The 57,671-nt window shown below is 69.5% G+C and carries 47 protein-coding genes (1 of these 47 running past the window's edge); 16 read left to right on the forward strand and 31 right to left on the reverse strand.

The window, feature by feature from the left end; genetic code table 11:
- Positions 1–207: 207 nt before the first annotated feature.
- Positions 208–1,146 carry a LysR family transcriptional regulator gene (locus tag BLQ49_RS24495; RefSeq protein ID WP_091721009.1) on the forward strand — a complete coding sequence of 313 codons (939 nt, stop codon included), beginning with the start codon at positions 208–210 and terminating at the stop codon, positions 1,144–1,146.
- A gap of 104 nt (positions 1,147–1,250) precedes the next feature.
- Here BLQ49_RS24495 and BLQ49_RS24500 read toward each other — a convergent pair whose 3' ends face one another.
- Positions 1,251–2,738, reverse strand: a complete 1,488-nt coding sequence (locus BLQ49_RS24500; RefSeq protein WP_091721012.1) for a DUF2252 domain-containing protein — start codon at positions 2,736–2,738, stop codon at positions 1,251–1,253.
- A gap of 231 nt (positions 2,739–2,969) precedes the next feature.
- On the opposite strand from BLQ49_RS24500, the gene BLQ49_RS24505 reads away from it, so the two are divergent.
- The 6 genes from BLQ49_RS24505 to BLQ49_RS24530 all read left to right on the forward strand — a co-directional run bounded on the left by BLQ49_RS24505 (position 2,970) and on the right by BLQ49_RS24530 (position 11,654).
- Positions 2,970–4,622, forward strand: coding sequence for an acetolactate synthase large subunit (locus tag BLQ49_RS24505; RefSeq protein WP_091721015.1), 1,653 nt, complete (start codon positions 2,970–2,972; stop codon positions 4,620–4,622).
- A gap of 26 nt (positions 4,623–4,648) precedes the next feature.
- Positions 4,649–5,824, forward strand: coding sequence for an iron-containing alcohol dehydrogenase (locus BLQ49_RS24510; protein WP_091721017.1), 1,176 nt, complete (start codon positions 4,649–4,651; stop codon positions 5,822–5,824).
- Between the two features lie 152 nt (positions 5,825–5,976).
- Positions 5,977–6,807 carry a poly(R)-hydroxyalkanoic acid synthase subunit PhaE gene (locus BLQ49_RS24515; RefSeq protein ID WP_091721020.1) on the forward strand — a complete coding sequence of 277 codons (831 nt, stop codon included), beginning with the start codon at positions 5,977–5,979 and terminating at the stop codon, positions 6,805–6,807.
- Positions 6,800–7,930, forward strand: a complete 1,131-nt coding sequence (gene phaC, locus BLQ49_RS24520) for a class III poly(R)-hydroxyalkanoic acid synthase subunit PhaC (RefSeq protein WP_091721022.1) — start codon at positions 6,800–6,802, stop codon at positions 7,928–7,930. Before BLQ49_RS24515 ends, phaC begins: the two co-directional genes overlap by 8 nt.
- Before the next feature lie 246 nt (positions 7,931–8,176).
- On the forward strand, positions 8,177–10,189 hold the full coding sequence (locus BLQ49_RS24525) for an acyl CoA:acetate/3-ketoacid CoA transferase (protein WP_091721025.1): 2,013 nt from the start codon (positions 8,177–8,179) through the stop codon (positions 10,187–10,189).
- Positions 10,182–11,654 (forward strand): NAD-dependent succinate-semialdehyde dehydrogenase, encoded by a 1,473-nt coding sequence (locus tag BLQ49_RS24530; protein ID WP_091721027.1) that lies wholly within the window; start codon positions 10,182–10,184, stop codon positions 11,652–11,654. Before BLQ49_RS24525 ends, BLQ49_RS24530 begins: the two co-directional genes overlap by 8 nt.
- 247 nt (positions 11,655–11,901) lie before the next feature.
- Here BLQ49_RS24530 and BLQ49_RS24535 read toward each other — a convergent pair whose 3' ends face one another.
- From BLQ49_RS24535 to pedF, 9 genes are all read right to left on the reverse strand, one after another.
- Positions 11,902–12,186, reverse strand: coding sequence for a hypothetical protein (locus tag BLQ49_RS24535; protein WP_091721030.1), 285 nt, complete (start codon positions 12,184–12,186; stop codon positions 11,902–11,904).
- A gap of 58 nt (positions 12,187–12,244) precedes the next feature.
- Positions 12,245–13,186: an efflux RND transporter periplasmic adaptor subunit gene (locus BLQ49_RS24540; RefSeq protein ID WP_091721033.1), complete on the reverse strand. Its 942-nt coding sequence runs from the start codon at positions 13,184–13,186 to the stop codon at positions 12,245–12,247.
- A complete protein-coding gene (locus tag BLQ49_RS24545) occupies positions 13,183–13,392 on the reverse strand; it encodes a DUF1656 domain-containing protein (RefSeq protein WP_091721035.1) in 210 nt (69 codons plus the stop codon). The genes BLQ49_RS24540 and BLQ49_RS24545 overlap by 4 nt, the downstream gene beginning before the upstream one ends.
- Positions 13,389–15,425, reverse strand: a complete 2,037-nt coding sequence (locus BLQ49_RS24550) for an FUSC family protein (protein WP_091721038.1) — start codon at positions 15,423–15,425, stop codon at positions 13,389–13,391. The genes BLQ49_RS24545 and BLQ49_RS24550 overlap by 4 nt, the downstream gene beginning before the upstream one ends.
- Positions 15,422–15,913, reverse strand: a complete 492-nt coding sequence (locus BLQ49_RS24555) for a MarR family winged helix-turn-helix transcriptional regulator (RefSeq protein WP_091721041.1) — start codon at positions 15,911–15,913, stop codon at positions 15,422–15,424. Before BLQ49_RS24555 ends, BLQ49_RS24550 begins: the two co-directional genes overlap by 4 nt.
- Before the next feature lie 468 nt (positions 15,914–16,381).
- Positions 16,382–17,041, reverse strand: coding sequence for a response regulator (locus BLQ49_RS24560; protein ID WP_091721186.1), 660 nt, complete (start codon positions 17,039–17,041; stop codon positions 16,382–16,384).
- Positions 17,042–17,195: 154 nt separating this feature from the next.
- A complete protein-coding gene (locus BLQ49_RS24565) occupies positions 17,196–18,965 on the reverse strand; it encodes a PQQ-dependent methanol/ethanol family dehydrogenase (RefSeq protein ID WP_091721043.1) in 1,770 nt (589 codons plus the stop codon).
- 258 nt (positions 18,966–19,223) lie between these two features.
- Complete coding sequence (locus BLQ49_RS24570) at positions 19,224–20,084, reverse strand: substrate-binding periplasmic protein (RefSeq protein ID WP_091721044.1); 861 nt, start codon at positions 20,082–20,084, stop codon at positions 19,224–19,226.
- Positions 20,074–20,502 carry a cytochrome c-550 PedF gene (pedF, locus tag BLQ49_RS24575; RefSeq protein WP_091721046.1) on the reverse strand — a complete coding sequence of 143 codons (429 nt, stop codon included), beginning with the start codon at positions 20,500–20,502 and terminating at the stop codon, positions 20,074–20,076. Before pedF ends, BLQ49_RS24570 begins: the two co-directional genes overlap by 11 nt.
- Before the next feature lie 215 nt (positions 20,503–20,717).
- On the opposite strand from pedF, the gene BLQ49_RS24580 reads away from it, so the two are divergent.
- The 4 genes from BLQ49_RS24580 to BLQ49_RS24595 all read left to right on the forward strand — a co-directional run bounded on the left by BLQ49_RS24580 (position 20,718) and on the right by BLQ49_RS24595 (position 26,291).
- On the forward strand, positions 20,718–21,941 hold the full coding sequence (locus BLQ49_RS24580) for an ABC transporter substrate-binding protein (RefSeq protein ID WP_091721048.1): 1,224 nt from the start codon (positions 20,718–20,720) through the stop codon (positions 21,939–21,941).
- Positions 21,938–22,948 (forward strand): YVTN family beta-propeller repeat protein, encoded by a 1,011-nt coding sequence (locus BLQ49_RS24585; RefSeq protein WP_091721050.1) that lies wholly within the window; start codon positions 21,938–21,940, stop codon positions 22,946–22,948. Before BLQ49_RS24580 ends, BLQ49_RS24585 begins: the two co-directional genes overlap by 4 nt.
- A gap of 236 nt (positions 22,949–23,184) precedes the next feature.
- Positions 23,185–25,287 carry a 4Fe-4S binding protein gene (locus tag BLQ49_RS24590; protein WP_244507755.1) on the forward strand — a complete coding sequence of 701 codons (2,103 nt, stop codon included), beginning with the start codon at positions 23,185–23,187 and terminating at the stop codon, positions 25,285–25,287.
- Positions 25,284–26,291, forward strand: coding sequence for an FAD:protein FMN transferase (locus BLQ49_RS24595; protein ID WP_091721193.1), 1,008 nt, complete (start codon positions 25,284–25,286; stop codon positions 26,289–26,291). The genes BLQ49_RS24590 and BLQ49_RS24595 overlap by 4 nt, the downstream gene beginning before the upstream one ends.
- Before the next feature lie 40 nt (positions 26,292–26,331).
- Here the strand turns inward: BLQ49_RS24595 and BLQ49_RS24600 are convergent, their stop codons facing one another.
- Positions 26,332–27,798 (reverse strand): methyl-accepting chemotaxis protein, encoded by a 1,467-nt coding sequence (locus BLQ49_RS24600; RefSeq protein WP_091721052.1) that lies wholly within the window; start codon positions 27,796–27,798, stop codon positions 26,332–26,334.
- Entirely contained in the window at positions 27,795–28,193 is a 399-nt protein-coding gene (locus BLQ49_RS24605) for a hypothetical protein (protein ID WP_143012316.1), read from the reverse strand. The genes BLQ49_RS24600 and BLQ49_RS24605 overlap by 4 nt, the downstream gene beginning before the upstream one ends.
- A gap of 470 nt (positions 28,194–28,663) precedes the next feature.
- Here BLQ49_RS24605 and BLQ49_RS24610 point away from each other — a divergent pair, with 470 nt between their 5' ends.
- Entirely contained in the window at positions 28,664–29,794 is a 1,131-nt protein-coding gene (locus BLQ49_RS24610) for a serine hydrolase domain-containing protein (RefSeq protein ID WP_244507750.1), read from the forward strand.
- Here the strand turns inward: BLQ49_RS24610 and BLQ49_RS24615 are convergent.
- The gene (locus tag BLQ49_RS24615; RefSeq protein ID WP_091721058.1) at positions 29,791–30,708 is read right to left on the reverse strand and encodes a LysR family transcriptional regulator; all 918 of its coding nucleotides are present in this window, start codon (positions 30,706–30,708) and stop codon (positions 29,791–29,793) included. The two genes, BLQ49_RS24610 and BLQ49_RS24615, sit on opposite strands and share 4 nt — an antisense overlap.
- A 93-nt stretch (positions 30,709–30,801) precedes the next feature.
- On the opposite strand from BLQ49_RS24615, the gene BLQ49_RS24620 reads away from it, so the two are divergent.
- The gene (locus tag BLQ49_RS24620; protein ID WP_091721060.1) at positions 30,802–31,797 is read left to right on the forward strand and encodes an aldo/keto reductase; all 996 of its coding nucleotides are present in this window, start codon (positions 30,802–30,804) and stop codon (positions 31,795–31,797) included.
- 294 nt (positions 31,798–32,091) lie between these two features.
- Here BLQ49_RS24620 and BLQ49_RS24625 read toward each other — a convergent pair whose 3' ends face one another.
- The 6 genes from BLQ49_RS24625 to rpoN form a co-directional block, all read right to left on the reverse strand.
- Positions 32,092–33,243: a M20 family metallopeptidase gene (locus BLQ49_RS24625; RefSeq protein ID WP_091721063.1), complete on the reverse strand. Its 1,152-nt coding sequence runs from the start codon at positions 33,241–33,243 to the stop codon at positions 32,092–32,094.
- Positions 33,244–33,410: 167 nt separating this feature from the next.
- Positions 33,411–35,237: a glutamine--fructose-6-phosphate transaminase (isomerizing) gene (gene glmS / locus BLQ49_RS24630; RefSeq protein WP_091721066.1), complete on the reverse strand. Its 1,827-nt coding sequence runs from the start codon at positions 35,235–35,237 to the stop codon at positions 33,411–33,413.
- A 129-nt stretch (positions 35,238–35,366) separates the two neighbouring features.
- The gene (gene panS / locus BLQ49_RS24635; RefSeq protein WP_244507751.1) at positions 35,367–36,329 is read right to left on the reverse strand and encodes a ketopantoate/pantoate/pantothenate transporter PanS; all 963 of its coding nucleotides are present in this window, start codon (positions 36,327–36,329) and stop codon (positions 35,367–35,369) included.
- A 285-nt stretch (positions 36,330–36,614) separates the two neighbouring features.
- Entirely contained in the window at positions 36,615–38,303 is a 1,689-nt protein-coding gene (locus tag BLQ49_RS24640) for a methyl-accepting chemotaxis protein (protein ID WP_091721195.1), read from the reverse strand.
- A gap of 563 nt (positions 38,304–38,866) precedes the next feature.
- Positions 38,867–40,243, reverse strand: coding sequence for a bifunctional UDP-N-acetylglucosamine diphosphorylase/glucosamine-1-phosphate N-acetyltransferase GlmU (glmU, locus tag BLQ49_RS24645; RefSeq protein WP_091721068.1), 1,377 nt, complete (start codon positions 40,241–40,243; stop codon positions 38,867–38,869).
- Positions 40,244–40,316: 73 nt separating this feature from the next.
- Positions 40,317–41,888 (reverse strand): RNA polymerase factor sigma-54, encoded by a 1,572-nt coding sequence (rpoN, locus tag BLQ49_RS24650; RefSeq protein WP_091721071.1) that lies wholly within the window; start codon positions 41,886–41,888, stop codon positions 40,317–40,319.
- A 432-nt stretch (positions 41,889–42,320) separates the two neighbouring features.
- On the opposite strand from rpoN, the gene BLQ49_RS24655 reads away from it, so the two are divergent.
- Positions 42,321–43,040, forward strand: coding sequence for a Crp/Fnr family transcriptional regulator (locus BLQ49_RS24655; RefSeq protein WP_091721073.1), 720 nt, complete (start codon positions 42,321–42,323; stop codon positions 43,038–43,040).
- Here the strand turns inward: BLQ49_RS24655 and BLQ49_RS24660 are convergent.
- The 5 genes from BLQ49_RS24660 to BLQ49_RS24680 all read right to left on the reverse strand — a co-directional run bounded on the left by BLQ49_RS24660 (position 43,022) and on the right by BLQ49_RS24680 (position 46,682).
- Positions 43,022–43,405 carry a DUF6894 family protein gene (locus BLQ49_RS24660; RefSeq protein WP_091721076.1) on the reverse strand — a complete coding sequence of 128 codons (384 nt, stop codon included), beginning with the start codon at positions 43,403–43,405 and terminating at the stop codon, positions 43,022–43,024. The genes BLQ49_RS24655 and BLQ49_RS24660 overlap by 19 nt on opposite strands.
- Positions 43,406–43,529: 124 nt before the next feature.
- Positions 43,530–43,970, reverse strand: coding sequence for a hypothetical protein (locus BLQ49_RS24665; RefSeq protein WP_244507752.1), 441 nt, complete (start codon positions 43,968–43,970; stop codon positions 43,530–43,532).
- A gap of 43 nt (positions 43,971–44,013) precedes the next feature.
- Positions 44,014–44,244, reverse strand: coding sequence for a hypothetical protein (locus BLQ49_RS24670; RefSeq protein WP_091721079.1), 231 nt, complete (start codon positions 44,242–44,244; stop codon positions 44,014–44,016).
- Positions 44,245–44,347: 103 nt separating this feature from the next.
- The gene (locus BLQ49_RS24675; protein ID WP_091721082.1) at positions 44,348–45,934 is read right to left on the reverse strand and encodes an OpgD/OpgG family glucan biosynthesis protein; all 1,587 of its coding nucleotides are present in this window, start codon (positions 45,932–45,934) and stop codon (positions 44,348–44,350) included.
- Between the two features lie 82 nt (positions 45,935–46,016).
- Positions 46,017–46,682: an SCO family protein gene (locus tag BLQ49_RS24680; protein WP_091721085.1), complete on the reverse strand. Its 666-nt coding sequence runs from the start codon at positions 46,680–46,682 to the stop codon at positions 46,017–46,019.
- A gap of 200 nt (positions 46,683–46,882) precedes the next feature.
- Between BLQ49_RS24680 and BLQ49_RS24685 the strand changes: the two genes are divergently transcribed.
- Both BLQ49_RS24685 and BLQ49_RS30460 read left to right on the forward strand, forming a co-directional pair.
- Positions 46,883–47,785: an MBL fold metallo-hydrolase gene (locus BLQ49_RS24685; RefSeq protein WP_091721088.1), complete on the forward strand. Its 903-nt coding sequence runs from the start codon at positions 46,883–46,885 to the stop codon at positions 47,783–47,785.
- A gap of 463 nt (positions 47,786–48,248) precedes the next feature.
- A complete protein-coding gene (locus tag BLQ49_RS30460; RefSeq protein ID WP_244507756.1) occupies positions 48,249–48,473 on the forward strand; it encodes a Rossmann-fold NAD(P)-binding domain-containing protein in 225 nt (74 codons plus the stop codon).
- Between the two features lie 239 nt (positions 48,474–48,712).
- Here the strand turns inward: BLQ49_RS30460 and BLQ49_RS24695 are convergent, their stop codons facing one another.
- The 7 genes from BLQ49_RS24695 to BLQ49_RS24725 all read right to left on the reverse strand — a co-directional run.
- Positions 48,713–50,302, reverse strand: coding sequence for a putative bifunctional diguanylate cyclase/phosphodiesterase (locus tag BLQ49_RS24695; RefSeq protein ID WP_091721198.1), 1,590 nt, complete (start codon positions 50,300–50,302; stop codon positions 48,713–48,715).
- A gap of 594 nt (positions 50,303–50,896) precedes the next feature.
- Positions 50,897–52,138 (reverse strand): O-antigen ligase family protein, encoded by a 1,242-nt coding sequence (locus BLQ49_RS24700; RefSeq protein WP_091721089.1) that lies wholly within the window; start codon positions 52,136–52,138, stop codon positions 50,897–50,899.
- Between the two features lie 75 nt (positions 52,139–52,213).
- Positions 52,214–53,734 carry a lipopolysaccharide biosynthesis protein gene (locus BLQ49_RS24705; protein WP_091721092.1) on the reverse strand — a complete coding sequence of 507 codons (1,521 nt, stop codon included), beginning with the start codon at positions 53,732–53,734 and terminating at the stop codon, positions 52,214–52,216.
- Positions 53,731–54,954, reverse strand: coding sequence for a glycosyltransferase (locus BLQ49_RS24710; protein ID WP_167627781.1), 1,224 nt, complete (start codon positions 54,952–54,954; stop codon positions 53,731–53,733). The genes BLQ49_RS24705 and BLQ49_RS24710 overlap by 4 nt, the downstream gene beginning before the upstream one ends.
- A gap of 107 nt (positions 54,955–55,061) precedes the next feature.
- Entirely contained in the window at positions 55,062–56,309 is a 1,248-nt protein-coding gene (locus tag BLQ49_RS24715) for a glycosyltransferase family 4 protein (RefSeq protein WP_091721097.1), read from the reverse strand.
- Positions 56,290–57,426: a glycosyltransferase family 4 protein gene (locus BLQ49_RS24720; protein WP_091721100.1), complete on the reverse strand. Its 1,137-nt coding sequence runs from the start codon at positions 57,424–57,426 to the stop codon at positions 56,290–56,292. Before BLQ49_RS24720 ends, BLQ49_RS24715 begins: the two co-directional genes overlap by 20 nt.
- A 43-nt stretch (positions 57,427–57,469) precedes the next feature.
- On the reverse strand, positions 57,470–57,671 hold the end of the coding sequence (locus BLQ49_RS24725) for a glycosyltransferase family 4 protein (protein WP_091721102.1). 905 nt of this gene lie beyond the right edge of the window; the window shows 202 of its 1,107 coding nt (coding positions 906–1,107); its start codon lies off the right edge, out of view; its stop codon occupies positions 57,470–57,472.

Consider the following 57,671-nt stretch of genomic DNA (forward strand, 5'->3'; position numbering starts at 1 on the left):
TTCAAGATGGGCGCAGCCTCATTCTGCACCGTCGCTCCCCTCTCCCGACCCGCTTCGCGGGCCACCCTCCCCCGCAAAGGGGGGAGGGAGACGCGCGGAGCCTGCTTGCCTCCTCAATCCCGGACTGTCAGCGAGCTCGACCGCGAAAACCCAAACCGCGCCGATGTTGCTATAGCTCGGCGCCGAGACCAACGAACCGATTCGCCCGTGGCCATCGACCATATCGACCTCAGCCGGATCGACCTGAACCTGCTCGTCGCCCTCGACGCGCTCCTCGACGAGCGCAGCGTCACGCGCGCGGCCGCCCGGGTTGGGGTCGGCCAATCGGCGATGAGTTCGAGCCTCGCCCGGCTGCGCCGGCTGTTCGACGACGAACTCCTCACCCGCGCCCCCGACGGGATGCGCCCGACGCCCAGGGCGCTCAAGATCGCCGAGCCCCTGCGCGCCACCCTCCGGCAGGTCCAGGCACTGGTCCACCGTGAGGAAACGTTCGATCCGGCGACCGTCGAGCGCAGCTTCACGGTCAGCCTGCCCGACAGCGTCGAGGTGCTGCTCGGGCCACGCCTCATCGCGCAGCTGCGGCGGGAGGCCCCCGGGATCCGGTTGCTGCTGCGCTCCGTCGAGCGCTCCCGAATCCTCGATGAGCTCGACGCCGACCAAGTGGATATCGCCATCGGGTTGTTTTCGGAGGGCCAGCTCCACCACAAGCAGCGGCTACTCTACCGCGACAGCTACGTCGTGCTGTTCAACGCCGCGTTGATCGGCCTCGAGCCGCCGATCGGCCTCGACGATTACCTGCGGTTCCCCCACGTGCTGACCTCCCTGCGGGAGACTGCCCACGGGGTGGTGGACGACGCGCTCGCCCTGATCGGCCGGTCGCGGACGCTGGCCGTGACCACGCCGCGCTTCCTCGTCGTGCCGTTCCTGGTGCGCGCCGCGCCGGTGATCGCCACCATGCACGCACGCCTCGCCACCTCCTTCGCCGATGCCCTCGCGTTGAGCGTCAGCCCGGTGCCGGTGGCGCTGGAAGATGTGGCCGTCTCGATGCTCTGGCACGCCTCCTACGACCGCGACCCGGCCCATCGCTGGCTGCGGGATCTGCTGGTGCGGCTCGCCCACGAGCCGCCGCCGCCGGGCATTATTTGATACGGACTTGCGTTCGAACGCTCTGCTGAGCGCAGCGCCTGCCGTCATCACTTCGCTGCGCTCGCAAGGACGGGCGTGCCGACGGTAGCGATGAGACCGCGCCTTTACAGGCACGGATCCGCCGCCGCCTCCAGCCGCCCGCTGGCGATTGCGGCGCGGAAGAGTTCGAAATCGGCGGCGTTGCGCTCGGCATAGGCCATCGCCCAGTCGGCGATCGCGCTACCGAGACGATCGTTCTTGCCGCTGCCGCAATAGCCGGTGATCGCCGACGCGTCGCCGGTGCGGGCGTGGGCGCGGGCGAGCAGCGTCCCGTAGGCGTACGAGAAAGTCAGCAGTGAGGCGACCGACATCCGGGCCAGGGGGATCGCGCCCTTCAGGTTCTTCATCTGGCGCACGTAGAACGGGCGGTCCGCGATGCTGGTCCAGCCGAGCAACGGATCGCCCACTGCCTGAAGCAGGCGCTGACCGTAGATCACCCGCTCGCCCTCGTGGGCAGCGTAGGGATCGGGCATCCCCGGAAGGTATGGCGCGTGGGCCGGGCGGACCGCCTCCTTGACTTGGAGGAACAGCGCGTCCGCATCGGAATTGCCGAACAGCAGCGCGAGGTAGGCCCGGGTTCCGACACTGCCCACGCCAACGACCCGGTGGGCCACATCGACCACGTGGTAGCGGTCGAGCATGAAGCGGCGCTCGCGCGGCAGCGTCTCGGCGTAGCGCTCCAGCCCGCTGACCACGTCCTCCCGGGTGGCTTCGTCCACCGGCGTCAGGATCGGCGCGTCCGTCTTGAGGCGCCAGCTCCCGTCGGTGCGCCGCTCGGCGACCTGCTCGAGCAGGCTGCGGTTGTTGCGCCGCCGCGCCTTGTCCACCGCCCGCCGGACCACAGCCCGGGACTCGGCGTCGAGCCGCAGGCCGGAGATGTGGGGCGTGTCGACCCGCGTGGTCTGATACCACACGTCGAGGGAACCCTGCGGCGCCAGCCGCCGCATCGTCTGCTGGTAGCCGCAGACCGCCTCCATGACCGCCGCGCGGGACTCGCGGGCCGAGATGCCGGCCTCCGTGGTCGCCACCGCGAGGCCGGCGGCGAGGCGCTTCAGGTCCCATTCCCACGGGCCGATCGTCACCTCGTCGAAATCGTTGAGGTCGAGGACGATATCGCGCTGGGGCGTGCCGAACAGGCCGAAATTGTCGGTGTGCGCGTCGCCGTTCATCACGACGTCGATGCCGCTGCGCGGCCCGCGCGACAGGTCCCAGGCCATGACGTGCGCGGCACCCCGCAGGAACGCGAAGGGCGAGGTCGCCATCCGGGCCACCCGCAGCGGGATCAGGTGGGGCTGGCGCCCCTCATGGGCCGCCTCGATCAGGGCGATCGGGTCGGGCCGGTCCGGATCGGGGGCGAACTCGCCCTGCGCCGCGTGAGGAACTTTTTCCCGCAGCGTCTTCCCGGCATGGCGGCGCTTGTCCCACGATTCGACGCCGGCGCGGAGGTCGATGCGCGGGAAATCCGCGATCGGCGCCAGCACGGGATCCGCGTCCGCCTGGGCCGATCCCGAGGCTGCATCCGCCGGATCCTGCTCGATGACCGTCCGTTCCATGAATTCAAAATTCCCCGACCTCACGACAACCTTGACCGTGCCGCCACGTTCCGCGGTGCGACAAGTCTGGTGGGGATACCCGGTGGGGATAGCATCACGCCGTCTCTGTGACTGTTCGCGCCTGAACCGGTCTTGACCACTTCCGATGGCGGCCCTCTAACCACCCGACGCGCCGCCAAGACTTTCTTCGCCGAGCGACGCAGGTACGCCGACGCATCAGCGAGACTCCGCATGCCCAAGGGTTCAGATCTGCTCGTCGCAGCCCTCGAGAATGAAGGTGTCGACCGCATCTTCGGGATCCCCGGCGAGGAGAATCTCGACGTCGTCGAATCCCTGCGCAACTCCAAGATCGAGCTGGTGCTCACCCGCCACGAGCAGGCGGCGAGCTTCATGGCGGCGACCCACGGCCGGCTGACCGGCCGCCCCGGCGTCTGCCTCTCGACGCTCGGGCCCGGCGCCCTGAACTTCTCCACCGGCGCCGCCTATGCGCATCTCGGCGCGATGCCGATGATCATCATCACCGGCCAGAAGGGCATCCTGTCCGCGCGCCAGGCCAAGTTCCAGATCGTCGACGTGATCTCGTCGATGAAGCCGATCACCAAGATGGCCCGGCAGATCGTCTCGGCCTCCTCGATCCCGACCATCGTGCGCGACGCCTTCCGGGTCGCCACCGAGGAGCGGCCCGGCCCGGTCCTGCTGGAGCTGCCGGAGGACATCGCCGCCGAGGAAGCGGAGGCGGATCTCGTGCCCTCGCACCCGATCGACATCCCGGTCGCCCATCCGGCCGCGATCGACCGCGCCGCCGCCATGATCCTGGCGGCCAAGCGCCCGCTGGTCATGCTGGGCGCCGCCGCCAGCCGCCCCCGCGCCACCGGTGAACTCGGCGGCTTCGTGCAGCGCACCGGCATCCCGTTCTTCACCACCCAGATGGGCAAGGGCACCGTCGCGGGCGGGACCGACCTCTACATGGGCACCGCGGCGCTCTCCGAGCGCGACTACGTCCACGAGGCGATCGACAAGGCCGATCTCATCATCGCCATCGGCCATGACACGATCGAGAAGCCGCCCTTCTTCATGGGCCAGGCCGACCAGAAGGTCCTGCACATCAGCTACATGCCGGCCAACGTGGAGCAGGTGTATTACCCCGACGCCGAGGTGGTCGGCGATCTCGGGCCGACGCTGAAGCTCCTGGCCGACAAGCTCGACGGAAAGCTGCCGAACGCCGGCGCGCTGCTGCACCTGCGCGAGCACATCCTCAGCCATATCGGCGACCGGGCTGGCGAAGACCGCTTCCCGGTGACGCCGCAGCGCCTCGTGCGCGATGTGCGCCGGGTCATCCCCGAGGACGGAATCGTCTGCCTCGACAACGGGATGTATAAGATCTGGTTCGCCCGGAACTACCGCACCTACGTGGCCAACACGCTGCTCCTCGACAACGCGCTGGCCACCATGGGCGCGGGCCTGCCCTCGGCCATGATGGCGGCGATGCTCTACCCGAAGCGGCGCGTCATGGCGGTCTGCGGCGACGGCGGGTTCATGATGAACAGCCAGGAGATGGAGACCGCCGTCCGGCTCAAGCTCAATCTCGTGGTGCTGGTGCTCGACGACTCGGCCTACGGGATGATCCGCTGGAAGCAGGCGGTCGACAAGTTCGCCGATTACGGCATGACCTTCAACAACCCGGACTTCGTCCTCTACGCGAAGTCGTACGGCGCTACCGGCCACCGGGTAGAGTCGGTCAACGACCTGGTGCCGACGCTGGACCGCGCCTTCGCGGCGGGCGGCGTCCACCTCGTGGCGGTGCCGATCGACTATTCCGAGAACACCCGCGTGCTGGTCGATGAGCTGCGCGCCAAGGTGAAGGATTTCGAGCCCGCCGAGTGAGTTCGGCATCACGATAGGGCAGTGCGATGAACCCGTTCACCTTCCAGACCACGCCGAACGTGCTGTTCGAGGCCGGTGCCTCCAAGAAGCTGCCCGAGATCGTCGGCAGCTTCGGCGCCAAGCGCGTCCTGCTCGTCACCGACAAGGGCGTGCGCAGCGCCGGCCTCACCAAGGCCGCCGAGGCGGCTTTGGCGGCAGCCGGCATCACCCTCGACGTCTACGAGGACGTGGTCGCCGATCCGCCCTCCATGGTGATCGAGGCGGCGGCCAAGCGCGCCCGGGAACTCGGGACCGACCTCGTCCTGTCGATCGGCGGCGGCTCGGCGCTCGATACCGCCAAGCTCGTGGCCTATCTCGCCAAGTCGGACGAGCCGCTGGAGTCGATCTACGGCGTCGGCCTCGCCAAGGGCGACCGCCTGCCGCTGATCCTCGTGCCGACCACGGCCGGCACCGGCTCGGAGGTGACGCCGATTTCGATCGTCACGACGCCGACCACCGAGAAGAAGGGCGTCGTCGCCCCGAAGCTCCTGCCCGACTGGGCGGTGCTCGACCCGGAGCTGACGCTGGGCCTGCCGTCCCACGTGACGGCGGCCACCGGCATCGACGCCATGGTGCATGCCATCGAGGCCTTCACCAGCAAGAACAAGAAGAACCCGATCTCCGACCAGCTTGCCAAGCAGGCGCTGGCGCTGCTCTCGGCCAACATCCGCACCGCCTGCACGGACGGCAAGAATCTCGAGGCGCGCTCCGGCATGCTGCTCGGCTCGATGCTGGCCGGCATGGCCTTCGCCAACGCGCCGGTGGCGGCGGTGCATGCGCTCGCCTACCCGGTGGGCGCGATCTTCCACGTGCCGCACGGGCTCTCGAACGCCCTGGTGCTGATGGGGGTGATGCGCTTCAACCTCTCACACGCGGAGGCGCTCTATGCCGAGCTCGCGCCGATCCTCGATCCCGCGGCCGCCGACCTGCCGCAGCCCGAGGCCGCCAAGCGCTTCGTGGACAGCCTCGACGCGATCTGCCGCGACTGCAAGGTGCCGGCCTCGCTCGCCGAGGTCGGCGTCGCCCGGCAGGATCTGGAGCGCATGGCCTCCGACGCGATGAAGCAGACCCGGCTCCTCGTGAACAACCCGCGCGAGGTCACCTACGACGACGCCTTCCGGATCTACGCCGAGGCTCTTGGCGAGGCGCGTCCGGCGGCGTGAAGACGGGCTGGCCGGCTCCGTCATCACGAGCGCAGCGAAGTGACCCAGGGTCGCGCACGGCTGCCGGACCGTAGCGCTGCTGGATTGCTTCGCTCCGCTCGCAAAGACGCGGGCGGGTTGTCAGCCTCCGGGCTGTGGGGAGAAACGCCAGCATGGACCAGTTCGACGCGTTCCGGGCGATGGGCGAGTTCTGGACGCGGGCGGCCGCGGGCTTCCTCGCGCCCGGCTTCGGGAGAACCACCCCGGCCCTGAGCTGGTCGGAATTCCCGAGCGCCGATCTCGCCGGGCTCGCCACCGCGCAGGCCAAGTTGACCGAGGCCTGGACCGCGGCGACCGCCCTCTCCCAGGCCCTAACCAAATCGCTCCAGGGTGGCCCCGATGCCCCGGACCCCACGGCTGGGGCGGTGCTCGCCCGGATCTTCGATCCGCAGGCCTGGCTTGGCGGCTCGGCCGAGTTCGACGCCGCGCTGACCCGCATGTCCGAGGGGCCGCAGCTTGCCGACCTGTGGCAGACCGAACGACGCTACGCCGCCCTGTTCACCGCCTGGGCTGCGCTCCGGCGGGCGCAGAGCGAGCACCAGGCTGTCATGCTCGACGCCTGGACCCGAGCCGCCGGCACCTTCGCCCAGGAGGCGAATGCCCTCGCCGAACGCGGCGAGAGCTTTGCCTCCGCCCGCGCCATGATGGGCCGGTGGATCGAGACCGCCAACGCGGTGCTCTTGGACGTCCAGCGCTCGGAGACGTTTCTCACCTCGCAACGGGCGGTGCTGCGCGCCTCCACCGATCTGCGCCTCGCCCAGCAGGACGTCGCGGCCTTCCTGTCCGAGTTCTACGGCCAGCCGACCCGGGCCGAACTCGACGACGTTCACAAGAGCCTGACCGAGTTGCGCCGCGAAGTCCGGGCGCTGCGCCGCGAGCGGCGGCAGGCCGGTAAGGCCGCGAAGGCGGGTGGTTCACAGGTCGGGGAGGACGCCCATGGCTGATCAGGAAAGCCCGAAGGGGCCGGCCGCACCGCTGAATCTCACCCCCGCCGCGTTGCTGGCCGAGGTCGGCACCCTCGGGCGCCGTCTCAGCGAGGGGGCCAAGCTGTTCGCCGATGTCAGCGACGCGGATGTCGAGATCGCCACCACGCCGAAGGATCTGGTCTGGCACCAGGACAAGGTCAGCCTCTACCGCTACCGGCCGCTCGCGGAGAGCAAGGGTCTGCCGCCGGTGCTGATCGTCTACGGGCTGATCGGCCGCTACACGATGGCCGATCTGCAGGAGGACCGATCCCTCGTCCGCAACCTGCTCAACCTCGGCCTCGACCTCTACGTGGTCGATTGGGGCAATCCCGGCCGGGCCGACCGTTACGTCACCATCGACGATTACGTAGACGGCTACCTCGCCGAGTGCGTCGCCTTCATCCAGGAGGCGGCCGGGCGCGAGAAGGTCAGCCTGCTCGGCATCTGCGAAGGTGGGGTGTTCACGACCTGCTACGCGGCGCTCTACCCCGAGACCGTCAACGCGATGGTGCTGACCATCACGCCGATCGACTTCCACGCTGACACTCAGAACGCCCGGGCCGGCCACGGCTTCATCAACGTTTGGACGCGTTCGCTCACGCCGGAGGACATCGACCGGCTGATCGAGGCTCAAGGGTCGTTGCCTGGGGCCTTCATGGGCTCGGTGTTCTCGATGATGACGCCGATGCGCACCATGACGAAGTACAACCTCGACCTGCTCGACGCCCTCGACGACAAGAAGAAGTTCCTGAACTTCCTCCGCATGGAGAAGTGGATCGCCGACCGGCCGGATCATCCGGGCGAAGCCGCCAAGCAGTGGCTGAAGGACCTCTATCAGGACAACAAGCTGGTCCAGAGCGCCTTCGAGCTCGGCGGCCGGCGGGTGGACCTCAAGGCCATCACCTGCCCGGTGCTGAACGTGTTCGCGCAGGACGACCACATCATCCCGCCCGCCACCTCGCAGGCACTGAAGGATAAGATCGGCACCGCGGATTACACCGAGATGGGTCTGCCCGGCGGCCATGTCGGGGTGTTCGTCGGCGGCAAGGCACAGAAGCTGCTGGGGTCGGGCATCGCCGAGTGGCTGGGCCAGCGGGGGTAGGATGGTGGCGCAGGGATTTTTGCAAGGCGCGACGCCCCTCCCCTCCCCCCTTTGCGGGGGAGGGTGGCCCCCGAAGGGGGTCGGGAGAGGGGAACCCGGCTTCCGGAGGTGTCGCGGCCTTCATGAAGGCTGGAGCGTCATTCTGCACCGTCGCTCCCCTCTCCCGACCCCTGCTGACGCAGGGGTCACCCTCCCCCGCAGAGGGGGGAGGGTGACGCGCGCGGTCCGGCCGCCGAGGACCACCCCATGGGCAGCCTGAAGAACAAGCTCGTCAGCGCGGACGAGGCCGCCGCCATCCTGCAGGATGGCGACATGGTCGCGGTGTCGGGCTTCGTCGGCATCGGCACGCCGGACGAACTGATCCTGGCACTCGCCCGCCGCTTCGAATCCGGTGCCGGCCCGCACGGGATCGGCCTGATGTTCGCCGCCGCCCCCGGCGACGGCAAGGAGCGCGGCCTCAATCGCCTCGCGATCCCCGGCCTCGTCAAGCGCGTCGTCGGCGGCCACTGGGCCCTCGTGCCGAAGCTCGGCGCCTTGGCGGTGGAGGGCCAGATCGAGGCCTACAACCTGCCGCTGGGCGTCGTCTCGCATCTCTACCGGGAGATCGCCGCCCACACGCCCGGCCACATCACCAAGGTGGGCCTGCGCACCTTCGTCGACCCGCGCCTGGAAGGCGGCAAGCTCAACGCCGTCACGAAGGAAGATCTCGTCAGCTTGGTCGAGCTCGGCGGGGAATCCTGGCTCCACTACAAGGCGTTTCCGGTGAACGTCGCGCTGATCCGCGGCACCACCGCCGATCCCGCCGGCAACATCACCATGGAGCGCGAAGCGCTGACGCTGGACAACCTCGCCGCCGCCATGGCGGCGAAGAACTCCGGCGGCTTCGTCATCGCGCAGGTCGAGCGCTTGGCCGAGGCCGGCTCGCTCAACCCGCGGGAGGTGCAGGTCCCGGGCATCCTGGTCGATTGCGTGGTGCTGAGCCAGCCGGAGAACCACCGTCAGACCTACGGCACGCCCTACAATCACGCCTTCACGGGCCGCCAGCGCGTGCCGCTGGACCGGATCCCGCCGATGGCGCTCGACGCGCGAAAGATCGTCGCCCGGCGCTGCGCCTTCGAATTGCCACCGGGGGGCGTGGTCAATCTCGGCATCGGCATGCCGGAGGGCGTGGCGGCGGTCGCCGCCGAGGAGCGGGTGCTCAAGTACCTGACGCTGACCGCCGAGCCCGGGGTGATCGGCGGCCTGCCGCAGGGTGGGCTCGATTTCGGCGCCGCCCTGAACCCGGCCGCGGTGCTGCACCAGAACCAGCAATTTGATTTCTACGATGGCGGCGGCCTCGATCTCGCCTGCCTCGGCCTCGCTCAGTGCGACGCGGAGGGCAACGTCAATGTCAGCCGGTTCGGCAAAAGGCTCGCGGGCGCGGGCGGCTTCATCAACATCTCGCAGAACGCCAAGAGCCTCGTCTTCGCCGGCACCTTCACGGCCGATGGCTTGAAGGTCGCGGTCGAGGGCGACGGGATCCGCATCCTCTCCGAGGGCCGCTCCCAAAAATTCATCGCGGCGGTCGAGCAAGTGACCTTCTCGGGGGCCTACGCGGCCGATCGCGGCCAACCGGTGCTCTACGTGACCGAGCGCTGCGTCTTCCGCCGAACCCGCGCCGGCATGGAACTCGTCGAGGTCGCGCCGGGCGTGGATATCGAGCGGGACATCCTCGGCCAGATGGGCTTCGCGCCGATCGTGCAGAACCCGAAGCCGATGGATCCGCGCCTGTTCCGCGACGCCGTGATGGGTCTGGAGCCGTGGCTGCTCGGCCTCTCCATGGCGGAGCGGATCAGCTACGATCCGGAGCGCAACATCCTGTTCTCGAATCTCGAAGGCTTTCAGGTCCGGACCATCGAGGATGTCGAGCTGGTGCGCCGGGAATACGAGCGCGCCTGCCAGGAGATCGGCCGCAAGGTCCACCTCATCGCCAATTACGACGGGTTCGAGATCGACCCGACGGTGAGCGATGCCTATTTCTCGGCGATCGCTTATCTGGAAAAGCGGTATTATGAGACAGCATCGCGCTACACGACGAGCGCGTTCCTGCGATTGAAACTCGGCGCCTCGCTGGCGAGCCGCGATCTGGCTCCCCACGTATTCGAGACAAGAGCCGAGGCCCAGGCGAGGAATACGGCCCAGGGCGTGACCCTCAAGCCGCGGATTGCGATGTCGAACTCCGACGTGCCGCATCCGCCGAAGGAACCGTTGGATGCCTGAGACCGAGATTCCCACCCTGAAGGATCGCGCCCTGCTGGTCGAAGCCTGCCTCGTCGGCGGCGCCTGGACCAAGGCCGGCTCCGGCAGCATCGATGTGACCAATCCCGCCACCGGTGCGGTCATCGCCCGCGTGCCGAATGCCGGCGCCGAGGAGACGCGGGCTGCGATCCAGGCGGCGCATGCGGCCTATCCAGCGTGGCGCGCCAAGACCGCCAACGAGCGCGCCGTGCTGCTGCGCAAGCTCGCGGCCCTCGTTACCGAGCATCAGGAGGATCTGGCGCAGATCCTCACCGCCGAGCAGGGCAAGTCGCTGACTGAATCCCGCGGCGAGGTCGCCATGTCGGCGGCCTACGTGCTGTGGTTCGCCGAGGAAGCGCGGCGCGTCTACGGCGACGTGATCCCCTCCCCCTGGGGCGACCGCAAGATCCTTGTCACCAAGGAGCCGGTGGGCGTGGTGGCGGCGATCACGCCCTGGAATTTCCCGTCCTCGATGATCGCCCGCAAGATCGCCCCGGCTCTGGCTGCCGGCTGCCCGATCGTGATCAAGCCCGCCTCGCAGACCCCGCTCTCCGGCCTCGCCTGGGGCGTCCTGTGCGAGCGCGCGGGCTTCCCGGCCGGCGTCGTGAGCATCCTCACCGGTTCGGCCCGCGCCATCGGCGCCGAGATGACCGGCAACCCGCTCGTCAAGAAGATCACGTTCACCGGCTCGACCGAGGTCGGCAAGGTGCTGCTGGAGCAGGCCTCGCACACAGTGAAGAAGGTCTCGATGGAGCTGGGCGGCAACGCGCCCTTCATCGTGTTCGACGATGCCGACATCGACCGGGCCGTGGCCGGCGCGATGCTGGCCAAGTACCGGAATTCCGGCCAGACCTGCATCTGCACCAACCGCTTCCTGGTGCAGGACGGGATCTACGATGCCTTCGCGGAGAAGATGGCGGAGGCGGCCAACCGCCTGAAGGTCGGCAACGGCATCGAGGACGGTGTGGCTCAGGGGCCGCTGATCGACATGGCCGCGGTGGAGAAGACCGAGGCGCATATCCGCGACGCCGTCGAGAAGGGCGGCCGGGTGATCGCGGGCGGGCACCGCCACGCGCTCGGCGGCCAGTTCTTCGAGCCGACCGTGATCACCGGCGCGACCCCAGCCATGGATGTCGCCCGCGAGGAGACCTTCGGGCCGCTGGCGCCGCTGTTCCGCTTCCGCGACGAGGCGGAGGCGATCCGAATGGCCAACGACACCGAGTACGGGCTCGCCTGTTACTTCTACACCCGCGACCTCGGCCGGACCTTCCGGGTGGCGGAGGCGCTGGAATACGGCATGGTCGGGATCAACGAGGGGATCATCACCACCGAGGTGGCGCCCTTCGGCGGCGTGAAGGAATCGGGTCTCGGCCGCGAGGGGTCGTATCAGGGGATCGAGGATTACCTGAACACGAAGTACCTGTGCGTGGGTGGGCTGGGCGCATAGGGCGCGGCTTCGACTTGATACGTATTGCGATCTGACGGGCACCCCCTCCCCCCTTTGCGGGGGAGGGGGGGCCGGCCGTCAGGCCGGGTCGGGAGAGGGGAGCGCGGTTTCCGGACAAGGCAAAGCCTTCATGAAGGCCGGCGTTTCATCCTGTGCCGTTGCTCCCCTCTCCCGACCCCCTTCGGGGGACACCCTCCCCCGCAGAGGGGGGAGGGAGAACCGGCGCGCCTAGGCCTACCGCGTGTGCTTACTTCCCGCTCGGCGCCGCGCCGCTGCCGGTGGTGCCGTTGCCCATGCTGCTGCCGGCCGGCGCGCCAGGGGTGCTGACCCGCGGGCCGCCGCTGGTGCCGGGGGCCATGCCGACACCTGTCGAGCCGGTGCGCTCCATGGCACCGGTCGAGGTGCCGCCCACGGTGCCGGACTTGTTGACGTTGCCCTGATTGGCGCCGCCAGTCTGCGGTGCCTGGGCCAGTGCGGCGCCCGATGTGGCGAGCACGAGGGACGTGGCGAGCGCGAGGATCGTCTTGGACATGGGGACTCCTGGATCGGCGTTGCGTCGTTCCAGGCCAACCCGAGGCCGGCGGGAATGTTCAGCGAGCCAGCGCCTCGCGCCAGCCCGACCAGGACCGGCGCAGGGCATCCCAGCGCAGCGCCCCCCCGCCCGTCTCCGGAGCGATCGACACGGTGGCGGTGCGGCCGCTGACGAGGCGCGGGTCCGCGACGCCGGGATCGAGGGCGATCCGCACCGGGATGCGCTGGGCGAGGCGCACCCACGAGAAGGTCGGGTTCACGTTGGCCAACAGGTTCGTGGCGTCGCTGCGGCCGGTCTCGGCGATGCCGCCCGCGATGCTGGCGACATGGCCCTTGAGCACGCCGGCCTCGCCCATCAACTGCACGGTCGCCGGGGCGCCGACCTGGATGCGCGGCAGCTTGGTCTCCTCGAAATAACCCTCGATCCGCACCGTGTCGCTGTCGATCAGCGCCATCACGCCGTGGCCGGTGGTGACGTAGGCGCCCGGGCGCAGCTCCATGTTGGCGATCCGGCCGTTGACCGAGGCGCGCACCGCCGAGCGCTCCAGGTTGAGCTTGGCGAGGTCACGGTCGGCCTTGGCCTGCTCGTAGGCGGCCTGCGCCGCGAGATCCGCCGCCTTGGCGGCCTCGACCTTCTGCTGAGAGACCGCCGCGTCGCTGAGCTTGGAATAACGGGCGTAATCGGCGGCCGTCTGCTCGGCCGTGGCCTTGCGGCCCTCGACCACCGCCTCCGCCTGACGCAGGCCGAGGCGGAACCGGTCCGGATCAATGCGGAACAGAACGTCGCCCTTCCGGACGACCTGATTGTCCTCCACCAGCACCTCGGTCACGAGACCCGAGACGTCGGGAGCCACCGCCACCACGTCGGCCCGCACCCGCCCGTCGCGGGTCCAGGGGGCGTCCATGTAGTAGTCCCAGAGCGCGAGGCCGACGACCAGCGCCACCGCGACCATGCCGAGGGTGACCAGAAGGCGTCCGGCGAGGGAGAGGAAGGCGGTCATGGCAGGGTCCCCTGGGCGAGGGTCACGACGCCGCCCAGCAGGACGACGTAGAGGGCGAGGTCGAAGAGCGGCCGGTGCCAGACGAGGCGGTAGAAGCCGGTCGCCACGAGCAGGCGGCGCAGCGGCAGGCTCAGCGCGAAGGCGATCGCCATCCAGAGCGCCAGCCCCGGGATGAACACGCCATAGAGGTCAATCTCGCCCATCATGCCGCCATCTCCCGCGCGTTCGGCCGGGGCGCCGCGTCCCGGTAGGGTGGCGCCTCTGGGAAGAGACCGCGGCGCAGGCCCGTCAGGCCGATCAGGGCGGCCCGGCGCTCCGGCGTTTGAGCGGCGCACGCTACGGCGTCCAGGGCGTCGTCCAGCGTGGCCAGAAGGTCAGGGTCATCGATCCGGCCGCGCAGCCGGCGCGCCGCGAGCGCCAGGGTCGCGTCGACGGATATGCGCGCCGCTCCCGTGAGCCGTCTGCGGACCCGGCGCACCTCCACGAGGTTGATGCCGACACGCACGTCGGCCAGGAGGTCGCCGAGGGCTGCGGCCTCCTCTGCCGGCAGCGTGGCGAGGCGCGGGGCGATCAGGCCGACGCGGTCGAGCATCAGGGCGGCGAGTTCGAGCCCGTGCCCGGCGCCGCGCCCGTCCGCGGCCGCCGCGAGGCTGCGGCGGTTGATCCGGACTAGACGACGGGCACTCCAGGCCGCCCCAACCGAGCGGACCAGCCGGATCACCACCGCGGCGATCCACATGCCGACCACCGAGGCGATCACCGAATTGGCAAACGGCGCGAAGTCGCCGCTGTAGCCGTTCTGCAGCGCCAGCAGGGTCGCGCCATTCAGCGCCGCGCCCATGCCCATTGGAGCGGTGCGGGGCTGCGTCATCGCCAGACCGCAGAGGATCAGGGCCGGCGCGAGGGCGAGCGCCACCATCTCGAAGGAGGTGGCGAGCGGCAGGATCGCGAACAGGTAGAGGCCCGCCCCCGTGGCGCCGACCAGGGCGGAATTCGTGAAGCCGAGGATCTGCGGGGTCGGGTCATCCTGGGTCGCGAACAGGCAGCAGGCGACCGCCCCCATCATCGGAGCGGCCGATCCGTCCGGCCAGCCTGTGGCGATCCAGATCGCGCAGCAGACCAGAAGGCCCACGAACACGCCGAAGGCCGAGAACGCCGCCAGCCCGTAGTCGCGGTGGCGGATGCGCGTGACCCGCGCCGTATAGGTGAAGGCGAGCGGAGCCACCGGCGCCGTCCCGGCCTGGAGATGCGAGCGCAGGACACGGAGATCCTCGCGCAGATCGATGACGTCGCGCAGGCGCGCGGCGAGGCTCGCCAACAGGAGGGCCGTCCAGGTCGTGTCGCGGGTCAGGGGCGGATCGATCCCGGCGATCCGCTCGCGCAGGCGGTCCGCGTCGTCCGGAGTGCCATCCGACGACAGCCAGAGCGCGAGGTCCGACAGGAGCGCGCGGAGCCGGGCCGGCTGCGCACCGGCCTGCTCCAGCGCCGCCACGCGGTCGGACAGGGCCGCGACGATCGGCAGGACCATCAGCATGTGCTGGCGCAGGGGCGCGAAGGCCGCAGCCGCCCGCTCCGCGCCGGTGGCCTCGTTGCGCAGGGCGAGGCCGAGGCCGTCGAGGGCCAGTGCGTCCGAGGCGAGGCGCAGGCTGTGGCCGGTCTCGCCGGCCTGAGGCATGCGGGTTCGCTGGAGCGCCGCCAGCGTCCAGGATCGGGCCTCGGCCAGCCAGGCTTCGAGGCGTGCCACGATGGCCGGCGCCGCCGATTGCGGGAGCACCAGGGTCGCGACGAGGCTGGCGCAGAGGATGCCGAGACCGATCTCCTCGGCCCGCGCCACGGCGGTGTCGAAGATCGCGCCCGGATCGTCGACCGCCGGGAAGCCGATCAGCGCCGCGGTGTAGCCGGCGAGCATGGGCAGGTAGCTCGCGGGCGTGCGATCCAGCAGCGCGATGAAGAGGCAGAGCGCGACCCAGAGCGCCACCGCAAGGCTGAGTAGCACCGGCGCATCGACCAGGTTCGGCACCAGCGCCACGCTCACGGCGGCGCCGAGCGCCGTGCCGCAGAGGCGGTAGACGGCCTTCGAGCGGGTCGCGCCCGAGAGGACCTGGCTGGTGATGTAGACGGTGCCCAGCGCCCAATAGGGCCGCGGCAGGTCGATCCACAGCGCCAGGAACAGGGCGAGCATCGCCGCCGCGTAGGTTTTCAGGGCGAAGGCCCAGTCGCGCCAACCGGGGAGGGTCACGGCGTGGGCTCCAGGGCCGGCGCGGTCTCGCCGGTGCCGCGGTCGTGACGCTGAAGCGCCGCGAAGACCCGCAGGCTCGCGTCGAGGTCGGCGCGGCTGATCCCGGCGAAGACCTGCGCCCGCAGTGCCCTGAGGGCGACCTCGATCTGCGCGACCACGTCCCGGCCCTGCGCTGTCAGGGCCAGCACCTTGGCGCGGCGGTCGGACGGATCCTCCCGGCGTACCACGAGGCCGGCCGCCGCGAGCTGATCGAGCAGCCGGACCAGCGAGGGCCCTTCGATCCCGACGGCCTCCGCGAGCGCGTTCTGCCGCGGCTCGCCGGACAGGCGGCCGATCGTCACCAGGGGCAGCGCGACGGCATCGGACAGGCCGTGAGCCTCGGCGATCGTGTTGGCCGCCCGGCGCCACTGCCGCCCGGCCGTCTGGAGAGCCTGGGTGTAGGTCTGCCGCAGCAGTTCCAACTCGCCGGCATCGTCGGTGGACGGCATTCCGCCAAGGCCCTTGCCTACCACGCCCGGCTTCGCGCCAGGGCTAAATCGATCTGTTGCTGATAGATAGCATGCTATCGATTTGGTCGAGCAGAGGCAGGATGGGCGCCGCTGGGCTGCGCGGGGTGCATGTTCGGAAGGGTTGGCCAGGCGCTTCGTCGCCCGTGCGGGCTACGACATTCACCGTGCGGGAGCTGGTACCGCGCGTCCCCTCCCCCGCAGAGGCTACGATATTCACACTTCTCGGGCCGGGGCGCTCTCTCCTCCCCCTTGCGGGGAGGAGTTGGAGGTGGGGGTGGTTCAGGATGGATCGCCGCGGTGCCTTCTGCGCCACCCCCACCCCTGGCCCCTCCCCACAAGGGGGAGGGGAAACGCGCTTGTTTCTCAGGCCCCTGGCGTCCGGTAGAGAAGTGTGAATCCGCTAGCCCGCAGAGGGGGGAGGGAGAGGTGGCGCCGCGAGGGGCGCCGTCAGGCCGGATGCGCGTTGTGGATCTGGTCGAAATCCAGCGACGCCGTGTCGATCACGATCTGCGTCCGGCTGATCACCTCGAGCTTGCGCAGGATCTCGGAAACATGCGCCTTCACGGTCGAGTCGCCGACCTGAAGCTCGTGGGCGATCTGCTTGTTGAGCTTGCCCTGGCGGATCATCATCAGCACCCGCAATTGCTGCGGCGTCAGCCGGGCGAGGCGCTCGGGCAGCGGTGCCTTCTTGGACCGCGCCGCCGGGGCACTCGCCTCGGCGAGACCCGGCGGTAGGAACAGCGCCCCGCTCAGCACCTCGGTGATCGCCCGCGTCAGCGTCGCCTTATCCATGGCCTTCGGCACGAAGCCGGCCGCGCCGTGCTCCAGCGCCTCGCGCACGATGCGCGGATCCTCGTGGCCGGAGACGATCAGGATGGGGATGCGCGGAAAGCTCGCCCGGACCGTGATCAGCCCATCGAAGCCGGAAGTGCCCCGCATTGACAGGTCGAGGAGCGTCAGGTCGATGTTCCGGTTGGCCGCCAGGACCGTGCAGGCCGCCTCGATCCCGTCGGCCTCGTGTAGCACCGCATCCGGGTGCGCGAGGCGGATCGTGGCCGCCAGGGCGTCCCGGAAGAGCGGGTGGTCATCGACGATCAGGAGATGCACGGACAACGCGGTCCTTCGCTGGAGATCCTCACGGGATCTCTCGAAAACTGATCGAAGCGGCCCCGGGGCGCAAGCGGGTGTTGAGGGGCGCCGCCCGCGCTCCGAGGCCTGGGCAAGCCGGCCCCGGAGGAGCCGCCTCGCTTTCGTTGGGCTCTTAGCGCGACGCCACCGTCTTGGGCAGCTTGAACGCCCAGAAGCTGCCGCCCTGGTTGATGCCGGCGGTCGACTTGGCAACCTCGCCGCCCCAGAGCGGGACCGCGCCGCCCCAGCCGGCCGCGACGCCGACCCACTGCTCGCCGTCCTGCTCCCAGGTGATCGGCGAGGAGACCACGCCGGTGCCGACCTGGAACTTCCACACCTCCTCGCCGGTCTTGGCGTCGAAGGCCTTCAGGAAGCCCTCGGGCGTGCCGGTGAAGACGAGGTTGCCCGCGGTGGTGAGCACGCCGGCCCAGAGCGGGGCCTTGTTCTTGTATTCCCACACGATCTTGCCGGAGGCCGGGTCGATCGCCTTGAGCGAGCCGATATGGTCCTCGAAGACCGGCTTGATGGTGAAGCCGGCGCCGAGATAGGCCGCGCCCTTCTTGTAGTTCACCGGCTCGTTCCAGATATCCATGCCCCACTCGTTGGAGGGCACGTAGAACAGCTTGGTGTCGGGGCTGTAGCCGATCGGCATCCAGTTCTTGCCGCCGAGGAAGCTCGGCACCGCGAAGACCGACTTGCCCTTCTTGTCGTCGCCGGTGGCCTGGCTCGGGTCGCCGGGACGATTCTCCTCGTTGTAGATCGGGCGGCCGTTCTCATCGATGCCCTTGGCCCAGTTGATCTTGTTCACGAACGGCGTCGCCGAGATGAACTTCCCGTTGGTCCGGTCGAGCACGTAGAAGAAGCCGTTGCGGTCGGCGGTGGCGCCGGCCTTGATGGTCTTGCCGCCCTTGTTCAGCTCGAACGGCACGAACTCGTTGACGCCGTCGAAGTCCCAACCGTCATGCGGCGTGGTCTGGAAGCCCCAGACGATCTCGCCGTTGTCGGGGTTGAGGGCGAGGCGCGAGGAGGTCCACTTGTTGTCGCCCGGCCGCAGCCAGGAGTTCCACGGGCCGGGATTGCCGGTGCCGAAGTAGATCAGGTTGGTCTCGGGATCGTAGGTGCCGCCGAGCCAGGTGGCGCCGCCGCCGAACTTCCACATGTCGCCCGGCCAGGTCTCGTTGGTCTTGCCCGTCATGGTCGAGGGCTTGCCGTTGAGCTCGCCCATGTGGCCCTCGATCACGGGGCGCTTCCACACGATCTCGCCGGTGTCGGCGTCGCGGGCCTCAATCCGCCCGATCACGCCGAACTCGCCGCCGGAGACGCCGGTGATGATCTTGCCCTTCACGATGATCGGGGCGGCCGTGTAGCTGTAGCCGGCCTTGAAGTCGTCGATGTCCTTGCGCCAGACCACCTTGCCGGTCTTGACGTTCAGCGCGACGAGCTTGGCGTCGAGCGTGCCGAAATAGACATTGTCCTTGTAGAGCGCGGCGCCGCGGTTCACCACGTCGCAGCAGGGCAGGATGCCCTCCGGCAGGCGGGCATCGTATTCCCACTTCTTCTCGCCGGTATGGGAATCGATCGCGTACATGCGCGAATACGAGCCCGTGACGTAGATGATGCCGTCCTTGACCAGCGCCTGGCTCTCCTGGCCACGCTGCTTCTCGCCGCCGAAGGAGAACGACCACGCCGGGACGAGGCTCTTGATGTTGTCGCGGTTGAGGGTCTTCAGCGGGCTGAAGCGCTGGGCCTGCGGGCCGAGCCCGTAGGTGACGACGTCGCCGGGCGTCTTGGCGTCGTTGATGATGTCCTGCTCGGTGACCCCCTGGGCCAGCGCCGGCAGGGCACTGCCCGCCACGAGGGCGGCGACGCCCACCGCGGCGAGGAACCGGGTCCGCATTCTCATGACGTGTCCTCCGTCTACGGCCCCGGTCCGTATGGCCGGGGCATCCGGGTTTCGACGCGGGCCGCACGAGTCGCGGGGCGTCCCCTTGGGAATTGAGGCTATCCGGCTTCTCAGGAAAGTCTTATTGGCCATTGGTCGAATGTCCGGTAGATTTTCCGATGAATACCGAAGTATTCGTCAGGTCAAGATAACCAGCACATCAGGAATGGCCGCGCATCCCCTCCCCCTCTGCGGGGGGAGGGAGACGCGCGGCGGTCCTCAATACCCCTTCGGCGGCGTGTAGGTGACGCCGTAGGTTTCGCAGATTGCCTTGAGCCGCCCGTCCGCGTTCAGCGCCGTCACCGCATCCGCCACCGCGTAGGCGAGGTCGCGCGAGTCGGTCTTCACCGCCCCGCCGATCTCCCAGCGGGTCTTGACCAGCCCCGAGGATGGCACCGTCGCGATCGGGTTGTCGTCCTTGGGCGCCTTGGCGGCGAACAGGGCGGCCTCGATCGCCGCACGGGTGCCGGCCAGGATCGGCGCCTCGCCCGCCAGATAGGCCTTCGCGGCCTCCTCGAAGCTCTTGTAGTGCTTGAGATTTCCGCGGAACCGGCCGCCCTGCGCGGTGAGCAGCATCAGGTCCGCCGCGCTCGTCCCTTCGAGCGCCACGGTCTTATCGCCGATATCGTCGAGCGTATCGAACCCTTCGAGGTCGCCTTTGTGGTACGCGAAGGCGATCTCCTGCTCGAAATACGGGGCGGTGAAGAACACCTGATCGTTGCGGATCGCCAGTTGTCGATCGGTCGGCACGTGCAGCATCAGGTCGGCGAGCGGTGAGCCGGCGAGGTCCCCCTTCCAGAGGTTGAGGCGCAGGTCGCCGTCGACGTTCTCGCCGGCATCGACCACGCGCAGGTAGAGCTTGACCTTGAGCTTTTCGGCGATGGCCCGGGCGAGGTCGGCGTCGATGCCCTGGGCCTTGCCGTTCACCGTGTCCGAGAACGGTGCGTTGTCGCCGTAGACCGCGACCCGCAGCGTGCCGTCGGCCACGACCTGATCGAGCGGCCGGGCAACGGCCTTCTGTTGCGTTCCGAGCGCCAGCAGCAGGCCGCAGGCGAACGCAAGCTGCGCCCTACTCCTCATGCTTCGACTCGATGTAGCTGCGGATCGCCCACAGGCCTTCCTGGGAGATCAGGCCGTCGAAGACCGGCATCTTGGTCACGCCGTTGATGACGGCGCCGTGCTTCATGCGCTCGACGAAGTATTCGTCGCCCTCCTTGCCCTGCGGCAGGTAGCGCAGATCCGGGGCGAGGCCGCCGGAGATCATCTCCAGGCCGTGGCAGCGGGCGCAATTCTGGTTGAAGCCAGAGGCGCCGATCGAGATCGCATGGGCATCGCCCTTGTAGGGGTTCTCGGCGAGCCATTCGGTGCCGAGCGGCTTGAGGCCGTCGGTCTTGACCGGCTGCGGCTGCACATCGCCATGACCCAGGGCGCCGCTCGCCGCCAGGACGAGCCCTAATCCCAGCAGCCCGCCCGCCACCGCGGTCTTCGTTGCGCGCATCACCCGCCTCCCATCGTCGTTGGGTGACGGTTAGCAAGTACCGGGAGCGAGACCCATTATGCTTTGGTACGGACTAACCAGGTCTTTCCGACCGATGACTTGTGTTGCACTGCACACGAACGCGTGTGTGCACCTTGGTCCAATATCCGCCGCCTCCCCTCCGCACCTAAGACTCCAGGCAACGAACAGCACCGGGGCGGAGGAGATGGACGGGGATGGTGTTCTCCGGGGCGTGGCGGACCAACAGGGCGGGGCTGCGCCCGCGCGCCGGCCTCGTCTTGGCCGCCCTGCTGGTCCCGGCGTCGGGTTGCGCGGCCGAGGCGGCGGGGCCGCCGCTGACCATTCAGTATCTGGAGCGTCGGATCGAGCGCCCGGTGCCGCTGAACAACGAGGATCCGATCCCCGACGATGAGGGCGCCAGGGGCGCCGAACTCGGGCTGAAGGATTCGAACGCCACCGGCCGCTTCATCGGGCTGTCGTTCAGCCTCGAATCCCGGATCGTCCAGCCGGGCGACGACATCCGCGCGGCATTCCGGGACCTTGCGAACCCGCGCTTCGTGGTGGTGAACGCCCCCGCCGAGGACGTGCTCGCCATCGCCGATCTTCCCGAGGCGCGGAGCAGCGTGCTCCTCAACATCGGCGCGCCCGACACGCGGCTGCGCGACGCGGATTGCCGCAAGAACCTGCTCCACGTCCTGCCCTCGCGGGCCATGCTGGCGGATGCGCTGGTCCAGTTCCTCGCCTTGAAGCGCTGGTCGCGGATCCTGCTGGTGGCGGGGCCGGCCCCCGGGGACGCCCTCTACGCGGAGGCCCTGCGACGGAGCGCGAAGAAGTTCGGCGCCCGGATCGTCGCCGAATCCAGCTACGATCCCAAGGGGGGTGATGTCCGCGACACGGCGCTCCGCGAGTTCGCCCTGCCGACCCGCGGCGCGGAGCACGATGTCGTCGCGGTCGCCGACGAGGCGGGGGAGTTCGGCGCGAGCCTGAACTACAACACGGCGTCGCCGCGGCCGCTCGTAGGCACCCAGGGCCTGTCGCCGGCCGCCTGGGGGCGCCCCGTCGAGGCCTGGGCGGCGGTGCAACTCCAGGGCCGGTTCCGCAAGCTCGCCGGCCGGGCGATGCGGCCGGTCGATTGGGCGGGCTGGATGGCGGTCCACGCGATCGGCGAGGCGTCCGTCAAGGCGCGCAGCACCGACCCCGAGGCGGTCCGCGCCGCGCTGACGGCGCCCAACTTCGAGGTCGGCGGCTTCAAGGGCCGGCCCCTGAGCTTCCGCGCCTGGGACGGGCAGCTGCGCCAGCCGGTCTTCCTGCTCTGGCCGGGGGCCGTGACCGCCACGGCGCCGATCGAGGGTTTCCTCCACCACCGCACGGAACTCGACACCCTCGGCCTCGACGAGCCCGAGAGCGTCTGCCGTGCCTTCACCGGACGCGCAGGATGAACCGCTTCGTCCCCCTCGCCTTCGCGGTCCTGGCGGTTTCATGCCCGGCCCGATCGGAAGAAATCTTCGTCACCAACGAGCGCGACAACACCATCTCGGTGATCGACGGCGACAGCTTCGCGGTCGTGCGGACCTTCCCCGTCGGCCGGCGGCCCCGGGGCGTCACCTTCGCGAAGGACGGCAAGACCCTCTACGTTTGCGCCAGCGACTCCGACGCCGTGCAGGTGATCGACCCGGAAACCGGCCAGGTCCGGCACGATCTGCCCTCCGGCGAGGATCCGGAGCAGTTCGCCCTGGCGCCGGACGGCCGCACGCTGTTCATCGCCAACGAGGAGAATGCCACCACCACGGTGGTCGACGCGCAGACCCGAAAAGTCCTGGCGCAGATCGATGTCGGCATCGAGCCGGAGGGCATGGCGGTGAGCCCCGACGGCCGCCTCGCCGTGACGACCTCCGAGACCACCAACATGGTCCATTGGATCGACACGAAGACGCTTCAGGCGGTCGACGCGACGCCGGTGGGGCAGCGCCCACGCTTCGCGGCCTTCTCGGCGGACGGGACCCGGCTCTGGGCCTCGTCGGAGATCGGCGGCACCGTCTCGGTAATCGATGTCGCCAGCCGCCAAGTGATCCAGACGGTGGAGTTCGCCGTGAAGGGGATCGCCGCGGACCGGGTCCAGCCGGTGGGGATCCAGTTCGCGAAGGACGGGCGCCACGCCTTCGTGGCTCTCGGGCCCTCCGACCGCGTGGCGGTGGTGGATACGGCAACCTACCAGGTCGAGAGCTACATCCTGGTCGGTCGGCGGGTCTGGCAGCTTGCGTTGAACGGAGCGGGCACGCGCCTCTTCAGCACCAATGGCGTCTCGGGCGACGTGACGGTGATCGATACCGAGTCGTTCAAGCCGATCCGGACCGTGAAGGTCGGCCGCTTCCCCTGGGGCGTCGCGGCCCGGCCGATGCCGGACGGCAAGGCCCCGGATGGCCGCGCCGCCGGCGTGACGCCGTGAGGTTTTTCGGGGCGGAGGCCGAGAACGCCCCCTCCCCCCTCTGTGGGGGAGGGTGGCCCCTGCGTCAGCAGGGGTCGGGAGAGGGGCGCGACGGTACAGAACGGCGCGGAGGCCTTCCCGCAGGTCGCGCCATTTTCGGCAGCCGGGTTCCCCTCTCCCGACCCCCTTCGGGGGCCACCCTCCCCCGCAGAGGGGGGAGGGAGAATGCGCGTCTCGTTCTGAGCGCACCGAGCCGGATTCACCCCGCCGGCGCAGGCATTCTCCTCCTGCTCGCCCTCCTTCTCCAAATCCTCCCCGCCCAGGCCGGCCAGCTCGATCGCGCGACCCTGGAAAAGTACTTCCCCCCGCCCCTCGTGGTCGGCGAGAAGGACGATGCGCTCCCGGTCTGGCCGATCCTGAAGCAGCAGGCCGGGTCCTACGAGGTCTTCGCCTACGCCTTCGAGTCGGTCGATCTCGCCCCGATCCCCGGCTTCGGCGGAACGCCGCCCGATTTGCTGGTGGCGCTCGCCCCGGACGGGACCTTCCGCGACGTGAGGGTGATCAGCCAGCACGAGCCGGTCTTCCTCGAAGGGCTCGGGCCGGAGCCGCTCTTCGCCTTCGTCGACCAATATGCCGGCCTGTCGGCCCGGCAGGCGATCCGGGTCGGGCGGCCGAATGCCCGGGCGGGCGGCGCCGCGCCGCAGACGACCGTCGACGGCATCTCCATGGCCACCGCCTCGACCCGGGTGATCAACCAGTCGATCCTGGCCTCGGCGCTCGCCGTGGCGCGCGGCAAGCTCGGATTCGGGGCGACCAATCTCGGCCTGAAGGTCGAGGCCAAACCTGACCTCTACGAGAAGCTCAGCCTGTCCGACCTGCTCGCCCGCGGCTGGGTTCGCCGGCTCACCGTGACGAACGCAGTCGCGGCCAAGGCCTTCAAGGGGACCGGGGTCGAGGATCTGGCCGACGGGCCGCCCGATCCCGTCCTCACCGACCTCTACGTCGCCTATCTCAACGCCCCGTCGATCGGCCGCAACCTGCTCGGCCCGGCGCGGTTCGACGCGCTGATGCGCGAGCTCGGCCCCGGCAACCACGCCGTGATGGTGGTGAGCGCCGGGCCGCCGGACGCGCCCGAGAACCCGCTCGGCGATCGGTTCGTGCTCGGCTCGATCCCCGACCGCCTGACGATCGGCCAGGGCGGGCTCATCGTCACCGCCCGCGACATGGCGGTGGAGCGCCGCGACACGGGCCTCGCCGAGGGGCTGCCGGCGGGGCCCTGGACGATCCTGCGGATCGATCAGGCCGCGGGCTTCGACCCTTCTGCCCCCTGGGTCCTGACCGAAACGATCGTGCGCGAGCGCGGGCAGATCCTGTCCGAAAAGATCACCCGGACGTTCCCGGTCGAGACCGCCCTGCCGGCCGACCTGTTCACCCGCGTCAAGCCGGACGAGGGGCCGAGCTGGACCGATCCCTGGCGGGCCCGCGCGCCCGGTCTCGGCGCGATCGCGCTCATGCTGGCGGTGCTGGTGCCGGTGCTGGCACGCCAGCGCGGGCTCGTCGCCGATGCGCGCCGCTTCCCGGCGTTCCGGCTCGGCTTCCTGGCGCTGACGCTGGGCTTCATCGGCTGGTTTGCGCAGGCGCAGCTCTCGATCGTCACGCTCGTCGGCCTCGTGCGCGCCGCCGCCACGACCCACGATCTCGCCTTCCTGCTCTACGATCCGCCCTCTCTGGTGCTCTGGGCCTTCGCGCTCGCCGCCCTCATTGTCTGGGGGCGGGGTACGTTCTGCGGCTGGCTCTGCCCCTTCGGGGCGCTCCAGGAATTCGTGGCGCTGCTGGCGCGTCCGCTGCGTATCCGGCAGGTCGCGGTCCCGCCTGTCCTCGACCGGGTGCTGCGGCAGGCGAAGTATGTCGTGCTCGCTGGCATCCTTGTGGCCGCCGCAGCCGGATCGCCGCTGGCCGACAGCTTCAGCGAGGTCGAGCCGTTCAAGACCGCCATCACCCTGACCTTCGTGCGGTCCTGGCCGTTCGTCGCCTACGCGGCCGGCCTGCTGGTGCTCAACCTGTTCGTCTACAAGGGCTTCTGCCGCTATCTCTGCCCGCTTGGCGCGAGCCTCGCCCTGCTCGGCCGGGTGCGGATGCTCGACTGGATCCCGCGTCGGGCCGAGTGCGGCTCGCCCTGCCAGCTCTGCAAGGTCCGCTGCCGTTACGGCGCGATCGAACCGAGTGGCCGGATCGATTACCCCGAGTGCTTCCAGTGCATGGATTGCGTGACGATCATCCACGATCCGGGGCAATGCGTGCCGCAGGTGGTGGCGCGCAAGCGCGGGCGCCGGGTGGTGCCGCAGCAAGCCGCCGCATGAGTCGGTCAGGCCCTCCGCATGCCCCCCGTCGCCGCGTCCTCGTGGCTGCGGCGGGTCTCGCCGGCGTGGCCGGACTCGGCGGTCTCGCGGCGTTCCGCACCGCCGCCGCGTCGCACGGCCTTCTGCTCCGGACGCGCGCGGGCCTCGCCTTCGGCACGACCGTGGCGCTGACGGCGGCCGGCTCCGATGCCGCTGCAATCGAGGCCGCGCTGATGGACGGGTTCGCGGCGATGCGCGCCGTCGAGGCGGCGGCCAGCCTGTTTCGCCCAGACAGCGACCTGTCGCGCCTCAACCGCGACGGCGTGCTCGACGCGCCCGACCCGCACCTTGTCGTGCTCCTGCGCTTCGCCCTGGCGCTCGCGGCCGAGACCGCGGGCGCATTCGATCCCACGGTGCAGCCGCTCTGGCCAATCTGGGCGGGCGCGGCGACCCGGGGGGGGCGGCCGGACGGCGGCACACTCGGCGACGCTCTCGGGCGGATCGGCTGGCGCCGGGTTCGGCTCGAGCCGGACCGGATCGTCCTGACGCCTGGCACGGCGCTGACCTTGAACGCGCTGATCCAGGGCTACGCGGCCGACCGGGTGATCGCGGCCTTGCGGGAGCGCGGCATCGGCGATGCCTTCGTGGATACCGGCGAATTCGGCGCCTCCGGCACGCATCCCGACGGCACGCCCTGGCGCCTCGGCCTCGCCGATCCGCGCGATCCCGCCTCGCTTGCCGCCGTGATCGCCCCATTCACCGGGTTCGCGGCCACGTCGGGCGACTACAATATGAGCTTCTCGGACGATCGGGCCGACCATCACATCTTCGATCCGGCAACGGGATATTCACCCGACGCCCTGTCCTCCGTCACCGTCACTGCGTCGTCCGGCCTCCTCGCCGACGGGCTGTCCACGGCCTGCATGGTCCTCGGACGGGAACTCGGTGCGCGGCTCATCGCCGGCCATCCCGGCTGTACGGTCCGCTTCACCGACAAGATTCGACCGGACCGGCGCCGCCTGTGATCCAAGGATCCCGGGCGGCGCGTCCACGTCGGGCCGCCGATCAGGCCGCCCGGACCCGGGCGAGGAAGCGGCCGACTTCCTGTCCGAGCCTGTCGAAATCGACCGACAGTTCGGAGGCGGAATCCAGGACGCTGCTGGCGGTCGTCCCCGTCGCCTCGACGGTCCCGGCCATCGCCGCGACGGTGGTGCTCACCGAACCTGTGCCGGCGGCCGCCTCGGCGACGGTGTGGACGATCCGCTCGGCGGCGACGCCCTGATCGTGCACGGAAGCGCTGATCTGCGTGGCGAGGTCGTTCAGGTCGCGGATGCGTCCCGTGATCCCGTTGACCGCACCGACCGCCCGATGCGTCGTGGTCTGGATCTGCCCGACCTGCAGGGTGATGTCGTCGGTGGCCTTGGCGGTCTGGCTGGCCAGCTCCTTCACCTCCGCGGCGACGACGGCAAAGCCCCGGCCGGCTTCACCGGCCCGGGCCGCCTCGATCGTGGCGTTGAGCGCGAGCAGGTTGGTCTGAGCGGCCACGGTCGAGATCATCGCCACCACGTCGCCGATCCGCTCCGCAGCCGCGCTCAGTTCCTGAACGAGCGGGATGGCGTCGGCGGCCTCAGCGGCGGTCCGACTGGCGAGGTCGGCGGTGCCGCTCACCTGCCGGGCGATCTCGCTCAGCGAGGCGCCGAGCTCCGCCGTGGCCGCGGCGGCGGTGTCGGCCGCGCGGGCGGCGTCTCCGGCCGCGGAGACGACCTCCACGGATTGACGTGCCGAGTTGGAGGCCGTGACCGACATGTCGGCGGCGGCCGTGCGCAGGCTCGCCGCCGCCGTGGATACGTGAGCCAGGATCCCGCCGACGGTCGATTCGAAGGTCGTGGCAAGCTGTTCGGTCGCGCTCTGGCGCGTCGCTTCCAGGGCGGAGCGCGCCTCGGTCGCCTCTCGCTCCAGAAGGCTGGCCCGGGTCAGCTGCGCCTGGGCCTCGCGCTCAGACGCGCCGAGCGCCCTGAATGAATGGGCCGCGGTCTGGCAGACCCAGATCAGGACGGCGGCTTCCATGACCACGATCACCGCGTGCAGGACCACGCGGCCCAAATCGCTGGCGGCGTCCGGGAAGATCAGCGCCGGCAGGGCGAGATCGAGGGAGAGATGGTGAACCGCGGTGGCCACGGTCGCCGTCAGGATCACGCGCCAGTCGCACCAGCCGACCAGCACGGCCAGACAGGCGAAGAAGTACATGTGCAGGTCGATCTGCCAGCGGTGACCGGTGAAGACGATCAGGAGGGTCGCCGCCATGCCGATCAACGCGAGTCCGCTGACGATGCGCGTGGCTGCGCAGATCGGGTTCCCCCGCCACAGGAGAGTCGCGATCCCGGCCAGGATAGCGACGGCCACGATCGGACCCAATGCCGGCCATCCACCGGTCAATACGGCTTCGGCCCCCGCGACGATCAACACATGCGCCCACAGGATCGCGATGAGGCAACGGCCGAATTTCTGGCGGATGAGGTCGAGGGGATTCATCGGGCGATGCTTTCGAAATTGTACTCAGGTCGAGACGAGGCGGGAGCGTCCCGCCGGACACCGGCGCAGCCGTTGGAGCCGCGCCCATCGAGGACGAGCCGGGCCCCGGTCGCGTAGAGGCGCCCGACAAAGCCGCCGCCCTCCGCGCGGGCAACCGCGATGTCCCGCACGCCGTCGACGTTCAGGATCGACCCGCCCGCCTCGGCGACCAGGCGGACGAGGTCGCCGGCGTCAGAACCCGCGGCGCCGACGATCACCACGGTGTCCGACTGCGGAACCGCCAGGAGCAGCAGCGGCACAACGAGCGTGACGGCCCCCCCGAGCACGCCGAAAGCCGTCCGGTGCGCCAGGCGTGCCGAGCCTGCCCCCGCCTCAGAAGAAATCACTGCCGTCATGCTGGATCGCTGCATCCTATCGATGGCGAAGGTCACGTACCATCCTAAAGGTTGATAATGACTTTTGCCCGACATGTGTAAGAAATTTTTTAAACTACCCTTGTGCGGGATGATATTGCTATGGCGATCGATATTTATTTTAAAGTACTTGTTACACGCCAAAGATTGTTTATGGTTGTGTCTTCTAGGGGGGTGAATCAATAATCGCACCTCTACGGTGGATCATGCAATATGGTCGGCACGCTATTTCCATCCGGATGGACTCGGTGTGGCGATGCCGGCTACCGGAGCAGGTCCCGATCATCTGAACAATTTCGCGTTCCAGGGGCGCGGTACGCGTCGAGCATCGCTTCGAAATCTGCGCGCAGATCGCCGCGCCATACCGGGTCAGCGCACGCCGCGGAGCGGAGCGTGACTTTTGCGTCAGGTGTCATGTTGGACTGCTGGGTCCAGAGTGTCGGAGATCGCGCGTGAGTCAGGGAATGGTGTCGGCTTGGCCGACGGGGACGTGGTCGATCGCTGAGCCCGGGGCTGTCGGATTCGATCCCGCCCGCCTCGCGGAAGCGGTCGCGTATGCCGAGGCGCACGAGAGCGCGTGGCCGCGCAGCCTGTATTACCCGGACGGCCGCTACGTGGGGATCGTCGAGTGGAACGAGACCGGTCCGTGGAGCGCCATCGCGGGCCCGGTGCGGGAGCGGGGCGGTCCGGCGGGGGTGATTCTGAAGGGCGGCCACCGGGTCGCCGCCTGGGGCGATACGGCCCGTCCGGACATGACCTTCTCCATCGCCAAGAGCTACCTCGCGGTGCTGGCGGGCCTCGCCCACGATGACGGGCTGATCCCCGATGTGGACGCACCGGTGCGCGACAGCGTGCCCGACCCGCTCCTCGACGGCCCGCATAACGGCGCGATCACGTGGCGCCACCTGCTGCAGCAATCGAGCGAGTGGCAGGGGGTGCTGTTCGGAAAATCCGATCAGGTCGACCATTTCCGGCAGATCGGCCCGGGCGCGGACAACAGCCGCAAGGGCGAGAAGCGGACGCTGAAGCCGCCCGGCACCCACTACGAGTACAACGACGTGCGGGTGAACCTGCTGTCCTATTGCCTGATGCGGCTGTTCGGCCGTGCCCTGCCGGAGGTGCTGCGCGAACGGATCATGGACCCGATCGGCGCCTCCCGGGACTGGGCGTGGCATGGCTACGACAATGCCTGGGTCGAGATCGATGGTGCCCGGATCCAGTCCGTCCCCGGGGGCGGTCATTGGGGCGGCGGCCTGTTCATCGGCGCCGACGACCATGCCCGGTTCGGGCTGCTCATCGCCCGTGGCGGCGCCTGGGACGGACGGCAGCTTCTGTCAGAGCGCTGGATCCACGCCATGCTGACGCCCTCGCCGACGCTTGAGAGCTACGGCTATCTCTGGTGGCTCAACCGGGGCGCGGCCGCCAAGCCGCAGCTTTCGGCGAACGCCTTCAGCGCGCTGGGTGCCGGCAACAACGTGATCTGGTGCGATCCGGACCGCGATCTCGTCGCGGTGCTGCGCTGGATCGACAAGAGCGCCGTGGACGGCTTCCTGCTGCGCTTGGCGGCGGCCGTGCGGGATTAACCCATGGCCGCGCCGTCCCGCACGCCGGCGCCCGCGTGGAGGAAGTCCACGAAGGCCCGGAGCACCGGCCGCATCAGCCGGCGGCAGGGATAGTAGAGGAAGAAGCCGGGAAAGCTGGGGCACCAATCCTCGAGGACGCGGACCAGCCGGCCGGACGCGAGATCGGCCGCCACCTGCGCCTCGAACACATAAGCAAGGCCGGCCCCGCGCCGCGCCGCCTCGGCGATGAGCCCGTCATCGTCGAGGATGAGGTTGCCGGAGACCGACACCGCGCAGGCGGCCCCGTCCCGCTCGAATTCCCATTGGTAGAGCGCGCCGCCCGCGAAGCGCCGGCGGATGCAGGTATGGGCGTGCAGATCCTGCGGCGTCGCCGGAGGCGGATGCTGCGCGAGATAGGCCGGTGCCGCCACGACGGCCCCGCGCTGCGGCGGCCCGAGCGGCACCGCGATCATGTCCTGCTCCAGGGTCTCGGCGAAGCGGATTCCCGCATCGAAGCCCTCGGCCACGATGTCACTCAGGCCACCCTGAACCCGGATCTCGATCTTGACCCCGGGATGCGCCCGCGTGAACGCGAGGACACGCGGGATCGGCACCATCTCGGCCGCGGAGCGCGGCACGGACAGGCGCAGGGTCCCGCAGAGCTGCTGCTGCGAGGCGGCGGCCGCTTCCACCGCCTCGGTGATCGCCGCGAGCGCAGGTTCGAGCCCTTCGAGCAGGCGCTGCCCGGCCTCGGTCGGGGCGACGCTGCGCGTGGTCCGGGCCAGCAGGCGCACGCCCAGATGATCCTCCAGCCCATTAATCGCATGGCTCACCGCCGAGACCGACAGGCCGAGATCGCGTGCCGCGCCGCGGAAGCTCCGGCGCGCCGCGACGGTGGCGAAGATCGACAGGGCAGGCAGGTCGGCGCGTCGCATTGTTGAGCCGGATAGAACAGCCTGCTGCGCTGTTCACCGCTTATCGGCGGGCGCCCGATATGCACAGTGCGGCCTGCTGCATCGGAGGTATTCATGCAACAGCGTCGACTCGGTTCCGAACTCACCGTCTCCGCCCTGGGCCTGGGCTGCATGGGCATGAGCTTCGCCTATGGCGGACAGCCCGAGGCCGAGGCGATCGAAACCCTTCGCCGGGCGGTCGATCTCGGCATCACCTTCTTCGACACGGCCGAGATGTATGGCCCGTTCGAGAACGAGAAGCTCGTCGGCAAGGCGCTCGCGCCGTTCCGCGACCGGGTGGTGATCGCCACCAAGTTCGGCTTCAAGATCGCCGAGACCGGCGAGGGCCGCGAGCGGATCGTCGGCGTCGACAGCCGGCCCGAGCATGTCCGCGCGGTCTGCGACGCCTCGCTCCAACGCCTCGGGGTTGAGGTGATCGACCTGTTCTACCAGCACCGGGTCGATCCGGCGGTGCCGATCGAGGACACGGTCGGCGCGATGGCCGATCTGGTCCGCGCCGGGAAGGTGCGGGCGCTGGGGCTTTCGGAGGCGGGGGCGGCCACGATCCGGCGAGCCCATGCGGTCCACCCGATCGCCGCCGTGCAGACCGAGTACTCCCTGTGGAGCCGTGAGCCGGAGGCTGCGGTGCTGCCGACCTGCATCGAACTCGGCATCGGCTTCGTGCCCTACAGCCCGCTCGGCCGCGGCCTGCTCACCGGCGCGATCCGCGATCGGGCCAGCCTCGCGCCCGACGATTATCGTCTGACCATGCCGCGCTTCGAGGCCGAGAACCTCGCGGCCAACCAGCGGCTGCTCGACACGCTCGCCACCCTGGCGCGCGACAAGGGCGTGACGCCGGCGCAGCTCGCCCTGGCCTGGGTGCTGAGCCGGGGCGACTTCATCGTGCCGATCCCCGGTGCTCGGAAGATCCGCCACCTGGAGGAGAACGCGGCGGCGGCCGATCTCGTGCTGTCGGCGGCCGATCTCCAGACCATCGCGGACGCGATGCCCGCGGACGCCGTCAACGGCGGTCGCTACGGCGAGGCCGGGCTGGCCATGGTCGATCTCTGAGCCCCGGAGCCTGTAGCGCGCCGCCTTTTCCCCTCCCCCTTGTTGGGAGGGTCTGGGGGTGGGGGTGGTGCAGAAGGCACCGCAGCGTTCGATCCTGCACCACCCCCACCTCCAACTCCTCCCCACAAGCTTGAGCGATTCCGGGCAGGCCCGGGATCGCCAGGGGAGGAGAGCGCTTAGGCAATCTCTCGATGATTCCTCACAGAGCTTGGGAGGGTTGGGTCGAGACCTTTCGAACCCACTGAAGGTTCGGTTCTCGACGCCGACCGCCGTGGGCTCCCGGCGGACAGGCTCTCACAGCGCCGCGATGGTCTGCGCCATCGCGCGCGCCCGCGGCACGAGGCTTCCCACCTCAAGATACTCCTCGGGTGAATGCGCCTTGCCGCCGACCGGGCCCACAGCACAGAGGGTCGGGCAGCCGACGCTGGCGGTGAAGCCGGAATCGGCGCAGCCGCCCGCGAACTCGCCCTCGACCGGCCGGCCCAGCCCGGCGCTCACCTGGGCGTAGGTCTCGAACAGCGCCCGGGCGCCTTCGTCCTGCACCAGCGGCAGGAACTCGCCCTTGATGCTCAGATGCGCGGTGGTGTCCGACACCGTGGAGGCGGACACGATGGCGGTGATCCGGTCCATGGCCTCCGCGCGGTCGGACGGAGTGACGTAGCGGAGGTCGATCTCGCAGGTCGCAAGGGGCGCCACAGTGTTCACCGACTGGCCGCCCGAGACCAACCCGACATTGACCGTGATGCCACGCGCGAGATCAGTAATCGCGTGAAACGCCACGGTCTTGTGGGCCAGTTCGAGGATGGCACTGCGCCCGTCGGCGTAGTTGCCGCCGGAATGGGCCGCCTTGCCCAGCACCTCCAGCCGCATGAACACGCCGCCCTTGCGGCCGGTGACGACGTTGCCGGTCGGCCGCCCCGGCTCGGAGTTCAGCACCGCGCGGGCACCGCGGGCGGTCTCCTCGATGATCGGCCGGCAGGCCGGCGAGCCGATCTCTTCGTCGCCGGTGAACAGGCCGACGAGCGGCACCGGCGCCCCGCCGGCTCGGTGATAGGCCGCCAGCACGAAGGCGTTCATCACGAGGCCGGCCTTCATGTCGGCGACGCCCGGCCCGTAGGCGCGGCCATCGGCGATGTGGAACGGCCGGCGCGCCACCTCGCCTTTCGGGAAGACCGTGTCACGGTGGCCCATCAGGACCACCGGCCGGTTGCCGCCGCCGGAGCCCGCGACCTCGGCCTTCAGCGCGTCGCCGTAGCCCTCGACCGGGATCGTCGTGACCGGGATGCCCTCGCCGGCCAGGAAGGCCGCGATGCGGGTGCCGACCGCATCGACGCCCGGCTTGTCGTAGGACCCGGAATCGATGTTCACCAGTTCTTCGAGGAGCGCGAGCATCGCCCCCTCCTGCCCGTCGAGCCAGCGGAGGGCGTCGGTGTCGTGAGTGGTCATGCGGGGTCTCGAACCGGGATCAACGGGAAGGCGCAAACCGTCTTTGCGAGCGGAGCGAAGCAACCCAGAATCGCGCGGCATCCGTGACCGTGGTGCCGCCTGGATTGCCCCGAACCCCCTGCAAAGACTGCGCCGCCCTCGAACACGACGCGGATATCGAAGCGCGCCTATTCCACCGTCACCGATTTGGCGAGGTTGCGCGGCTGATCCACGTCTTTCCCCATGAACACCGCCGTGTGGTAGGCGAGCAGCTGGATCGGCACCGCGTAGACGATCGGCGCCACGGTGGCGTCGAGCGCCGGCATGGTGAAGGTCGCGAGTGTCTCCAGCCCGTGCTCGGCCGCGCCCTTGGCGTCGCCGATCAGGACGATGCGCCCGCCGCGCGCGGCCACTTCCTGCATGTTCGACACCGTCTTCTCGAACACCGCGTCGTGCGGCGCGATCACGATCACCGGCACGCTCTCGTCGATCAGGGCGATCGGCCCGTGCTTCAGCTCGCCCGCCGCGTAGCCCTCGGCGTGAATGTAGCTGATTTCCTTGAGCTTCAGCGCGCCTTCCAGCGCCATCGGGTAGCTGGTGCCGCGGCCGAGATAGAGCACGTCCCGCGCCTTCGCGACCTCCCGGGCGAGACCCTCGATCGCGCTCTCCTGGGTCAGCGCCTCCGCCATCAGGCCCGGCGCCTTGATCAGCGCATCGACGAGGCGCCGCTCGCCAGCGGCATCGAGGGTGCCGCGCGCCCGGCCGGCCGCGATGGCGAGGCAGAGCAGCACGGTGAGCTGGCAGGAAAAGGCCTTGGTGGAGGCCACGCCGATCTCCGGCCCCGCCAGAGTCGGCATCACCACGGAGGATTCCCGCGCGATGGTCGAGGTCGGCACGTTGACCACGCTCAGCGTGTGCTGGCCCTGCGATTTCGCGTAGCGCAGCGAGGCCAGCGTGTCGGCGGTCTCGCCCGATTGCGAGATGACCAGCGTCAGGCCGTTCTTCTCGAGCGGCGCCTCGCGGTAGCGGGCCTCGGAGGCGACGTCGATCTCCACGGGTAGGCGGGCCACCTGCTCGAACCAGTACCGGGCGACGAGGCCCGCGTAATAGGCCGTGCCGCAGGCCGTGATGTAGACGCGGCTGAGCTTGGCGAAGTCGAAGGGCAAAGCCTCCGGCAGCATCACCCGGCCGTTCGCCATGTCGACGTAATGGGCAAGCGTGCGGCCCACGACCTCCGGCTGCTCGTGGATCTCCTTCGCCATGAAGTGGCGGTACTCGCCCTTGTCGATCCGATAGGCCTGCGTGGCGATCTTCTGGCGGGGACGTTCGACCACGGCGCCCGACGCGTCGCGGATCTCGGCACCGTTGCGGGAGAGGATCGCCCAGTCGCCTTCGTCGAGATAGGTGAGCGCGTCGGTGAACGGGGCGAGCGCCAGCGCGTCCGAGCCCAGATAGGTCTCGCCCTCGCCGAAGCCGACCGCGAGTGGCGCACCGTGGCGGGCGCCGATCAGCAGGTTCTCCTCGCCCGCGAAGATGAAGCCCAGCGCGAAGGCGCCGCGCAGCCGCGGCAGGGCGGCGGCCACTGCCTCGACTGGGCCCATCTGCCGGTCCATGTTGCGGCTGACGAGCTGGGCGACGACCTCGGTATCGGTCTCCGTCTCGAAGACGATTCCGTCGGCCTCAAGCTCCTGCTTCAGCTCGCGAAAGTTCTCGATGATGCCGTTATGGACGACGGCGAGCCGCTTGGTGGCGTGCGGATGGGCGTTGGTCTCGTTCGGCCGGCCGTGGGTGGCCCACCGGGTATGGCCGATGCCGATCATGCCGGTCAGCGGCGCTTCGGCGAGCCGCGCCTCCAAGTTCACGAGCTTGCCGGATGCCCTTCGCCGCTCCAGCCGTCCGTGCTCCAGGGTGGCGATGCCGGCGGAATCGTAGCCGCGGTATTCGAGCCGCCGCAGGGCCTCGATCACCTGCCCCGCCACCGCGTCGCGCCCGACGATGCCGACGATGCCGCACATGGGATCTCTCTCGCTCTGATGCCGGAGTCACCGCGCGGGCGAGCCGCGCAAGGTCCGGGCCGTTCGCTGACCGCCAGGCCAAGCGTGACTTGTACCGGATCAGGGCCGCGCAGGGCCAGCCCTGCCGAATCAATGCGGGTGCGTGCCGTCGCGGTCCTCCGATGAGGATGCGGTCCCGCGCGTGGCGATCCTCGGAGCCCGGCCCGACCAGTAGCCGGCCAGGATCGAGCCGGACAGGTTGTGCCACACGGAAAAGACCGCCCCCGGCAGGGCGGCGAGCGGCGAGAAGTAGAGCTTGCCCAAAGCCGCCGCGAGACCGGAATTCTGCATGCCGACTTCGAGCGCCAGGGTGCGGCAGGTGCTCTCGTCGAAGCCGAGCAGGCGCCCGCTCCAGTAGCCGCAGGTCAGACCGGCGCCGTTGTGCAGCACCACCGCCAGCAGCACGAGCGGCCCGACCGCCGCGATGCTCCCCCGGCTGCCGGCCACGACGGCGCCGATGATCAGCAGGATGGCAAGCATCGACACGGCGGGCAGCGCGCGCTCGAGGCGCCCGACGAGGCGCGGCGCGAGCCGATTGAGTGCCAGCCCCAGCGCCACCGGCGCGGCCACGATCTCCACGAGGCTGGCGAGCAGCCCCGCCACGTCCACCGGCACGCTGGCATCGACGTAGAAGCGCACCAGGAGCGGCGTCGCCACGAGGCCCACCAGCGTCGAGGCCGTGGCGATCGTCACCGACAGGGCGACATCGCCGCCGGCGATGTAGACCATCAGGGTGGAGCTCGTGCCGCTGGCGACGCTGCCGACCAGCACCATGCCGGTCGTGAGTTCCGTGCCCATGCCGAGGGCGTGGGCGATGGCCCAGGCGGCGGCCGGCATCACGAGGTAGTGGACCACCACGCCGGCTGCGACTGGCGCGGGACGGGCCAGGATCCGGCCAAAATCCGCGGGCGTCAGCGTCACGCCGAGGACGAACATGATCACGGCCAACAGGACGGCGACGTGCGGGAGCACCGGGAGGAACAGGCTCGGCGCAAAATAGGCGGTGGCTGCGGCCAGGACGGCGCAGACGGGAAACAAGCGGTTGAGCAGCATCGTGGGCCGAATTCCGGGAAGGCGGCGGCGATGTCCCAGCTGCGCTGATGCGCGTCAAGCGTGGGCGCCCCGCGGGCATCGCTGTTGGATTTCGGTCTCTTCCTACCGGAGCGCCGGCGGTCTCCCGTCGACCAACCGAAGGGTGACCTTCGGGACGTGCCGGCGACCGTTTCTACGGCAAATTCAGGTCCGGTGCTGAACGGGTGCTCGGGGCTGAAAGCCGCCCGTCCGCTTCTGCATCGACGGGTCGCAGAAGCGGACGTTGCGGTACCGTCGATTTCGGGCTCAGGCCGCGCGCACGGTCGCGAGGAAGCGGGTTACCTCGGCGCCGAGATGCTCCGATTGCCGAGACAGCTCGGAGGCCGCCGACAGCACCTGAGAGGCCGCGGCCTCGGTCTCCTCCGAGGCCTGCGCCACGCCGGCGATGTTGCCGGTTACCTCATTGGTGCCGGCTGAGGCCTGGGCCACGTTGCGCACGATCTCCTGCGTCGCCGCACTCTGCTGCTCCACCGCCGCCGCGATCGAGGTCGCCACACTATCGATCTCCCGGATCCGGCCGGTGATGCCGCCGATCGCCGTCACCGCCTGTCCGGTCACGCCCTGGACTTCGCCGATCTGCCGGCTGATCTCCTCGGTGGCCTTGGCGGTCTGCTCGGCGAGCGCCTTCACCTCCGAAGCGACCACTGCGAAGCCGCGCCCCGCCTCGCCGGCCCGGGCCGCCTCGATGGTGGCGTTCAGCGCCAGCAGGTTGGTCTGGCCGGCAATCCCCGAGATCATGCCGACCAGGTCACCGATCCGAGCGGCGCTCTGGCTGAGGGCCTGGACGAGGGTCGCGGTCTGGTCGGCCTCGCCGACCGCCGCCTGGGCGAGCTGGGCCGAGCCGGTGACCTGCCGGCCGATCTCTCCGACGGACGAGCCGAGCTCCTCCGCTGCGGCCGCGACCGTGTTGACGTTGGTGGCGGCTTCTTCCGCGGCTGCGGCCACCGTGGTGGATTGGGAGGCGGTCTCGGCGGCGGTGGACGTCATCTGCTGTGCGGTGGCTTGAAGTTCCGTCGCCGATGAGGAGACCCGATCGATGATGTCGCCGACCGCGGCCTCGAAGCTATCGGCCATCTGACGCATGCCGGCCTTGCGCTGATCCTCGGCCGCTATGCGTGCTCGGGCAGTCTCTTCCTCCAGCGCCTTCATGCGGATCAACCCGTCCTTGAAAACCTGAACGGCGTCCGCGATCGTACCAATCTCGGTTCCTGCGCCTTGGTGTGGGATGATGACGGTAAGGTCACCCGCCGCGAGAGCCTGCATCGGGTGCACGACCGAATCGATGCCCCGAGAGATGCCCAAGATGATCCAGGCAGCCAGCGCGATCGCCAGCACAACGGCGAGAAGGCTTGCCCCGATCAGCGCCAAGCGCGCGCGGGCGTAGGTATCCTGGCTCGCAAGCTCGGCCTGCTTGGCTCCATCCTGATTGAGCTTGATCATTCTCTCGAGCGCAACCGAGGCCTTCCGGCGCGGGTCGACACCCTCGGTCTGGTAGAGGCTGAGGGCCTGTGCCTTCTCACCCTGGCGGGACAGAGGAACGATCCGGTCGACAACGGTTGTGAACGCGTGCCACTCCCTGGAGAACGTGTCGAACAGCGCCCGTTCCTCGGATGAGCTGATAAAGCCTTCGACTGTCTTTGCAGTTGACGTGACGGCTTGCCCGCGTTGGACAAGATCACTGCCGACGCTGGTCAGCATTTCCGGATCCTGAGTCAGGATATGACGGAGAACGCTCGTCGTATACCGGCCGGTGAGGGCATCGAGCTGAGCATCTGCCTCCACGCTCGGCAACCAATTCGTCTCGACCTCAATGAGTTGGCGATTGATTGCTGAGGTGCTCCAAAGCCCTACGATGCTGACGCCGCAGAGAAAAAGCAGTATAACTGAAAAGGCGGCCTTTAGTTTACTGCGGATGGATAGATTTTGAAACGACACGCACAGCCCCACGCGGCGGCAAGGATTGATTCTAGATTTTGACCGCTCCTGAGCCACATTATGCGCAACATTTAAAAAATAATTGAGAAGCTCCATCAAATATGAAACGACTGATTAGTGTGTTTTCGGATAAATCTGTAAGCATATTCTAGAATTTAAGACCATATATCAAATATATTATTGCTGGTCGAGCATTTTCCGTGAGATAAATTATAAGCAAACCGGGGATTGGCCGCACCGCGCGCGCGTTAATTTAAGAGCCGCGAGGCCGATTAATCTGAGTGTCCATGAGGGTTCACCGCGACTCCGAAGCGCAGGGCCAAAAATACTGCATAGCCCCTCGCCTACGAACGCCGTGTTCAAGGAGTCGACGATCGCCGCTGGCATTCACGCTTCTCAACGTAAGGCCGGAGCCCCATCGCCGCTGCGAGGCCAAATCTCCGGCGGTTGGACGAACGGCCGCTCCGGAGAAAAGCTGCAGGCGGTCCAAGCGGTGGGCATGGGTCGCGATCCACCATCACACGATCAAACCGAGCGGGCGCAGGCCCCGGATCGGGGGGGGTTCAACGCCGCCCGCGCAAAGCCTTCTCGGCGAGCAACGCCGCCCGCTTCAGCTTGGCCCATCCCAGCTTCACCGCCTGCCGCCCGCGGGCGACCGCCATGGCGTCGGCTGGCACGTCGTCGGTGATGACCGAGCCTGAGGCCACGTAGGCCCCCTCCCCCACGGTCACCGGCGCCACCAGCGCCGAGTTCGAGCCGATGAACGCGTGGGCGCCGATCGTGGTGCGGTGCTTGAGCACCCCGTCGTAATTGCAGGTGATCGTGCCGGCGCCGATATTGGCGTGGGCGCCGATCTCCGCGTCGCCCAGATAGGTCAGGTGCGCGGCCTTGGCGCCGGCACCCATGCGGGCGTTCTTCAGCTCGACGAAATTACCGAGTTCGGCGCCCGTCTCCAGCACCGCGTGCCCGCGCAGGCGCACGAACGGGCCGATCCGCACGCCCGCCTTCAGTTCCGTCTCGGTGAGATGCGCGAAGGCCCGCACGGTGCAGCCGTCGCCGACCCGCACGCCGGGGCCGAACACCACGTTGGGCTCCACGATCACGTCGCGCCCGAGCACCGTGTCGTAGCTCAGGAACACCGTCTCGGGCGCGACCAGGGTGGCGCCGCCCAGCATGGCGTTGCGCCGGAGCCGGCCCTGGATCGCCGCCTCGGCGACGCTGAGCTGCACCCGGTCGTTGACGCCCTGCGCCTCCGCCTCGTCCACCGGCACGGTCGTGACCGTGAGGCCATCCGCCACCGCGAGCGCCACGGCATCCGGCAGGTAGTACTCCCCGGCGGCGTTGTCGTTGCCGATGCGGGTTAGCAGCGCGAGGGCGTGCCGCCCGGACAAAGCCATCAGCCCGGCATTGCACAGGGTGACGGCCCGCTCGGACTCGCTCGCGTCCTTCTCCTCGCGGATCGCCAGGACGCGGCTGCCCTCGGTGAGCACGCGCCCATATCCGGTCGGCTTCGCGCTCTCGAAGGCCAGCACCGCGACCGCCGCGCCCTCCGCCAGCGGCGCGCGCAATCGCAAGAAGGTCTCGGCGGTGACGAGCGGCGTGTCGCCGAAGGCGATGACCACGTCGTCGTCGGGGTCCGTGAGCACGTCCCGGGCGGCCAGCACGGCGTGGGCCGTCCCCAGCCGCTCGGCCTGCGGGAAGACCTGCGCGCCGGGGGCGGCCTTCGCGATCTCGGCGGCGACGTCGTCCCGGCCCGGCTCGGCCACCACGGCGATCCGGCCGGCGCCGGCCGCCTGCACGGCCGCAAGCACGTGGCCGAGCAGGCTGCGCCCGGCGATCTTGTGGAGCACCTTCGGCAGGTCCGAGCGCATCCGCGTGCCCTTCCCGGCCGCGAGCACGATGGCGGTGAGGCTGCGCTTGGGGGTCTCGGAGGATGTCATCGCGGGTCCGGGCATCGGGATTCGGCGCCACGGATGGGCCGGACCGGCGCGGCGCGCAAGCCCGCCCGGTCGCTCAGCGCAACGCCAGGGCGGCGTGGTGTGCCGAGCCGTGGGCAAAGTGTTCCCGGCGGCGCTCGATCGAACTCGGGATCCGGAGGGATTCCCGGTACTTCGCCACCGTCCGCCGGGCGATGTCGACGCCTTCCCCGCGCAGCTTCTGCACCAGCGCGTCGTCGGACAGCACGTCGTCCGGAGTCTCGCCATCGACGAGCTGCTTGATCCGATGGCGCACCGCCTCGGAGGAATGGGCCGCCGTGCCGGCCGCCCCCGGGATCGCCGCGGTGAAGAAGTACTTCATCTCCAGTGTGCCGCGGCTGGTGCCGATCGCCTTGTTGGAGGTGACCCGCGAGACGGTCGATTCGTGCATGCCGATCGCTTCCGCGACCGTCTTCAGGTTGAGCGGCCGCAGGTGCGTGACGCCGTAGACGAAGAACCCATCCTGCTGGCGCACGATCTCGGTGGCGACCTTCAGGATCGTGCGGGCGCGCTGCTCCAGGGAGCGCGTGAGCCAATTGGCGTTCTGGAGCGCCTCCGACAGGAAGGCCTTGTCGCCGTCGGCGGTGGCGCCGCGTACGACCCGGGCATAGTAGCTCTGGTTCACGAGAACCCGCGGCAGGGCCTCGCTGTTCAGCTCGACCAGCCAGGAGCCGTCCGGCGCCGCGCGCACGTAGACATCGGGAATGAGAACCTCGGCGGCACTCGAACCGAAGGCCCGGCCGGGCTTCGGATCGAGGCGGCGGATCTCGCCCAGCATGTCCACGAGATCCTCGTCGTCCACGCCACAGAGGCGGCGCAACGCGCCGAAGTCGCGCTTGGCCACGAGGTCGAGGCGCGAGACCAGGGCCTGCATGGCTGGATCAAACCGGTCGCGCTCCCGCAGCTGGATCGCCAGGCACTCGGCGAGATCGCGGGCGGCGATTCCGGGTGGATCGAAGGTCTGCACCAGCGCCAAGACCCCCGCGACGGTCTCCGGCTCGGCGCCCAGGCGCTCGGCCACGGCCTCCACCGTTTCGCGCAGGTAGCCGGCCTCGTCGACCGCATCGATCAGGAAGCCGCCGATCAGCCGCTCCATGGGGCTCCGCGTGGCGAGATCGAGCTGGGCAGCGAGGTGGTCCCGCAGGGAGGTCTCTGCCGTGAGGGAGGCCTCGAAATCCGGGGCCTCGGCGTCGAAGCTGCCGCCAGCGCTGCCATAGGGCGGCGGGGTCAGCGAGAGCATGTCGCCGCCGCCGACCTCCCGGACCTGTGTCGGCACCTCGTCGGGGAAGACGTTGTCGAGGCGCGTGTCGAAATCGCTCTCGATCTCGCCGCGGCTCGGATTAAGCTCGGCGGAGAGCCACGATTCGGACTCGGCGCCGTCGAAACCGTCGGCCGGGCCATCCTCGTAAGAGCCCGCATCGCTGGTCTCGCCCGCGGCCGGGGGCTCGGGCTCGGCGCGCTCGAGGAGGGGATTGCGTTCCAGCTCGGCCTCGACATAGGCGGCCAGATCGAGCTGCGAAAGTTGAAGGAGCTTGATCGCTTGCAGGAGCTGCGGCGTCATCACCAGGGCTTGGCCCTGACGTACTTCCAGCCGTTGCACCAAACTCATGCGAGACCCCGATGCCCTTCCTACGCGATAACAGGCAACCGCCGATCGGCCGGCGGCATGAATCTTGCTTGTGGTCGTTGCTCCTCTGTAGACGGATCGAGACCGGCCGTCAAAGCGAGTCTGTGGGGTCGCGCCGGCGTCGGGGATCCATCCAGCGATTCGCGTGGCGCGGCAGAGACATCCGGAACCGTCACCGGCAATCTACCCCGTGGTCTTTAAGGAAGCTTTCAACACTATGCTGACGGTCCCGTCGCCGGTCTCGGTGAGGGTAGTCCCACGCTTGCGCGTCGAACACCGTCTGATTGCAGACGCTCTGTGGGTTAGGTGCACTATCTGCTCGCATTCGCGAGACGATCCGAGCATGGCTCGATGGGGCGCCGCGGCTCGCTGAGGTGAGATGGCGGGCGCACGTCTTGTCCTGCGTACGCCTTGATGGATCAACGCAACATTCTTCTGGCTGCATTGTCGGAGGCTGACGGCACACTGCTCGAGCCGCATTGGGAGGCCATAGACCTGCCGGTCGGCTTGGTGTTGGCCGAACCAGCCAACGCCATCGGGCACGCCGTCTTTGTGGAGACCGGCCTCTGTTCGGTGGTCTCGAGCTTGTCCGAATCCGGGCGGATCGAGGTCGGATTGTTCGGCCGTGACGGCATGGCGATCCCGGCGCTGGTTCTCGGCTCCGACACGATCCCGCATCAGGTGTTCATGCAGGTCGCCGGCCGCGGTCGGCGGATCCCGGTGCCGGCCTTGCGGGCAGCGATCGCACAGAGCCCGTCCCTGCGGGATCTGTTGCTGCGCTATGCCCAGACCTTCCACGTCCAGGTGGCCCAGACCGCGATCGCCAATGCCGGGGCGACCGCCGAGGAGCGGTTGGCGCGGTGGCTGCTCATGTATCACGACCGTCAGGACGGCGACGACCTGCCGGTCACGCACGAATTCCTGTCGATCATGCTGGGGGTGCGCCGTCCGACCGTCACGGTCGCGATCCACACCCTGGAGGGCGAGGGGTTGATCCGGGCGCGGCGCGGCCGCATCCGCGTCCTCAGCCGCGAGCGCCTGGAGCAGGCCGCCGGCCAGGCCTACGGTCCGGCGGAGGCGGAATACGAGCGCCTGATCGGGCCCCTGCGGGCGCCTCAGAGGATGCTGGCATAGGGCACTTCCGCGACGACGGTGCCGGCCTCGTCGGTGATCACGAACGCGTCGGCCCGCCACCGGCGCGGGGGACCGTAGACGTGCGGCAGGCGCCGCATGTCGCGCAGGATCGCGTGGGCGAGTGTCTCCGCAGCGTTCCGATCTGGCAGGTCATCGCCCTCCTCGTCCCGGATCAGCGTGCCGCGTCGACGGACGTTCAGGAAGTAGCGGGGCAGGTCGCACCTCCGCGGGCGGTGATGGGACGAGCGTTTCGGCGCCCCGGAGCCGATGAGCCGGCGGTCACGCCGATCTTCAAGCGCCCGTGCCGCAGGTCCGGCAGGGGCAACGCACCGTCCGGAGCGTAAACGGCGATCCGGTTGCGCCATATGGTACTTTCGGCCAGCCCGTGACGCACAGGAGCGCGGCTCCGTCTTCGTCAACCGGGTTCCCAGGGAGGGTTTTGCACCGAAGCCCCGGTTGGGAACGGGGACCGCCGCGGGGCCGGCCCGTTCACCAGCCGCAATTGGGCATCGGCGGCTGGGATTTCGCCAGGGCCGACTTCTCGATCTGTACCATCGGCCCCCAGGCGTATTTCTGCGCATAGGGCGTGACATCGGCAAACAGGCAGCCGAGCTGGAAATGGGTGGCACCCATCTCCCCCGAGAAGGCCATGCAGTCGAGGAAGGTCCAGGTCTTGGGCACCGGGCTCATCGACCGCCAGCGCGGCATCGCCACTGGGGCGCAGACCTTCACGGCGCCCGTCGTCGCGTCAGCGTTGAGAGCGTCGCCGGGCGTCTGTGCCGCCGCGGTCCCGGGCAAAAGCGGCCAGAGCAGCGCCGTGAGCGCGACGCATGCCGCGCGGGCGGCGAAGCGGCCGCGTGGGGCGCACGTGCCGGCCCATCGCGCCGGAAACCGCAACCGGCACGACGCGCCAAATTTCTGCATATGCATCGTCCGTTCCGAAAGCCGGAGGCCACCTTTGGCGGAGGATGCGTCAGGGCATCGTCCGCCAAAGGGCTGCGAGGATCGCGAAGCCGACGAGATTGTAGAGGATCGCCCAGAGCCAGACACCCAGAATGGCGCGGCTCGGCTGACGCGGCTTCTGACGGCCCAGGCGCTGCCTGTGCCGATCTTCGGGCGTCGGCCAGATCGCGCTTTTGGGGGCCCGGAGCAGGCGCGTCAGCGTTTCGGGCAGATGCGGGCCGGGCGGTCGTTCGCCGTTCATGACGGCCTCGGATGCGGCAACGGGCGGGCCGCGGCGGCGGCTCGATGCCGGGCTTGTACAGGGCGTGGCCCGGCCCGGGCAATGCACCGGGACCTCCGGTTGCCTAGAGGACCGTTCCCGGCGCCTCAGGATCGTAGCGGTAGGCCCAGGTTTCCGAGAGCAGCCTGTCGCCGGATCTCAGCTGTAGCCGCATCTCGACCGGATCCGAACCGGCGGCGTAGACCTTGAAGAACACGCGCCAGGGGCTCGGCTTGCCGTAGGGCGCCCAGGTGGCACCGACCTCCTCGGCACTGCCGCGCGAGAGCGTCAGCGCGACACTGGCCTTCTCGGGGTCGAGCCCCGCCAGGGCCGCACCCTCGAATTCCAGCCCGAATTGCCGCACGAGGTTGGCCCGGCCCGGGCGGCGATCCGCTTCGGCGAGCCAGGAGGCCTTGGTCGCCCGGGTGGCGACGCAGCGCGCGAGATCGGTCGCGACCGGCTCCTGCACGGTCCAGCGCAGGCGGTAGGCGAAGCTGCGCTCATCCCCGGCCTTGGGCGGATCGGCCGGCACCCATAGCGCGCCGATATTGTCATCGGTCTCCTGATGGGTCGGGATCTCGATGAGCTGGACGCTGCCTGCGCCCCAATCCCCCTGCGGCTCGACCCAGATGTCGGGCCGGTTCTCCTCGAACCCGTCGTCGATGTAATGATCGAAGACGCGGTCGCGCTGGAGCAGGCCGAAACCCTTCGGCGATTGGTCCGAAAAGGCGCTGACGCTGAGCGTCGGCGGGTTGTTGAGCGGGCGCCAGATCAGTTCGCCGGCCCCGGTCTGCATCAGCAGGCCGTCGGAATCGTGCACCTCCGGCCGCCAGTCGCTGGCGAGGAACCGGCTCATCCCCTCCGAGTACCAGAGCATCGAGGTGAGCGGCGCCATGCCGAATCGCTCGACGCTCTTGCGCATGTAGAGCGTGCAGGTGACGTCGATGACGACGTGGGGCGCCTTGCGGGCGACGAACCGGTAGGCACCGGTCAGGCTCGGCCCCTCCAGCAGGGCGAGCACCGTGACCGCGCCCTCCGCGGCCGGGCTGACGTAGAAGCGCGTGAAGACCGGGAATTCTTCCGTCTTGCCGGGACTCGGCGCCGTGTCGATGGCGATGCCCCGGGCCGAGGCGCCGTATTGCTCGCCGTCGCCCGCGGCGCGGAAGTAGGACGCGCCCAGGAAGGCCAGCCAGTCGCCGTCGTCGCCGGGCTGGCCGGCTGGGAATTTCTGATAGCGGAAGCCCGCGAAGCCGGCGCCGTCCGGCACGTCCTTGGCGGGGTTGCCGGGCGGGTAGGTGAACAGGTCGTGGCTGTAGAGCACCGGGCGTGCCTGTCCGCCTTCGAGCGCATAGATCTGCACCGGGTGCCGGAAGAAGTTGCCGAGGTGGAAGAAGGTCACCGGGTACTGGCTGTCGGCGTAGAGCGCCCGGGCGGGCGGATAGCGGATCTCCTGAAGCGGCCCGTACGTCAGGGCGTCGAGCGCCTTCGCGCCCGGTGCCTCCGGCGGCGGGGTGTAGGGCCGGTCGCGCAGGCTCCGGGCGAGGTCCTTCAGCCGGTCGAGATCCATCGGCTCGGGCGGCCCGAGGCGCGGCCCGGCGGCAGCGAGCGCGGCCTTCGAGAAGGGCGCGAGGGCGAAAAGCCAGAGGGCGGTCAGGACGCGACGCGTGATCAAGCGAGAGCCTCGGCGATTCGGCCGAACCTGAAGGCCGGCGCCGCCGTCTATCCAGCGCCGCACGACGGCGCAATTTCCCAGCTCAGCTCCGCGGCCCGCAGGTGCCCGTGGCCCCGTTCGTCGACCAGAGCTCGGCGCCGCCGCCGGGCGCGCATTGCCCGGGCAGCGCCAGGGTGATCAGCTTGGACAACACCCGCGCCTCGTCCTCGCCATAGCCGATCTCCCCGACCATCCGACCGGTCTTGTCGAACAGCGCGACGGTGGCCGAGTGCTCCATCGTGTAGTCGCCATCCTTGATCGGCACGCGCCGGTAGGCGACGTGATAGGTATCCGCCATGCGGGCGACCTGATCCGGCGTACCGACAAAGGCGCGGATCCGCGGATCGAAGGCGGCGAGGTAATCGCGCAGCGACTCGGGCGTGTCGCGCTCCGGATCCAGGGTGACGAAGACGACGTTGAGCCGGTCCGCGTCCTTGCCCATTCGGCTGAGCGCTGCCGAGAGGTTGGCGAGCGTCGTCGGGCAGACCTCCGGGCAATGGGTGAACCCGAAGAACAGGGCGGTCGGTTTGCCGATGAGATCGGCCTGACTCACCGGACGCCCGTCGACATCCGCCATCACGAAGGGGCCGCCGACCCGGCGCGGATGGCTGAAGCCCGAGCCCTGCTGCACGACGATCGCCCCGGTTCCGACGGCGACGGCGCCGATGAGGGCGGCGGAGGCAATGAGGGCGATCGGGCTCGGTGCCATGCTGTGACCTGCGACGGCGCGTCGATGACCGTCATATGGGGTTTCGGGCGACCGACGCGATGCGGCGCAGGGCCGTCATCCAGAGTCCTCGCCACGGAACACGCGGAGGGGCGGCCGGTTGGCCGGTCGAGGGTCGGTGCCGCAGCCCTGCCGGCTTTAGCCCGCTGCTCTCCCCTTTCCCAGTCGATGCAGGAGCCGCCATGGCCCAGCAGATTCCCGTCGATCCGAAGGCCAGGGCCGACGATCCGCAGCGCGATACCGAGCGGGACGACGGAACGCACGCCGTCGTCGGCGATGTCGCCTATCGCCGCCTCGTCCTCGTCAACGTGGTGTTCGTCGGCGATCCGGGCGCGGGGGACCGCGGCTGGGTGCTGATCGACGCGGGCGTGATGGGTGGCAAGGGCGCCATCAAGTCGGCCGCCGAGGCGCGCTTCGGCGCCGGAGCGCGGCCCGCCGCCATCGTCCTGACCCACGGCCATTTCGATCATGTCGGCGTGCTGGAGGATCTGGCCGCCGAGTGGGATGTCCCGGTCTACGCCCACGCGCTGGAGCGACCCTATCTCGACGGCAGCGCGGCCTATCCGACGCCTGATCCGAGCGTCGGCGGCGGGCTGCTCGGCCGGATCTCGCCGCTCTATCCGACGAAGCCGGTGGACGTATCCGAGCGCCTTCTGGACGTGCCGGAGGACGGCACGGTTCCGCCCCTGCCCGGGTGGCGCTGGATCCATACTCCAGGCCATGCGCCGGGGCATATGTCGCTCTGGCGCCAGGCCGACCGAACGCTGATTGCGGGCGATGCCTTTGTAACGGTGGCGCAGGAATCGGCCTACGCGGTGGCGGTTCAGGAGCCGGAACTGCACGGACCGCCCATGTACCTGACGATCGATTGGGACGCCGCCCGTACCTCCGTCCGGACACTGGCCGCCCTCGAACCCGAGCGGGTGATCACCGGCCACGGCCGCCCGCTCCAGGGCGCCGAGATGCGCCGCGCGCTTCAGGCCTTGGCGGCGGATTTCGACCACGTCGCGGTCCCGCGGCAGGGCCGCTTCGTCGAGGAGCCCCTGCGTGCCGAGGACGGTTCGGCCTATCGCCCGCCGCGCTGAGATCGCGCCTCACGGTCTTGATGCCTCCGGCGACACCCCCGTGCCTTTGGCGGGTTTGCGCTCGCAGCCGACATGGACCCCGTCTCGGCGCAAGGGAGCGCATCGAAACGAAGGCTCGAAGTCGCGCCCGCTCGCAACGCCTTGGGGAACAGCCCTGGAACGGCGGCGTCTCTTTGCCCAGGGAAGGCGCGTAGGCGTCCATGATCGCAGCGAGTCGGCGGAAAACCGCGCCTGCACCTCGGCGATCCGCGCGTGGTTGCGCATCGCGATCCCATGGCGTTCGCACCGGTTGAGGCTGGAGAACGACGATCTCAGAATGACCCCGTCGCCCCCGACGCGGTGACAGCCGAGTGGGCCTCGACGCAGCCTGCACGCGAGAGTTTGGCGAAGAAGCCAGTCCGGCGTCTACGTATGGGCCGCGATCGCGGACGTCACGGACGAACAGTCCCGCCGCCTTTTCGACATCAACGGGTTGGGCGACCCGCTGGTGACGCGGGCGGCGGCGAAGCATTTCTGTGAAGGCGGAAACATCGTTCACAACTCGACAGTCGTCGCGAGCGTCAACGGGCCGCCGTCGACGGTCTACGCCGGGGCGAAGGGCGCCGTGAACGCGATCGCGGGTGTCCTCATCGAAAGCTGGCTCCGTGCAAGATCCGGGTCGACGTTGTCAGCGCCGGTTCGGTGGTGACCGAGGGCACCCATGCTGCGGGTGTCACCGGCTCGGAGATGGAGGCCGGACTGGTCGCGCAGACGCCGCCCGGCCGCGCCGGTGGGCGGACGACATCGCCGGGGTGATGGCGTTCCTGGCCTCCGCCGCGGCGCGATGGGTGATCCGTGAGGCGATCGCGGTCAGCGGTGGGGGTCGCTGAACCGGTGACGGTTTCGGAGCCGGGCCCGCGCCCGATCGCGTGGCGGTCGCGCGCGGGATCAGGACGCCCGCGCCAGTTCCTCGGTCCGGGGCGGCACGTACGATGCCTCGTTGGCCGGGCACAGGATGTCGTCCATCTCCGATTTCGGCATCGCGCGCCCGAACAGGTAGCCCTGGCCGAAATGGCAGCCCTGGTCCGACAGCCAGTCGAGGCTCGCATCGGTCTCGATGCCCTCGGCCGTCGTGGTCAGGCCGAGGCTGGTGCCGAGCTTGATGATCGCATCGACCAGCTTGGCGCGCTCGTCGCTCATCGTGATCGCGTCGACGTAGCTCCGATCGATCTTCAACTTGTCGAACTTCAACTCGCGCAGGTGGTAGAGGCTCGAATAGCCGGTGCCGAAATCGTCGAGCGCGATGCGCACGCCGAGTTCCCGCAGCGACAGGAGCGTCGCCCGCGTCGCCTCCAGATCCTGAATCAGCGCGCTCTCGGTGATCTCGACCTCGAGACGCTGGGGCGGGAAGCCGGTCTCGGTGAGGATCGCCAGGATGCGCTGAGCCAGCCAGGCATCCTGAAACTGGTGGGGCGCGATGTTGACCGCCAGGATCAGGTGGGACGGCCAGGCCCGGGCATCGAGGCAGGCGCGCCGGATCAAGTTGTAACTGAGATCGGCGATCATCCCGGTCTCCTCAGCCACCGGGATGAATTCCCCCGGCCCGATCAGGCCGCGCACCGGGTGACGCCAGCGCGCCAGCACCTCGACGCCCACGATATCCTTGTCGGGCAGCGAGACGACCGGTTGATAGAACGGCTCGATCGCCCCCGTCTCGATCGCGTCCCGCAGCTCCGATTCGGTCCGGGCCCGGGCGCGCAGTTCCTCGTCCATGGCGCTGCGGAAGAAGCGGTAATTGCCGCGCCCGTCCTTCTTGCCCTGGTACATGGCGAGGTCCGCCGCATGCAGGACCGCGTCCGAATCCGCGTGGTCCGCGGCCACGACGGCGACGCCGACCGTCGCGCCGACCTTGAGGTCGTTCTGGTTCCACGAGACCGGCTCGGAAATGGCGGCGATCACCGCCTGGGCGAGGCGCGTCAGGCCCTCGCTGCCGTGCTCGACCGGGACCAGCATGGCGAACTCATCCCCACCGAGCCGGGCCGCCACGCCGCCATGCGGCAGGAGCTGATGCAGGCGTTCGGCCACGGCACAGAGGACCGCGTTGCCGGCCGCGTGGCTGTAGAGGTCGTTGACCGGCTTGAACCGGTCGAGGTCGATCAGGAGGACCGCGGAGGGCGGCTCGGTCCCCACCGCGGCATGCGCCCGCGCGACGGCGTCGATGAACCGGCGCCGGTTGGCGAGGCCCGTCAGGCCGTCGTGCCGGGCGATGGCCTCGGCCTGGGCGGCCGCCGCGTCGCGCTCCAGCATCAAGCGGCGCAAAAGGATCGATTTGCGGACCACCGCGCCGCACAGGGCGACTCCCATGCAGGCTGCCAGCATCAGCATGTCGTTCAGCCCGTAGGCCGACACGAAGCCGCTGAGGGAGTCGAAGGTCCCGAGGGTGACGCCCACGAACCAGATCCCCGCGCCGATGACGAGGAGGCAGAGCGTCTCGTACAGCTCGCCCCGACCCCAGGCGTTCGACGTCTCGCTCGGCATATTGTTCGTCCACTTCTTGACGCTGAAGTGAAGCATACAAATTGCTAAAAGGCAGTAAATCCTAAGCGCGCTAACTTGTGTCTTCTAATCAATCTTGGTTGCTAATTTCATCGGGTTCGACCTGACCGGGGCTCCGGCAACACTTCCGCGTGGCAAGGTTCGTCGCCTTGGGCCGATCCGAGCCCGTTGTGCGCTGCCACGACCGGTGGCTGATCACGTCACGATCGGTCACCGGTCCAGGTCCGTATCGCGCCGCGCCCGCGGGCGCCGAGCTGGCCTCGGCTGGGGTTAAGAAAGCGGTCGGCCACCGTCATGCGAAGACGGGCACGTTGTGGCTCATCGCCATCCAGCCGCCTGGGACCAAGCGGCATTGACCGCGCGCGCGGCGCGTCCGAACAGCGCCGAGTTGCGCTCAGGAGAGCGCATGGAGCGCACCGGTCAGGCTGCTCTGGAGCCAACGTCGACGCTCAGGCAGTCGAGGGGCCGGTTTTCCGGAGTCCGGTGCGGCGGCATGGCTTGCCCGGTTCTCCCGCCGTGCCACCGGCGCGGAACCCGCCCCGTGGGGGCAGTATCCGGGCCGGTCCATCAGCCGGCCTACGCGGTCTCCGGCGGCGGATCGGGCGACTGCGCGAGCGAGGCCAGGATGAACGCCATGAAGAACAGGAAGTACTGGTTGACGGAGAGTTCTTCGAACATCATCGACGGGATGAGGAACAGGGCGCTGTAGGTCAGGAACGGGCCGAACCGCCCCGGGGCCGACAGGATCCGCACAAGCCCGGCGATCAGCAGCAAGGCTACGGCGATGCCGTTCTGGAGCGCGAGCGAAACGAAGCCGTTATGGGGTGTCACGAGGCCTGTCAGCGCCTTCAGTTCCTCCCGGCGGGCGACCTCGCCGACGCCGAACGGATAGGCGACGACGAGGCGCAGGGCCGTGATCCCGGAAAGGAACCGCTCGTCGAAATTCTCGGATACGTTGTGGTCATCCGCGAAGCGCCGCTCGATCGCCTGCGCCAGGGTGTTGGGCAGCGGGATCTCCCCGGTCAGCGACCACGCGACCAGGAGCAGCCCCAGGACACCCAGCACGCCCAGCACCATGGAGGCCCGCAGGTTGCGGCGCATCAGCAGCGCGAAGACCATGAGCGGCATGAATAGACCGGCCCGGTTGTTGGTCAGCGGGAAGCTCGCCAGCAGGGCGACGACGTAGACGAGGTAGATCGCCTTGAGCCGATAGCGCAGGCTCAGCATCAAGGCGGCGACGCCGCCCAGCGCGAAGACGTGGCCGGTCTCGTTGCCGGAGGCCCACAGGCCGCCCTGCTTGTCCTCGACGAACAGCTTCAACTCCTCATCGAGGCCGTCGGTCGGCACGGCGAGCCCGAAGCGCTCCAGGGCAACGCCCGACGAGGCGAGCAGCAGGACTCCCAGGGAAGCCAGCAGCCCGGCGAGCAGGCCGGCGCAGAAGGCGTCCTCGACGCGGTGATCCCGGAACAGGACCAGCAGGATGAAGGCCTGTACGACGTAGAGCAGCAGGACGAGCGTCAGGTAGACGTCGCCCGCCTGCTTGTGCGCCTTCAGGACCATGGAGATCCCCACGAGAGCCAAGACCGCGCCGAGCGGCGCGATGCTGCGCAGGGCCTCCGCGATGACGGCCCGGCGCATCCCCAGCCAGGGAATGAGCAGGAACGGCAGGAGGTCGGACAGGCGCTGGAACGGCAGTCCGAAGCTCGATGTCAGCACGTTGAGCTGCAGGGCGGCCCCGAGCAGGAAGACCGCCGCGCGCTCGGTCCCAACGGAGACCGCCGGGGCACGTGTCGTGATCGGCGCCGCCTGTCCCGCCATGGTCCCGATCCGTCCGAAGCCTGCGCCGACCCGCGCGGGGCATCATGGCGCCTAAAGGTTGGCAGAGGGTGGAGGTCAGCCGGTCCGGCGCAGGAAGTAGCCCAGAGCGGTGCGGACCGCGTCCCGCATGAAGAACTGGGCGAGCCCGGCATAAGCCAGGATGCCCACGCCGACAGCGGCGAACAGGCCGACCCGGTCGCCGAGGATTGCGTGGATCGGATTCTGGACCAGCAGCACGAGGCCTGCCATCGCGGCGGCGCAGGCCGTGACCGGCAGGAGCGACCGGGCGAGCTGCCGGTTGCCCACGGGGACGAACCGTCCCACCGCCGTGACGATCACCGGGGTGAACACGTAAGCTCGTGCCACGTGCCCGGCAGCGAGCGCCGCGAGACCGAACGGCGCGGTCACGAAGGCCGCCACGGCGCCGAGGCCGAACTGGGCGCCCGCCAGCTTGAGAGCGATGCCGTTGCGACCGAGGGCCGTGAAGATCATCCACAACATCGAGGTCGCCACGAATTCGGGCGCCAGGAGCGCCAGGATCCGCAGCACCGGCGCTGCCTCATGCCATTGGTCGCCGAATAGGAACGGGATCAGGGTCGGCGCGACAGCCGCCATACCGAAGAAGGCCGGCACCGCCACGAAGGTCGAGGCCTGCGTGAAGTCGTGGAAGGCGCTCGCCAACTCCGCCGGCTGGTCCTGCAGGCGGGCGTAGGTGGTGAGGCCGACGGTGGTAAGCGGAATCACCGCCACCTGACTGACGAGGTCGATGCAGCGCCACGCGAGGCGCAGGTAGCCGATATCGGCGGCCGACAGGAAATAGGCGGCGATGACCTCCTGGCTCCGGATGGAGAGCACGAGCAGGAGGTAGGTGCAGAACACCCGCGAGCCGAAGGCGATCTGCGCCCGCGCGGCGGCGAGGTCGAGCCGGCGTGCCGGCATCCACCGGGAGGCCGCCCAGGTCAGCAGCGTCGTAGCGGTGGCGGCGACGAGGCGCTGCACCACGAGGCTCCAGACGCCGTAGCCGGCATAGGCCATCGCCAGGGCGACAGCCCCGCCGACGAGGTTGGCGCCGAAGGCCCGCAGGGCGAGCTTGCGGAAGCCGAAGCTGCGCTGGAGCCGGGCCTCGTGAATCGCCCCGGCCGCCGTGATGACGAAGCAGAGCGAGAGGGCGCACAGGACCGGGCGCAGCTCCGGCAGATCGAAGATCCAGGCGATCGGGCCGGCCGAGGCCGCCAGCGCCACCGTGCAGAGAACGCCCGTGCCGAGCATCACCCAGAAGGCGGTGGCGGCGAAATACTCGTCGAGGTCGGCCCGCTGCACCACCGCGTCCGGCAGGCCGCAGCGGGCCACGATCTGCAGGATGTCGATGAAGACGGCGGCGATCGCCACCATCCCGAACTCGGCCGGGGCGATGAGCCGGGCGAGCACGAGAAAAACGCCGAAGCTCAGCACGACGTTGCCCACGGAGGCGAGCGCCACCCAGCGGGCCGCCGCGAAGGACCGGCCGGTCACCTCCGCGCCGGACGAGCCCGGAAGGATGTCGGAGGCGTCGGCGGCCGCGGCGGCTTCTGTGAGTGTCGGCGTTCCGGCGGTCACGACCGGGCCGCCCGACGCTCGGCCACGAGCTCGGCATAGAGGTCGAGATATTTCTCCGCGACGCGCTCCGAGGTGGATTCCCGGATCACGTGCTGGAAGCTGCGCTCGTCCGGCAGGTCGCCCCGGCCGCGGGCCAGGACGGTCGTCAGGCGCGCGGCGAGGTCGGCGTCGTCGCCCGGGGTGAACAGCCAGTCGGCGTTGTCCTCGCCGATCAGCTCGGGGATCCCGCCCGAGGCCGCGCCGATCACCGGCACGCCCATCGTGTAGGCCTCGTAGATCGTCCGCGGCGAGGGCTCGGCCCAGAAGGACGGGACGATCAGCACGTCGATGTCGCTCAGGAAGTCGGCGGGCTTGGCCCAGCCGACGAACTCGATCGGCAGACCCTCGGCCTGCGCCTTGAAGCGCTCGATCGAGTCGTCCATCGCGTGGCCGGCGACGAGGCAGCGCCAGTCACCGGGGCCGATCCGCCGGAAGGCGTCGATCATGGTGCCAACGCCCTTCTCGGTGTTGATCCGGCCGAGATAGCCGAAGGTTATCGGCTTGCCGGTCCGGTCGATCCGGCGGCGCGCCTCCGGGTCACCCTCCGGGACGGTGCAGGAGTAGAAGATCACCCGGCGGCGTTCCAGCGCAAGATGCGTGAACAGGCCGTGGTCGACATGGGTCTTCAGGATCTCGGTGCCGACGCTGACGACCGCATCGACTGACCGATTGGTGATCTGCTTGCCGGCATTGACCACCTTGCAGCCGAGGTGCCAGCGCTCGCAGGGCTTGCCGTCCTTGAACATGGCGGCGTTGCCGCAGATCAGGTCGTACTCGCAGACCGTGTGGACGATCGGGATGCCGCGCTTGGCGGCTTCGCGCCAGACCAGGGTCGAGACGTCGAGCAGCGAATGGGTGTTGACGAGGTCGGGCTTGAAGTCGTCGAGCACCCGGCCGAACTCGGCCGCGATGGCGAAATTCCACTGCTGCTTGAGTTTGGCCCAGGCGCGGCCGAACCGGCTCGCCTTGGGCCAGTCCTCCAGCCAGAAATCGTTGTGGTGCGCCATGCGGTAGACGGTGACGCCGCCGCGCACGGTCTTCGGCTCGGGCTCCCGGGCGATGCAGGCCGCCGCCACCGTATGGCCCGCCGCGACCAGCTCCTCGGCGAGATGCTCCACCGAACGCTCGGCGCCGCCTACGATGTAGGGCGGATAGAGGGCGCTGAGATGGAGGATCCGCAGGGGGCCGGTCGTCGCGCGCAGGGCAGCGGCATTCGGGGGGCGCTCGCGGGGGGCGGCCGCGGTCTCCGGCAGGGCCCGGGCGTAGCTCTGGGGCAGGGACGGGGTGATCATAGGCGGCACTCGCTGAGCTGCGGGCGCTCCGCTTGCGCGGGGAGCGGTTCGAGGCGGGCGGCGTCGCGGGTCGCCGCGTAGAGGTCGAGGTAGGCCTTCGCCACGGCGGCGGGGTCGGTCCCGGCGCGGATGGCGGCGGCGCGTTCGAGCCCGTCCGCGAGGTGGCCCGGTTCGGCGACGATCCGAGCCATGGCGGAGGCGAGTGCTGCGGCATCCCCCGGTGGCACCAGCCAGGGGCCGGGTCCGATCTGCTCGCCGATGCCACCGGTGGCTGTCCCGATCACCGGGACGCCGCGGCCATAGGCTTCCGCCACGGTGCGGCCGAAGGGCTCGGGCCAGATCGGCGGGACGACGAGGCAGTCGATGCCGTCGAGGAAGGCGTCCCGCTCGGCAAAGCCCGCGAAGGAAACCGGCAGCCCCGCGGCCATGGCGTGGTAACGGTCGAGCCCATCCACGGCCCGGCCGGCGACGGTGAGCCGCCAGCCCTGCTGCGGCAGCATCCGGCAGGCCGCGAGGAGCGTATCGGCGCCCTTGGATGGCTCGATGCGCCCGAGATAGCCGAAGGTCACCGGCGATCCCGGGGCTCGGAGCCGCCGCATCGCGGGGGCGCCCGAGGGGATCGGGTTCCAGATCACCCGGCGCAGGGATGGCGGCACCGAGGCGAAGAAGCCCGTGGCGAGGTGCCGATCGAGGATATCCGATCCCACCGCGGTGACGGCCGACACGGCGCGCTGGCAGCGCCGATGCGGCTCCGCGTAGAGCCGGCATTTCAGATGCTGGCCGGCGCAGGCCTTGCCGTCCCGCGCCATCGCGCCGTTGGTGCAAAGGCTTGTGAAGTCGTGCAGCGTGTGCACAACCGGCACGCCCAGCTTTGCCAGCATGGGCCAGAGCGTCGGCGTAAGCTCAGAGATCGAGTGCGTGTTCACGACGTCCGGCGCAAAGTCGCGCACCGCCGCCGCCATCCGGGTGAGAATCTGCGGATTCCACTGGGTCGCGAGCTTGTAGCGCATCCGCTCAAGGCGCCCGCGCTCCGGCCAGTCGAGGATGTGGAACGGCGTCGCGTACCGCGTTCGGTAGACGGTGACGCCGTCCTGAACGGCGCGCCCCGCATCCTCCCGGGCCGCGCAGGCCACGGCGACGGATTGGCCGAGGCCCGCCTGCGTGCGGGCCAGCGTCTCGACCATCAGCTCGGCACCGCCGACCTGCTCGGGCGGATAGAGCGAGCTAAGGTGCAGGATGCGCATGCGGCACCTCCCGGGCGGGCTTTCCGCGTGCGGCATCCCGGAGCGCGTCGAGCATCAGAGCTTCGTAGCGGCGGGCGGTCTCGGCCCAGTCGTAGAGGCGGGCATTGTCGTGTCCGCGGGCGATCAGCGCCGCGCGCAGGCCCGGCTCGTCGAGGAGGCGCCTTAGGCAGGCGGTGAGCGCCTGCGCATCGCTTGGATCGAAGGTCAGCGCGCCCGCGCCCGCGATCTCGGGGGTCGCGGACCGGTCCGAGCAGACCACCGGGCAGCCCAGGGCCTGCGCCTCCAGAACCGGGAGGCAGAACCCCTCCGCGAAGGACGGCACGCACAGGCACAGGGCGTCGCGATAGAGGGCCGCGAGCCGGCCCTCGCCGATCCGGGAGAGGCGGAGCAACCGCACCGGGGCGCCGTCGAGGGCCGTAGCGATCGCCTCGTCGGGATCCTCGCCCACATGGACGATGCCGACCTCCGGGCGCCCGAGCGCTGCCACGGCCCGCGCCAAGGTGCCGAAGTTCTTGTTGTACATGGCGTTCCCGACGGCCAGCACGAACTCCCAAGCCGGCGCATCGGACGCCGGATCGCAGGCTGAAGGATCGAGCATCGCCGCCGAGGGGACGGTGTGGCTCCGATCCCGGAGGAACGGGTAGTGGCGGCCGAGGTCGCTGCGGGTCGCCTCGGAAACGGCGATGACGCGGGCGCTGTTTGCCAGGACGAGGCGGAAGATCGGATCGGTGGTCAGGGCCTCGCGGGAGCGATGTCGGCCGGGCAGCGTACGGAAGTAGAGGTCGTGGACGACGCTGACCCTGGTGCGGCCCCCGAAAGCCGCACCGTAGGGGTCGGCGTTGAGCACCACGTCGATGTCGAGGGCCCGACACAGCCGTGGGACGGCAAAGGCCTGCCGCAGCACGTCGAGCAGCATGATGCGCGGGCGTGGCACGGTCACGACCTCGATCCGGTCGCGGATCGCGGGCGGGAGCTGGTCGCGGGTCCAGGGCGAGCGCAGCACGACCGCGAAGGTGCCCCGCTCAACCAGCCCGGCGATCACCCGGAAGGCGACGCGGGCGACGCCCGACGGCCGGCCGCCGAACTGGCTCGGCATGTTCACGAGGACGCGCGGCATGGCGGTTCCGGCAGCTCCGATCGCGGGTGAGGACGGGCGCCGGTCAGGCGCGGGCGGCGGTCTCGTGAATGAGCTTGGCCAGCGCGGCCTGCATGCCGGCCGCGCCATAGAGGGCGAGGGCCCGGTCCCGGGCGTGACGGGTGCGGGCGGCGAACGCCCCGGGATCGGCCACGAGTTCGGCCAGGGCCTCGGCCAGGCGATCGGGCCGGCGCGGCGGCACCAGCGTGCCGGCAGCACCACCGTCG

The sequence above is a fragment of the Methylobacterium phyllostachyos genome, assembly GCF_900103445.1.
Lineage (GTDB): Bacteria > Pseudomonadota > Alphaproteobacteria > Rhizobiales > Beijerinckiaceae > Methylobacterium > Methylobacterium phyllostachyos.

Coding starts and splice junctions, on each gene's coding strand:
- BLQ49_RS24570 (WP_091721044.1), bottom strand. CDS start 20,084: ATGAGGAGTAGGGCGCAGCTTGCGTTCGCCTGCGGCCTGCTGCTGGCG.
- phaC (WP_091721022.1), top strand. CDS start 6,800: ATGGCTGATCAGGAAAGCCCGAAGGGGCCGGCCGCACCGCTGAATCTC.
- BLQ49_RS24545 (WP_091721035.1), bottom strand. CDS start 13,392: ATGATGGGCGAGATTGACCTCTATGGCGTGTTCATCCCGGGGCTGGCG.
- BLQ49_RS24540 (WP_091721033.1), bottom strand. CDS start 13,186: ATGACCGCCTTCCTCTCCCTCGCCGGACGCCTTCTGGTCACCCTCGGC.
- BLQ49_RS24525 (WP_091721025.1), top strand. CDS start 8,177: ATGGGCAGCCTGAAGAACAAGCTCGTCAGCGCGGACGAGGCCGCCGCC.
- BLQ49_RS24505 (WP_091721015.1), top strand. CDS start 2,970: ATGCCCAAGGGTTCAGATCTGCTCGTCGCAGCCCTCGAGAATGAAGGT.
- BLQ49_RS24605 (WP_143012316.1), bottom strand. CDS start 28,193: ATGACGGCAGTGATTTCTTCTGAGGCGGGGGCAGGCTCGGCACGCCTG.
- glmU (WP_091721068.1), bottom strand. CDS start 40,243: ATGACATCCTCCGAGACCCCCAAGCGCAGCCTCACCGCCATCGTGCTC.
- BLQ49_RS24670 (WP_091721079.1), bottom strand. CDS start 44,244: ATGAACGGCGAACGACCGCCCGGCCCGCATCTGCCCGAAACGCTGACG.
- BLQ49_RS24585 (WP_091721050.1), top strand. CDS start 21,938: ATGAACCGCTTCGTCCCCCTCGCCTTCGCGGTCCTGGCGGTTTCATGC.
- BLQ49_RS24535 (WP_091721030.1), bottom strand. CDS start 12,186: ATGTCCAAGACGATCCTCGCGCTCGCCACGTCCCTCGTGCTCGCCACA.
- BLQ49_RS24565 (WP_091721043.1), bottom strand. CDS start 18,965: ATGAGAATGCGGACCCGGTTCCTCGCCGCGGTGGGCGTCGCCGCCCTC.
- pedF (WP_091721046.1), bottom strand. CDS start 20,502: ATGCGCGCAACGAAGACCGCGGTGGCGGGCGGGCTGCTGGGATTAGGG.
- BLQ49_RS24595 (WP_091721193.1), top strand. CDS start 25,284: ATGAGTCGGTCAGGCCCTCCGCATGCCCCCCGTCGCCGCGTCCTCGTG.
- BLQ49_RS24655 (WP_091721073.1), top strand. CDS start 42,321: ATGGATCAACGCAACATTCTTCTGGCTGCATTGTCGGAGGCTGACGGC.
- panS (WP_244507751.1), bottom strand. CDS start 36,329: ATGCTGCTCAACCGCTTGTTTCCCGTCTGCGCCGTCCTGGCCGCAGCC.
- BLQ49_RS24600 (WP_091721052.1), bottom strand. CDS start 27,798: ATGAATCCCCTCGACCTCATCCGCCAGAAATTCGGCCGTTGCCTCATC.
- BLQ49_RS24530 (WP_091721027.1), top strand. CDS start 10,182: ATGCCTGAGACCGAGATTCCCACCCTGAAGGATCGCGCCCTGCTGGTC.
- BLQ49_RS24685 (WP_091721088.1), top strand. CDS start 46,883: ATGGCCCAGCAGATTCCCGTCGATCCGAAGGCCAGGGCCGACGATCCG.
- BLQ49_RS24695 (WP_091721198.1), bottom strand. CDS start 50,302: ATGCCGAGCGAGACGTCGAACGCCTGGGGTCGGGGCGAGCTGTACGAG.
- BLQ49_RS24500 (WP_091721012.1), bottom strand. CDS start 2,738: ATGGAACGGACGGTCATCGAGCAGGATCCGGCGGATGCAGCCTCGGGA.
- BLQ49_RS24515 (WP_091721020.1), top strand. CDS start 5,977: ATGGACCAGTTCGACGCGTTCCGGGCGATGGGCGAGTTCTGGACGCGG.
- BLQ49_RS24715 (WP_091721097.1), bottom strand. CDS start 56,309: ATGCGCATCCTGCACCTTAGCTCGCTCTATCCGCCCGAGCAGGTCGGC.
- BLQ49_RS24665 (WP_244507752.1), bottom strand. CDS start 43,970: ATGCATATGCAGAAATTTGGCGCGTCGTGCCGGTTGCGGTTTCCGGCG.
- BLQ49_RS24660 (WP_091721076.1), bottom strand. CDS start 43,405: ATGGCGCAACCGGATCGCCGTTTACGCTCCGGACGGTGCGTTGCCCCT.
- BLQ49_RS24625 (WP_091721063.1), bottom strand. CDS start 33,243: ATGACCACTCACGACACCGACGCCCTCCGCTGGCTCGACGGGCAGGAG.
- BLQ49_RS24720 (WP_091721100.1), bottom strand. CDS start 57,426: ATGCCGCGCGTCCTCGTGAACATGCCGAGCCAGTTCGGCGGCCGGCCG.
- BLQ49_RS24700 (WP_091721089.1), bottom strand. CDS start 52,138: ATGGCGGGACAGGCGGCGCCGATCACGACACGTGCCCCGGCGGTCTCC.
- BLQ49_RS24615 (WP_091721058.1), bottom strand. CDS start 30,708: ATGCGACGCGCCGACCTGCCTGCCCTGTCGATCTTCGCCACCGTCGCG.
- BLQ49_RS24555 (WP_091721041.1), bottom strand. CDS start 15,913: ATGCCGTCCACCGACGATGCCGGCGAGTTGGAACTGCTGCGGCAGACC.
- BLQ49_RS24510 (WP_091721017.1), top strand. CDS start 4,649: ATGAACCCGTTCACCTTCCAGACCACGCCGAACGTGCTGTTCGAGGCC.
- glmS (WP_091721066.1), bottom strand. CDS start 35,237: ATGTGCGGCATCGTCGGCATCGTCGGGCGCGACGCGGTGGCGGGGCAG.
- rpoN (WP_091721071.1), bottom strand. CDS start 41,888: ATGAGTTTGGTGCAACGGCTGGAAGTACGTCAGGGCCAAGCCCTGGTG.
- BLQ49_RS24680 (WP_091721085.1), bottom strand. CDS start 46,682: ATGGCACCGAGCCCGATCGCCCTCATTGCCTCCGCCGCCCTCATCGGC.
- BLQ49_RS24620 (WP_091721060.1), top strand. CDS start 30,802: ATGCAACAGCGTCGACTCGGTTCCGAACTCACCGTCTCCGCCCTGGGC.
- BLQ49_RS24580 (WP_091721048.1), top strand. CDS start 20,718: ATGGTGTTCTCCGGGGCGTGGCGGACCAACAGGGCGGGGCTGCGCCCG.